This is a genomic window from Rothia sp. SD9660Na (assembly GCF_030064065.1).
In the GTDB taxonomy this organism is placed as follows: domain Bacteria; phylum Actinomycetota; class Actinomycetes; order Actinomycetales; family Micrococcaceae; genus Rothia.
The window spans coordinates 744020-801690 of sequence record NZ_CP125946.1 but is presented as its reverse complement, the minus strand read 5'-3'; the positions used below and the strand labels follow the sequence as shown (position 1 = coordinate 801690).

At 60.6% G+C, this 57671-nt stretch carries 45 protein-coding genes and 1 tRNA gene (2 of these 46 running past the window's edge); 17 read left to right on the top strand and 29 right to left on the bottom strand.

The window, feature by feature from the left end; translation table 11 throughout:
• Window positions 1-80: the 3' portion of a ribosome small subunit-dependent GTPase A gene (gene rsgA, locus QM007_RS03890; protein WP_283490639.1), read on the top strand. It extends 1009 nt beyond the left edge of the window; only the last 80 of its 1089 coding nucleotides appear in the window; its start codon lies beyond the left edge, outside the window; the stop codon is at window positions 78-80.
• Window positions 81-102: 22 nt separating this feature from the next.
• Entirely contained in the window at window positions 103-897 is a 795-nt protein-coding gene (hisN, locus tag QM007_RS03885) for a histidinol-phosphatase (RefSeq protein ID WP_237185832.1), read from the top strand.
• Window positions 898-1002: 105 nt separating this feature from the next.
• Here hisN and secA read toward each other — a convergent pair whose 3' ends face one another.
• The 10 genes from secA to QM007_RS03835 form a co-directional block, all read right to left on the bottom strand.
• Complete coding sequence (gene secA / locus QM007_RS03880) at window positions 1003-3654, bottom strand: preprotein translocase subunit SecA (protein ID WP_283490638.1); 2652 nt, start codon at window positions 3652-3654, stop codon at window positions 1003-1005.
• 228 nt (window positions 3655-3882) lie between these two features.
• Window positions 3883-4530 carry a ribosome hibernation-promoting factor, HPF/YfiA family gene (gene hpf / locus QM007_RS03875; protein ID WP_283490637.1) on the bottom strand — a complete coding sequence of 216 codons (648 nt, stop codon included), beginning with the start codon at window positions 4528-4530 and terminating at the stop codon, window positions 3883-3885.
• A gap of 172 nt (window positions 4531-4702) precedes the next feature.
• Complete coding sequence (locus tag QM007_RS03870; protein WP_283490636.1) at window positions 4703-5572, bottom strand: ComF family protein; 870 nt, start codon at window positions 5570-5572, stop codon at window positions 4703-4705.
• A 5-nt stretch (window positions 5573-5577) separates the two neighbouring features.
• The gene (locus QM007_RS03865; protein ID WP_283490635.1) at window positions 5578-7272 is read right to left on the bottom strand and encodes an LpqB family beta-propeller domain-containing protein; all 1695 of its coding nucleotides are present in this window, start codon (window positions 7270-7272) and stop codon (window positions 5578-5580) included.
• Entirely contained in the window at window positions 7262-8965 is a 1704-nt protein-coding gene (gene mtrB / locus QM007_RS03860) for an MtrAB system histidine kinase MtrB (RefSeq protein ID WP_283490634.1), read from the bottom strand. The genes QM007_RS03865 and mtrB overlap by 11 nt, the downstream gene beginning before the upstream one ends.
• 3 nt (window positions 8966-8968) lie before the next feature.
• Complete coding sequence (gene mtrA / locus QM007_RS03855) at window positions 8969-9652, bottom strand: MtrAB system response regulator MtrA (protein ID WP_283490633.1); 684 nt, start codon at window positions 9650-9652, stop codon at window positions 8969-8971.
• A 68-nt stretch (window positions 9653-9720) separates the two neighbouring features.
• Window positions 9721-10827: a hypothetical protein gene (locus QM007_RS03850; protein WP_283490632.1), complete on the bottom strand. Its 1107-nt coding sequence runs from the start codon at window positions 10825-10827 to the stop codon at window positions 9721-9723.
• A 61-nt stretch (window positions 10828-10888) separates the two neighbouring features.
• Window positions 10889-11269, bottom strand: coding sequence for a chorismate mutase (locus tag QM007_RS03845; protein WP_283490631.1), 381 nt, complete (start codon window positions 11267-11269; stop codon window positions 10889-10891).
• Window positions 11270-11482: 213 nt separating this feature from the next.
• A complete protein-coding gene (gene mnmA, locus QM007_RS03840; protein WP_283490630.1) occupies window positions 11483-12676 on the bottom strand; it encodes a tRNA 2-thiouridine(34) synthase MnmA in 1194 nt (397 codons plus the stop codon).
• Between the two features lie 86 nt (window positions 12677-12762).
• Window positions 12763-13995 (bottom strand): cysteine desulfurase family protein, encoded by a 1233-nt coding sequence (locus QM007_RS03835; RefSeq protein WP_283490629.1) that lies wholly within the window; start codon window positions 13993-13995, stop codon window positions 12763-12765.
• A gap of 146 nt (window positions 13996-14141) precedes the next feature.
• Between QM007_RS03835 and QM007_RS03830 the strand changes: the two genes are divergently transcribed.
• Window positions 14142-14609, top strand: a complete 468-nt coding sequence (locus QM007_RS03830) for a tRNA (cytidine(34)-2'-O)-methyltransferase (protein ID WP_283490628.1) — start codon at window positions 14142-14144, stop codon at window positions 14607-14609.
• A gap of 70 nt (window positions 14610-14679) precedes the next feature.
• On the opposite strand, the gene QM007_RS03825 is transcribed toward QM007_RS03830, so the two are convergent.
• Entirely contained in the window at window positions 14680-16134 is a 1455-nt protein-coding gene (locus tag QM007_RS03825) for a S1C family serine protease (RefSeq protein ID WP_283490627.1), read from the bottom strand.
• A 256-nt stretch (window positions 16135-16390) separates the two neighbouring features.
• Between QM007_RS03825 and QM007_RS03820 the strand changes: the two genes are divergently transcribed.
• Together QM007_RS03820 and QM007_RS03815 are read left to right on the top strand one after the other, a co-directional pair.
• Window positions 16391-18412, top strand: a complete 2022-nt coding sequence (locus QM007_RS03820) for a TPM domain-containing protein (protein WP_283490626.1) — start codon at window positions 16391-16393, stop codon at window positions 18410-18412.
• Between the two features lie 190 nt (window positions 18413-18602).
• Window positions 18603-19319, top strand: a complete 717-nt coding sequence (locus QM007_RS03815) for a PspA/IM30 family protein (protein ID WP_283490625.1) — start codon at window positions 18603-18605, stop codon at window positions 19317-19319.
• Window positions 19320-19437: 118 nt separating this feature from the next.
• Here the strand turns inward: QM007_RS03815 and udk are convergent, their stop codons facing one another.
• A complete protein-coding gene (udk, locus tag QM007_RS03810) occupies window positions 19438-20058 on the bottom strand; it encodes a uridine kinase (protein WP_283490624.1) in 621 nt (206 codons plus the stop codon).
• A gap of 330 nt (window positions 20059-20388) precedes the next feature.
• Here udk and QM007_RS03805 point away from each other — a divergent pair, with 330 nt between their 5' ends.
• From QM007_RS03805 to QM007_RS03795, 3 genes are all read left to right on the top strand, one after another.
• Window positions 20389-20811 carry a hypothetical protein gene (locus QM007_RS03805; protein ID WP_283490623.1) on the top strand — a complete coding sequence of 141 codons (423 nt, stop codon included), beginning with the start codon at window positions 20389-20391 and terminating at the stop codon, window positions 20809-20811.
• A gap of 321 nt (window positions 20812-21132) precedes the next feature.
• Window positions 21133-21624 (top strand): hypothetical protein, encoded by a 492-nt coding sequence (locus tag QM007_RS03800; RefSeq protein WP_283490622.1) that lies wholly within the window; start codon window positions 21133-21135, stop codon window positions 21622-21624.
• 37 nt (window positions 21625-21661) lie between these two features.
• Entirely contained in the window at window positions 21662-21844 is a 183-nt protein-coding gene (locus QM007_RS03795; RefSeq protein ID WP_283490621.1) for a hypothetical protein, read from the top strand.
• 160 nt (window positions 21845-22004) lie between these two features.
• On the opposite strand, the gene QM007_RS03790 is transcribed toward QM007_RS03795, so the two are convergent.
• Window positions 22005-23384, bottom strand: a complete 1380-nt coding sequence (locus tag QM007_RS03790; protein ID WP_283490620.1) for a lipase family protein — start codon at window positions 23382-23384, stop codon at window positions 22005-22007.
• A 1231-nt stretch (window positions 23385-24615) separates the two neighbouring features.
• On the opposite strand from QM007_RS03790, the gene relB reads away from it, so the two are divergent.
• The 4 genes from relB to QM007_RS11090 all read left to right on the top strand — a co-directional run bounded on the left by relB (window position 24616) and on the right by QM007_RS11090 (window position 27464).
• The gene (relB, locus tag QM007_RS03785; protein ID WP_180377918.1) at window positions 24616-24861 is read left to right on the top strand and encodes a type II toxin-antitoxin system RelB family antitoxin; all 246 of its coding nucleotides are present in this window, start codon (window positions 24616-24618) and stop codon (window positions 24859-24861) included.
• Window positions 24862-24865: 4 nt separating this feature from the next.
• On the top strand, window positions 24866-25138 hold the full coding sequence (locus tag QM007_RS11095) for a type II toxin-antitoxin system RelE family toxin (protein ID WP_283490619.1): 273 nt from the start codon (window positions 24866-24868) through the stop codon (window positions 25136-25138).
• A 205-nt stretch (window positions 25139-25343) separates the two neighbouring features.
• A protein-coding gene (locus QM007_RS03775; RefSeq protein ID WP_502949093.1) for an IS3 family transposase occupies window positions 25344-26586 on the top strand; the annotation gives its coding sequence in 2 pieces (ribosomal slippage) (window positions 25344-25615 and window positions 25614-26586; 1245 coding nt in all).
• Window positions 26587-26972: 386 nt separating this feature from the next.
• Window positions 26973-27464, top strand: coding sequence for a helix-turn-helix domain-containing protein (locus QM007_RS11090; RefSeq protein ID WP_502949092.1), 492 nt, complete (start codon window positions 26973-26975; stop codon window positions 27462-27464).
• Here QM007_RS11090 and QM007_RS03770 read toward each other — a convergent pair.
• The 3 genes from QM007_RS03770 to QM007_RS03760 form a co-directional block, all read right to left on the bottom strand.
• Window positions 27421-27497 (bottom strand) — tRNA-Met (locus QM007_RS03770). The genes QM007_RS11090 and QM007_RS03770 overlap by 44 nt on opposite strands.
• A gap of 144 nt (window positions 27498-27641) precedes the next feature.
• The gene (locus QM007_RS03765; RefSeq protein ID WP_283490617.1) at window positions 27642-30677 is read right to left on the bottom strand and encodes a UPF0182 family membrane protein; all 3036 of its coding nucleotides are present in this window, start codon (window positions 30675-30677) and stop codon (window positions 27642-27644) included.
• A 176-nt stretch (window positions 30678-30853) separates the two neighbouring features.
• Window positions 30854-31933, bottom strand: coding sequence for a YlbL family protein (locus QM007_RS03760; RefSeq protein WP_283490616.1), 1080 nt, complete (start codon window positions 31931-31933; stop codon window positions 30854-30856).
• A 160-nt stretch (window positions 31934-32093) separates the two neighbouring features.
• Here QM007_RS03760 and QM007_RS03755 point away from each other — a divergent pair, with 160 nt between their 5' ends.
• A complete protein-coding gene (locus QM007_RS03755; RefSeq protein WP_283490615.1) occupies window positions 32094-33482 on the top strand; it encodes a zinc-dependent metalloprotease in 1389 nt (462 codons plus the stop codon).
• 43 nt (window positions 33483-33525) lie between these two features.
• Here QM007_RS03755 and QM007_RS03750 read toward each other — a convergent pair whose 3' ends face one another.
• Genes QM007_RS03750 through nudC form a run of 3 tightly spaced genes read right to left on the bottom strand, consistent with a single transcriptional unit; the run spans window position 33526 to window position 37234 of the window.
• Window positions 33526-34098, bottom strand: coding sequence for a M48 metallopeptidase family protein (locus tag QM007_RS03750; protein WP_283490614.1), 573 nt, complete (start codon window positions 34096-34098; stop codon window positions 33526-33528).
• Entirely contained in the window at window positions 34098-35924 is a 1827-nt protein-coding gene (locus tag QM007_RS03745; RefSeq protein ID WP_283490613.1) for an ATP-dependent helicase, read from the bottom strand. The genes QM007_RS03750 and QM007_RS03745 overlap by 1 nt, the downstream gene beginning before the upstream one ends.
• A 56-nt stretch (window positions 35925-35980) precedes the next feature.
• Entirely contained in the window at window positions 35981-37234 is a 1254-nt protein-coding gene (gene nudC, locus QM007_RS03740; RefSeq protein ID WP_283490612.1) for an NAD(+) diphosphatase, read from the bottom strand.
• 38 nt (window positions 37235-37272) lie between these two features.
• Between nudC and QM007_RS03735 the strand changes: the two genes are divergently transcribed.
• Complete coding sequence (locus QM007_RS03735) at window positions 37273-38229, top strand: phosphotransferase (RefSeq protein ID WP_283490611.1); 957 nt, start codon at window positions 37273-37275, stop codon at window positions 38227-38229.
• Here the strand turns inward: QM007_RS03735 and QM007_RS03730 are convergent.
• Together QM007_RS03730 and QM007_RS03725 are read right to left on the bottom strand one after the other, a co-directional pair.
• Window positions 38214-41894, bottom strand: a complete 3681-nt coding sequence (locus QM007_RS03730) for an ATP-dependent helicase (protein ID WP_283490610.1) — start codon at window positions 41892-41894, stop codon at window positions 38214-38216. The genes QM007_RS03735 and QM007_RS03730 overlap by 16 nt on opposite strands.
• A 10-nt stretch (window positions 41895-41904) precedes the next feature.
• Window positions 41905-45381, bottom strand: a complete 3477-nt coding sequence (locus QM007_RS03725; protein WP_283490609.1) for an ATP-dependent DNA helicase — start codon at window positions 45379-45381, stop codon at window positions 41905-41907.
• A 140-nt stretch (window positions 45382-45521) separates the two neighbouring features.
• Here QM007_RS03725 and QM007_RS03720 point away from each other — a divergent pair, with 140 nt between their 5' ends.
• Window positions 45522-46208 (top strand): 3'-5' exonuclease, encoded by a 687-nt coding sequence (locus tag QM007_RS03720; protein ID WP_283490608.1) that lies wholly within the window; start codon window positions 45522-45524, stop codon window positions 46206-46208.
• Between the two features lie 143 nt (window positions 46209-46351).
• The gene (locus QM007_RS03715) at window positions 46352-47689 is read left to right on the top strand and encodes a threonine/serine exporter family protein (protein WP_283490607.1); all 1338 of its coding nucleotides are present in this window, start codon (window positions 46352-46354) and stop codon (window positions 47687-47689) included.
• Between the two features lie 163 nt (window positions 47690-47852).
• Here the strand turns inward: QM007_RS03715 and hemL are convergent, their stop codons facing one another.
• From hemL to hemE, 8 genes are all read right to left on the bottom strand, one after another.
• Window positions 47853-49178 (bottom strand): glutamate-1-semialdehyde 2,1-aminomutase, encoded by a 1326-nt coding sequence (hemL, locus tag QM007_RS03710; RefSeq protein WP_283490606.1) that lies wholly within the window; start codon window positions 49176-49178, stop codon window positions 47853-47855.
• Window positions 49179-49183: 5 nt separating this feature from the next.
• Entirely contained in the window at window positions 49184-50191 is a 1008-nt protein-coding gene (hemB, locus tag QM007_RS03705) for a porphobilinogen synthase (RefSeq protein ID WP_283490605.1), read from the bottom strand.
• A gap of 32 nt (window positions 50192-50223) precedes the next feature.
• Window positions 50224-51045, bottom strand: coding sequence for a uroporphyrinogen-III synthase (locus QM007_RS03700; RefSeq protein ID WP_283490604.1), 822 nt, complete (start codon window positions 51043-51045; stop codon window positions 50224-50226).
• Window positions 51046-51049: 4 nt separating this feature from the next.
• Window positions 51050-52057: a hydroxymethylbilane synthase gene (gene hemC, locus QM007_RS03695; protein ID WP_283490603.1), complete on the bottom strand. Its 1008-nt coding sequence runs from the start codon at window positions 52055-52057 to the stop codon at window positions 51050-51052.
• 396 nt (window positions 52058-52453) lie between these two features.
• Window positions 52454-53755, bottom strand: a complete 1302-nt coding sequence (locus tag QM007_RS03690; RefSeq protein WP_283490602.1) for a ferrochelatase — start codon at window positions 53753-53755, stop codon at window positions 52454-52456.
• Window positions 53755-54489: a hydrogen peroxide-dependent heme synthase gene (gene hemQ, locus QM007_RS03685; RefSeq protein WP_502949091.1), complete on the bottom strand. Its 735-nt coding sequence runs from the start codon at window positions 54487-54489 to the stop codon at window positions 53755-53757. Before hemQ ends, QM007_RS03690 begins: the two co-directional genes overlap by 1 nt.
• 141 nt (window positions 54490-54630) lie before the next feature.
• Entirely contained in the window at window positions 54631-56094 is a 1464-nt protein-coding gene (gene hemG, locus QM007_RS03680) for a protoporphyrinogen oxidase (protein WP_283490600.1), read from the bottom strand.
• A 13-nt stretch (window positions 56095-56107) separates the two neighbouring features.
• A complete protein-coding gene (gene hemE / locus QM007_RS03675; protein ID WP_283490599.1) occupies window positions 56108-57235 on the bottom strand; it encodes a uroporphyrinogen decarboxylase in 1128 nt (375 codons plus the stop codon).
• Between the two features lie 88 nt (window positions 57236-57323).
• On the opposite strand from hemE, the gene QM007_RS03670 reads away from it, so the two are divergent.
• Window positions 57324-57671, top strand: the 5' portion of a protein-coding gene (locus QM007_RS03670; RefSeq protein WP_283490598.1) for a glutamyl-tRNA reductase. It continues 945 nt past the right edge of the window; the window shows 348 of its 1293 coding nt (coding positions 1-348); its start codon is at window positions 57324-57326; its stop codon lies off the right edge, out of view.

The window sequence follows — 57671 nt, the reverse complement described above, 5'->3', positions numbered from 1 at the left end:
TCGACTCCCTGCGCAAGCTCCTGCGCGTCGATGAAGAAACCGGCGACACCGAGAAAGAACTCGGCGTCGTAGACCTCTAAACACACCAAGGCACACGAGACCATGACTAACTACACCGATGACCTGCGCCTGGCCCATATTATGGCTGATGCGGTAGACCGCCTCACCCTGGCCAAGTTCACCTCCCACGATTTCGCCGTCGATACCAAACCCGACCTTACCCCCGTCACCGACGCCGACCGCGAAGCCGAACAGCTCATCCGTTCCCAGCTCTCACGCGTCCGCACCCGTGACTCGGTGCTGGGCGAAGAATTCGGGGAAACCGGCTCTTCCCCCCGCCAGTGGGTCATCGACCCCATCGACGGCACCAAGAACTTCGTACGCGGCGTGCCCGTCTGGGCTACCCTCATCGCCCTGCTCGACCACGGCAAGCCCGTTGTCGGTGTCGTCTCTGCCCCTGCCCTCCAGCGCCGCTGGTGGGCAGCCGAGGGCACCGGTGCCTACACCGGCCGCTCCCTCGCCAAGGCTACCCGCATCTCGGTCTCCTCTGTCGCCCAGCTCGAGGACGCCTCCCTCTCCTACTCATCTCTCACCGGCTGGCGCGATTTGGGCCTGCGCGATAACTTCATCGACCTGACCGACACCGTCTGGCGCACCCGAGCCTACGGCGACTTCTGGTCCTACATGATGGTGGCAGAGGGTGTCGTCGACGCCGCCGCTGAACCCGAACTCGGCCTCTACGACATGGCCGCCCTGGTGCCCATCGTGACCGAAGCAGGCGGACGCTTCACCTCCCTGGCAGGGGCGGACGGCCCCCACGGCGGCAACGCCCTAGCCACCAACGGCCACCTGCACGAGGCCGTCCTTTCCTACCTGGGGACCGACAAGACTCTCTAACCTAGGCAGCTAAAGCACCGTGCAGACAACTTCTAGCTAGAGCAAAGGCCCCGAATCCTATATCAAGGATCAGGGCCTTTAGTCTGTGCGATTTCTTATGCTGAACTACTTCTGGCGCTGGTTCAGAATCGAAATCTGCTCGTTGCTGCGGTCATTCACGGCCTCAGTATGCACCTCGGTCTTACCGGACTCAGAGGGAGCTGAGTACTGCAGGAACTTAGGCTGGGCAGGAATCTTCAGCTGAATCTTTGACTGCTGGGTACGCTGCTTCGACAGGTCCACGCTGTAGAGCATCGACACGGTCTCCTCGCGGATACCGCCCATCATGCTCTGGTAGAGGGCATAGCCCTCACGCTGGTACTCCACCAGGGGGTCACGCTGAGCCATAGCACGCAGGCCGATGCCCTCCTTGAGGTAGTCCATCTCGTAGAGGTGCTCAGGCCAGCGCTTACCGATGACCGAGAGCACCACGCGACGTTCAATCTCGCGCATGGCGTCTTCGCCCACCGATTCTTCACGCTCATCGTACTGGAGCTCAGCGTCGGCCAGGACCTCCTTGACAATCTGGTCACGGGTGATCTTGGTTTTGTCGCCGGCTTCTTCAGCTAAATCTTCGGGGGTGATAATGATGGGGAAGATGGTGCGCAGGTTCTCCCAGAGCTTCTCGAAGTCCCAGTCCTCGGCGTGGCCTTCGCCTACCTGGGCATCAATGGCTGAGGTGATGACCTCGGTGCGGAACTTCTCAATCTGTTCCTTGAGATCATCGCCTGCCAGAATCTGGGCGCGGTCCGTGTACATGGCCTCGCGCTGGCGGTTGAGCACATCGTCATACTTGAGCACGTTTTTACGCTGCTCAGCATTGCGGGCCTCAACCTGGCCCTGGGCATTGGCGATGACGCGGGAAACAATCTTAGCTTCCAGAGCGGTGTCGTCGGGGGCACCGGCCATCAGACGGGCAGCAGCCTGGCCATTGAAGAGACGCATCAGGTCATCAGACAGTGACAGGTAGAAGCGGGACTCACCGGGATCCCCCTGACGTCCGGAACGTCCGCGCAGCTGGTTATCGATGCGGCGGGACTCGTGGCGCTCGGTACCCAGTACATAGAGACCGCCGAGTTCTTTGACCGCTTCGTGCTCGGTGGCAGAGGCCTGCTCTGCCGCAGCGAGCACCTCGGGCCACTTAGCCTCGTACTCCTCGGGCTTCTCGTTGGGGTCAAGACCCAGGGTCTTCATGGTCTCGACGGCCTCAAACTCGGGGTTACCACCGAGCATAATGTCGGTACCGCGTCCTGCCATATTGGTTGCTACGGTTACAGCACCCTTGCGACCGGCCTGGGCCACGATAGCAGCTTCACGGGCATTATTCTTCGCGTTGAGTACCTCGTGGCGAATACCGGCCTTGACCAGGAGCTTGGACAAGTACTCAGACTTCTCAACGCTGGTGGTGCCGACTAGCACGGGCTGGCCGGTAGCGTGGCGCTCTTCGATATCTTTGACCACCGCATTGAACTTGGCAATCTCATTCTTGTAGACCTTATCTGGCTGGTCGATGCGCTGCTTTTCCTTATTAGTCGGAATAGGCACGACACCCAGCTCGTAGGTATTCATGAACTCGGCAGCCTCGGTCTCAGCAGTACCGGTCATACCCGAGAGCTTGTCGTACATGCGGAAGTAGTTCTGCAGGGTCACGGTCGCCATGGTCTGGTTTTCAGGCTTGACCTCAACCTCTTCCTTAGCCTCGATGGCCTGGTGGATGCCGTCGTTGTAGCGGCGGCCTGCCAGGATACGGCCGGTGTGCTCATCGACAATCATGACTTCGCCGTTCATCACCACGTAGTCTTTGTTGCCCTTGAAGAGTTCCTTGGCCTTAATAGCGTTATTGAGGAAGCCAATCAGGGGGGTATTTTGCGGCTCGTAGAGGTTTTCAATGCCCAGGTGGTCTTCGACCTTATCGATGCCTGATTCCAGCACACCCACGGTGCGCTTCTTCTCGTCAACCTCGTAATCTTCCCCGGCCACCAGAGTGCGGGCAATACGGGCAAATTCACCGTACCAGCGGTTGGCCTCGCCCATGGCGGGGCCAGAAATAATCAGCGGAGTACGGGCCTCGTCAATCAGGATGGAGTCGACCTCATCGACAATGGCGAAGTTGTGCCCGCGCTGGACCTGTTCCTCTTTGGTCCAGGCCATGTTATCGCGCAGGTAGTCAAAGCCGAATTCGTTATTGGTTCCGTAGGTGATGTCCGCTTGGTACTGCTTACGGCGGACCTCGGGGGTCTGGTTAGCCAAGATGACGCCAGATTCCATGCCCAGGAAACGGAATACGCGACCCATGAGGTTAGCCTGGTATTCAGCCAGATAGTCATTCACGGTCACCACGTGCACGCCCTTGCCGGAGAGGGCGTTGAGGTAGGCAGGGGCGGTAGCGACCAGGGTCTTACCTTCACCTGTTTTCATTTCAGCAATGTTGCCCAGGTGCAGGGCAGCACCGCCCATGAGCTGCACGTCATAATGACGCTTACCCAGGGTTCGTTTGGAGGCTTCACGGACTACCGCGAAGGCTTCGGGGAGCAGAAGATCCAGTGACTCGCCGTCCTCGATACGCTTACGGAAGGCATCAGTCTCAGCGCGTAGCTCTGCATCGCTCATTGCGACAAAGCTGTCTTCGAGTGAGTTCACTGCACCGGTATAAGCACGCAGCTGCTTGAGGACTTTTTGGTCTCCGCTGCGGAGTAGCTTTTCCAAGAGAGATGCCACTGAAGTTTGCTCCTTGATGTGTTGGTATTGAGGTGGGCAGGGTGAGCCCACCGTGCTCACTCTATTCTAGTTTAGTCCGCAAACGGGCTGGGGCCGTTCACCTGTGGGCTTGACGGGCCTACCTTTTAGATTCACAGGGGTAGGGCCAAGCACAGGGCAGGGCCCCCTGCGCTCCCCTACCTGTGGTAGGGGTACGACAGAGGGCCCTAGTCCGGGCGGGTACCGACCTTAGTCGGTAGCACCTTCTTCGAGGGTAATGACGCCGTAGGACCAGCCCTTGCGGCGGTAGACCGCTGCGGGGGATCCGGTTGCCTTATCGACGTAGAGGAAGAAGTCGTGGCCAACCAGCTCCATGCGGTCAACCGCTTCTTCGGGGGTCAGGTGGTCGGCGGGGAAGCTCTTCTGACGAATCTCGATGGGTGAGTCGGCTTCTTCGTGCAGGTCGTATTCTCCAGCAAAAGCTGCTTCTTCAACCGGCAGGTCCTCGGTCTGAATTTCAGTGAGGGTGACCTGGTCGGTAATGACGGGCAGTGAGCCGGTAGCTTCTGAGACCGAGATGGGGTGCTTGCCCCCTGCGCGGCGGGTCTTGCGACGGTCGCGGGCGCGGCGGAGGCGTTCTAGGAGCTTGCCATAGGTTTCGTCGAAAACTGCGAACTTATCTTGACCGGTTGCTTCTGCTCGGAGCACGGGGCCGCGGCCGATGACAGTGATTTCCACTCGAATCGCGGCGGGGCCGTTCTGGCCTTCCTTGGTGAACTTGACTTCTATGTCAGTTACGTTATCACCGAGGGCTTCGAACTTGGTGATTTTACTTTCAACGTGTTCCTGCAGACGTTCACTTACTTTGACGTTGCGGCCGGTGAGGTTGAGTTCCACAATTCCCTCCATTCTCAGGGGGTGAATACCCGACCCTGTGACTGCCGGATATTGGGGAATCTATCTTGTGGATTCCTTAACGCAACTCTACGCCCTTTTGTGGTCTAAGTCATTTTTTTAAGCCTTTTACGGTTCTTTTCGCAGGAAGGACTCAATATTTTGGTAGCCCACCTCACCCTGTGCTATATGGATGCCGCTTGGGAACATAGGCAATCGTTGCCCCGCCCAGCACGGTGGCGCCCTGGCTGGTAAGCACCCGGTATCCCTCTTTCAGGGAGGCTCCGGTGGTGAATACATCATCAAGCAGCAGACATCGGGCCCCCTCTAGACGGTAGTAGCGCCCCAGCTGGTGCAGGGCAGGCTTGCCCAGGGTTAGTTTTCCCTGCATCTGCCGGTGGCGCTCTTCGAGACCCAGGGTTTTCTGGGCTTGGGCACCTTTGGCGCCGCGTATTCCCCGCTTCCAGGCAGGAACCTGGGCGAGCGCGTCCGCCACCTTGACCGGTGCGGGGTGGCGTAGGAGGGGCAGCACCGCGCGGGCTAGGAGCGGGGCTGGGGCGTAGCCCCGCCTGCGTACCGAGGCCCGGCTGGAGGGCAGGGGCACCAGGAAGATAGGCTCAGCGGGCTCCAGTTCACCCTGGTTCAACTCTAGAAGGCAGGTCGCGGCCCGGGCCAGGGCCGAGGCGAGGTAGGGGCTAAGGTCGGTGCGTCCGGCGTCCTTATAGGCCAGGACGCAGCGCCCCAGCTCGTGCTCGTAGCGGCCAGCAGACACCACCGGCAGCTGCGTACCGGGCAGGGTAATGGTCTGCAAGTTGAGGGTAGCTAGACGCACCAGCCGATCGCAGAGGGGGCAGAGAGCAGATGACGCCAGCATGCTGGGCCCGTAGGTATGGCAGCTGGCGCAGACCCTGGGAAAGAAGAGTTCTGTGGTCTGTCGCCAGCTGGTCAGCATATCGAACAGAAGAGGGTGGGCGGACGTCATACCCCCAGTCTGGCGGGGCCAGGCGGATACCTGCCAGGGCTGGGGATAAGTGGTCCAGACCATTTCTCTTAGCCGGCGTAGTTAATTTCGCTGAGGCTACTTTCAATACGGGTCCAGCTCAGTCCGGCTATAATGTAGAGCCCGCCATCCCGGGTCATCGCAACCGACTGGTCAATACCGTTGCCGGTGACAATGCGGGTAATGCCTTGCAGGGAATCGTACTGGGTGTTCTCGCCGGTCAGGGAAACCAGTTCGGTCTGGGCGGTGTCGGTGTTCCAGAGGAAGACCTCCACGTCGCTGACCCATTCAGCCCCGCGCGGGTTAATCTCTGCCCCCAGGCGCACCGGGTCAAGGAGCTGGGTAGGGGCACCGTCTACCGACCGGCGGATAGCCGAGACCCAGGCCCCATAGTTGCTCCCGTCGGCGGCCGAGGTGACCAGTACGGCCCGGCTACCGTCGCGGGCGATAGAGATGCTCAGCAGGAGCTCCCCCTCGATCCAGCTGGTGACCTCGCGGGCGGCACTGTCTTCCTGGCCTGCGGCGATAACCCGCACAGAGCCGTCCTGCTCCCCCACCCAGAGCCAGTTCTGGTGGTCAAAGCAGGGCGCTAGCACGTGGGTGCTCCGGTAGACCAAGCGGGCACCGTTGGAGTTAGCCAGCCAAATCTCGTTCTGCCCGGTGTTGGTGTAGGCGTAGTAGTTACGGGTGTAGTTCATGGCGGGCAGGGTAATGAGGGCCTGGGCTGAGGTCTCTACGATAGTCTGCTGGCTGGCGGTATCGTCCAGGGCTGCCCGGGCGATTAGGCGGTTATCTTCGATACCCACGATGTTGCTAGCGGCTTCGGGGTTAACTGCCGGTTCCCGGTAGTTTTCGAGGGTAGGGGCCGCAACAATCTGGTCGTTGATGGTGAGCTGCACCGTGGTGACCGAGGCGAGGTTGGTGAGAGTCTGGGTGAGCTGGGTGCGTAGGCGCTCGGTTTCGAGGGCACTGGCTGCGGTGAGGGAAGTGCCCCCGGAGAGCTGGATGTCAGCCACCCCGTTTTCGATAGGGACGGAGTTGCGGGTCAGGCTGGTATCGGCCGGTACAGCGGTCACAACAGCCCCGGCAAGGTAGGGGGCAGGCCCTTCAAGGAGCACCCTCACCAGGGAGGTAGCTACCGTGGTGCGCTCGGCGAACCATCGCACATCGGGCACAGCGTAGGTGTAGGTGGGGTCGTAGAAGTAGAGGGTGAAGGGGTTGAAGACGTCCGCGAATTCGTTTCTGCTCAGCACCGTTCCGTCGGGGGCGGAGGAGATACGCCACTCCCCGTCAACCTGGCGCAGGGTGAACTCTACCTCGGTATCAGCCACTGTGGTGTAGGAGGTAGCCAGGCCCTTATCGTCAACCAGGGTGCTCGTGGGCACGGTGACCAGGTAGCTTGAGTCGCTGACGGAGGCCGTAGTGAAGGGTGAGTTGTAGACCAGGGTGCGCCCGTCCGGCTTCCAAGACTGGGCTAGGTCTTCGGTCAGATAGAGCCTGGCTACGCTGTAGTCGTCCTTCACCCCTACCCCGGCGTGCAAAAAGCCCTCGATGATTTCGGTGGGCCGGGCCCCAGGGGTGGGTCCTTCAGGTAAGTTGCTGCTGGTGGGGGCGCCGCCCGTAGCCTGGGGGTCGGCGTAGTGGTTTACTTCGCCGTCGGTGGGGATAGCGGCGCAGGCGGTGATGATTGTGAGAGAGCTCAGGGCCAGCCCGAGGGCTGACCGCCGGGTAAGGTTAGGGTTCAACGGTGGGCTCCGAGGGGTTTGAGGCGTCGGGGTTCACGGTCGGGGTGGCACCGGTAGCCGGAGCGGACGGTGCGGGCAGCGGCTCGCCGCTCAGCAAGACCGGGGAGGGGCCCATGGGCACGTCCTGGTCAATGGGGATGGTCATGCGGAAGCTGGCTCCCTGCCCCTTGATGCCCCAGGCTTCGAGGGTGCCCTGGTGCAGACGGACGTCCTCGGCGGCGATAGAGAGCCCCAGGCCGGTACCGCCCAGGGTGCGTTTGCGGGAGGTGTCAGCCCGCCAGAAGCGGTTGAAGACCTGCTCGGTTTCTTCGGGGCTCAGGCCGATACCGTGGTCACGCACGGCAACACCCAGGGTGCTTTCGGTGGCGTCCACGTATACGTCGATGGGCTGCCCCTCGGAGTGCTCTACAGCGTTGAAGAGGAGGTTGCGCAAAACTCGCTCAATGCGGCGGTGGTCCATATCGACCATAATCTCGGTGTGTTCGGTGTGCACGGTCAAGCTGGTGTTGGTGCGAATCAGGTGGGGCTCTACAGCCTTGAGTACCTCATCGAGTACGGCCATGAAATCGACCGACACCGTATCGAGGGTTTGGGAGCCGGCATCGAAGCGGGAGATTTCGAGCAGATCAGCCAGCAGGGAGTCAAAGCGGTCTACCTGGTTATAGAGTAGCTCGGTGGATCGCCTGTAGAGGGGCTCCATGTTATCGCGGTTATCGTGCAGCATATCGGCTGCCATGCGCACCGTGGTGAGCGGGGTACGCAGCTCGTGTGACACGTCAGAAACAAAGCGCTGCTGCATGGTTGACAGCTTCTCAAGGCGAGAAATCTGATCCTGCAGGGAGTCAGCCATACGGTTAAAAGACATACCCAGGCGTGCCGTCTCGTTCTGGCCGCGCACCAGCACACGCTGGTCTAAGTCACCGGCTGCCAGTTTCTCAGCGGTGATAGCGGTAGAACTAATCGGGCGGATTACGAAACGGGCAATCACCCACACAATGGTCAGCACCACCACCAGGAGCACGCCAAAACCCACCCAGACCACCAGGTTGATGTACTGCACGGTCGCCTGTGAGGTCGAGAGGTCATGGACCAGGTAGAGGGAGTAGTCGGGGTTCTGGGGTATCGAGATACTGGTGCCGACCACCAGTACCGGGGTGCGGCGTCCGTCCGCTGAGGTAATACTCGAAGACTGCCAGTAAATACCCGTGCCCTCGCTCACGCTCTGGGCGAGCGCCTGGGGTACGTCGCTGACCGTGACCTCGCTATTCTGAGCTTGCTCCACAATAAAGCCATCGGTAGTGGCGTTCACGTCCTTAAGAAGCACCCAGTTGCGGTTGCTATCGGCGCTACTGCTCTCAAGTACGGTCAAGAAACGCGAAACATCGCGCTGAATCTCGGTACGGCCGGTGGCATCAGAGCCGTTGATCAGGGTCTGCACGTTACTAAAACCGGCCGACGACTCTTCCAGAGCCTGTTCCAGGTTGCCGCGGAAAAGGGAGTTAGCGATCTGGTGGGAGATGAAAGAGCCCACGAAGATGAAGGCCACCAGCAGCAGGCCGGCAGCGGCCACTACAGCTCGAAACTGGAGGGACTGCTGCCAGAGCCTGCGGGCACTGGTCAGGGGCCCGTAGGCCCGGGAGGGGCCTACAGGGGCGGTAGTCCGAGCGGACGCGCGAGGTGAAATACCAGCCACTGTTTAGCGCTGGCCTGCCGCAGCCTTGTAGCCCACACCGCGCACGGTCAGCACGATCTCGGGGTTCTCGGGGTCGCGCTCAATCTTGGCGCGCAGACGCTGAATATGCACGTTGACCAGGCGGGAGTCGACGGTCTTTTCGTAACCCCACACGTTGCCCAACAGGGCCTCACGTGTCATGACCTGGCCGGGCTGGCGGGCCAGGTTCGCCAGCAGTTCAAATTCGAGGGGGGTAAGCTGGATTGTCTGCCCCTCGCGGCTCACCATATGACCTGCAAGATCAATGGTGAGGTTGCCGATGCGCAGGGGCTCGTTGTGGCGGTCTTCGCGCGGGCGCAGACGGGCGCGGACGCGAGCCAGCAGCTCAGCAGGCTTGAAGGGCTTAGTCATGTAGTCATCGGCACCGGCCTCTAGGCCCTTGACTACGTCCTCAGTATCACCCTTGGCGGTGAGCATGATGATGGGTACATCCGACTCCCCGCGAATCTGGGTGCAGACCTCAATACCATCCATACCCGGCAGCATGAAGTCCAGAAGAATCAGGTCGGGGTGGTGGGTAGCAAAAGCCTCAAAGGCCCGGTCACCGGCGTCGCAGAAGACCGTCTCGTAGCCCTCTTGTGCCAACACGATACCGACCATCTCTGACAGGGCATCGTCGTCATCAACTACAAGAATGGTTTCTTTCACGGTGGGTCTCCTGGTGGGATTCGCAATGGGCCTTCCCCTAGTGTACCGGGGTTAGGTGGCAAGCCGGTTTAGGCGTCTTGGGCGATTTCAGACAGGGCACGGGCTGTCTCGGTCAGGTGCCCCAGAACGGTAGTTGCCCGCTGGGGGTCAGTGGCGGCCAGGCTACCGGTTTCGGTCAGCACCAGCTGGTTGAGAAGCTTCTTCCCCAACCCAAGGTCCGACCAGGTTCGCCACAGCCCCCGGGCCAGGTTGCCAGCAGTCACCCGGACCAACGGATCAACGACCTCTAGATAAAGCCCTCGCTCAGCTTCTAGGCGGGGGGCTAACGCCTCCCAGGCCGAGGTAGGCTGGCCCGCCATCGATAGCAGGGGGATGGCAAGGGCCTGTCTGACCTCAGGGTGCAGCCTCACATAATCAGTCCGGGTGACTACCTGAGCGCTCAAGCCCTCCAGCTCCTCGTGCAGGGCACCCAGCAGGGAAACCAGCTCATGACGCGGCACAGCCTGCAGGGTACGGTAGCCGCTAGAAGTTGGTAGCTGGCCTGCCGCCGCCTCCACCAGCAGGGGCTCTTCTACCTGTACCAGCACCTGCGCGCCGGGCACAGCCTGACGCAGCAGCTTCACCACTCCGTGAAAACCAACCCGCTGGGCCTCGGCAACATCGCGCCGAGCACCATGATCTGAGAGGACACGCTCGCCACTGGTTAAGTAGGTACTTGCAGCTAGGCTCAGCGGCCCCAGTAGACGTAGCTTGATGGTTCCGGGGGCAGCCCCGCTTTCCTTCCCTACGACGTCCGCCAGGATATTGATATCAGATTCCAGGAGTGACCTGGCGGCCTCCCCCTCAGCAGCGTAGCCGCCAGTGAGCCGCCAACCTGCGGCGGTGCCGTCCGCGCTCAGCCCTTCCAGGGCCGCGATAGACCGTGCCAACAGGGTTGCCAGGTAGCCCCGATCCGCCAGCTCCGGCAGGTAGCTAATATGGGGATTCCCCAGCTCACCGCGGACACGGGTCACCGCATCAAGAACATCACTCCCAGCCCAGGGGCCAAGGCCGGTAGCCCCAACGGTCAGGTGCTCCTCAAAGGTCAGCGGACTCTCTAAGTCCTTACGGGCAGCCAGCATTTCGGCGTCAGTCGGCAGATAGAGGGCAGGGCGAGCTGGCCTAGAAGCAGGCATAGAGGGAACTCTTTCTGCCACCTACCGGTGGCTGTAGCATTGCGGGCTGAAAGTTGAGCGGCTAGGACTTCTGTTCGGTCTCAGCAGCTATCTTCTCGTGGTGCCTTATTACCTCAGAAATAATGAAGTTCAGGAACTTCTCGGCGAACTCCGGGTCAAGGTGGGCAGCCTCAGCCAGCGAGCGCAGGCGCTTAATCTGGGCTTCCTCCCGCCCCGGGTCCCCCGCTGGCAGGGAGTGTTCAGCCTTGAGGTGGCCGACGCGCTGGGTTGCGCGGAAACGCTCAGCGAGAATATGCACCAGGGCTGCGTCCATGTTGTCGATGGTCTGACGCATAGTGAAAAGTTCTTCCAGGACGGCTGGGTCGACCCCAGCCATCGAGGTGGCACGGGTATCGAAGTCAGCGTGGGCCTGCACGTCGTGGGCCTTCGGAGTTGTGTTCATGTGTTTAGTCTAAAAACCTCAGGTACTGTTTGCAGGAGCAAGCCCACAGATTTCACCCTGTGGACTTGTCCGGGTGTAGAAGCTTCAAAAGATTCAGCAGGCTCGCGCTCGCCGCCGACCCTCTCGCTGGTTCGCTTCGCTCACAAGCGATTCACGCCAGCCCCGAAGCCAGCAGCTTCGCTGCGAGCCTGCTTCACCTATTCATGGAACCTGTTACTTAGCAGTGATGTCAGCCCGATCGAGGCTGTAGGCGCGGGCGATGGTGGACTGGCCCAGCACGCGGGTACCCTGGTAGATCACCATGGTCTGCCCCGGAGCAACACCGCGCAGTTTTTCGTGCAGGCGTACCACGGTTTCCAGGCGCAGGGCACCGGGCTCAGCGGCTTCGTCGTCTGCGACCCATTCCAGGTGGGCAGTTGAAGGAACGGGGTCTGCGTGGGCCCGCACCTGGGCGGTGACGTCAAAGGACGCCGAACGGGTACCTTCTACGGGCTCTTCGGCCAGGAAGGCGGTAGCTTCCTCCACGGGCAGACCGGCCCAGGTTTCGCGGATACCGCGAATCTCGTCGATTTCGAGCAGATCCTTACCGCCCACGATGACCTCGTTGGTCTTGGGGCGAATTTCTAACACGAAGCGGGGCTTACCATCGGGGGCAGGGTGCCCGATGGCGAGGCCCTTGCGCTGCCCCACGGTAAAGGCCTGGGATCCGCGGTGCTTACCGAGCACGCGTCCGTCCGTGTCCTTGATATTGCCCTCGGTCATGTCGATGTGCTCTTCGAGCCACTCGCGGGTATCGCCCTCGGGAATGAAGCAAATATCGTAGGAGTCGGGCTTCTTCGCCACTGAGAAGCCGCGTTCGGCGGCCTCGGCGCGCACCTCGTCCTTGGAGGGGGTATCGGCCAGGGGGAACCAGGCGTGCTTGAGCTGCTCATGGGTCAGCACACCCAGAACATAGGACTGGTCCTTAGCCCAGGTGGCAGCGCGGTGCAGCTCCCGGTTACCGTTCTCGTCTGTAATGACCTTGGCGTAGTGGCCGGTCACTACCGCGTCGAAGCCCAGCGCTACTGCCTTCTCTAGCAGGGCTGCGAACTTGATTTTTTCGTTGCAGCGCATGCAGGGGTTGGGGGTTCGGCCGTGCTCGTACTCGGAGATAAAGTCATCGACCACGTCTTCCTTGAAGCGCTCGGAGAAGTCCCAGACGTAGAAGGGGATTCCCAGCTGGTCGCAGACCCGGCGGGCATCCATGGAGTCCTCGATGGTGCAGCAGCCGCGGGAGCCGGTGCGCAGGGTGCCGGGCATACGGGAGAGCGCCAGGTGCACGCCAACCACCTCGTGGCCAGCTTCAACGGCGCGGGCGGCGGCAACGGCCGAGTCCACGCCACCGCTCATAGCAGCAAGAATTTTCATTAGTCTGTCCTCAGTATCAATACAAGTTTGGTTGTGGGCTCGGCAGGACGCGGCCAGGTGCCTGCCCGGCCTACCGCCTTATCGAGCTAGTTCCAGCGAGCGGCATCCGGGGCGTGGCCCGCCATACCTGCCTTTTTAGCTTGGGCCCAGGCATCGGGGAGGGCGGTAAGGAGGGCAGTGACGTCGTCCTCGGTGCTGGTGTGCCCCAGGGTGAAGCGCTGGGCGCCGCGGGCCTCGTCCTCACTCAGCCCCATAGCCAGCAGGACGTGGGAGGGGCGAGGCACCCCGGCGTTACAGGCTGAGCCGGTGGACGACTCCACCCCTGCCATATCGAGCAGGAAAAGCAGGGAGTCCCCCTCGCAGCCGGGGAAGGTAAAGTGGGCGTTGCCCGGCAGGCGGTTGAAGGTGCCGGTTGCTCGGTCCTGGGCGCTTTCGGGGGCGACCCCGCGCAGCTGCGCTTCGGAAACAGCCGCTAGGACGCCCTCAATCAGGCGGTCCCGCAGCTCGGCCTGGCGGTTGGCTTCGGCGAGCAGGTTCTGCCCTGCTTCGGCAGCTGCTGCACCAAAGCCCGCGATAGAGGCGGCATCAATGGTTCCTGAGCGAACGGAACGCTCCTGCCCGCCGCCGTGGAGTACGGGCATGAGCTGGGCGCTGCGGGTGGCGATGAGGGCGCCGATTCCCATGGGTCCGCCGATTTTGTGGGCTGAGATGGCCATGGTGGTGGCACCGGATTCCTTGAAGTTCACCGGCAGAGTGCCAAATGCCTGGACGGCATCCGTGTGAAAGGGAATGCCAAGTTCTGCAGCTACTGCGGCAATTTCTGCGACGGGCTGCACGGTGCCCACCTCGTTGTTCGCCCACATGACGGTGATCAGAGCAACCGTCTCGGGGTTCTCACCTACCGCCTGCCGAACAGCGTCGGCGCTCACCAGGCCACTGGCATCCGGAGCTACCCAGCTCACTTCCGCCCCCTCGTGGGCCTGCAACCATTCAACGGTATCGCCCACGGCGTGGTGCTCAATTCCTGAAACAATGATGCGGGTTGCAGCCGGGTTGGCTTCGCGGCGTTTCCAGTAGAGCCCCTTGATTGCCAGGTTATCTGCCTCGGTACCACCGGAGGTAAAGATGATTTCGGCGGCGTCGCAGCCGGCGACCCGCGCAATACGTTCGCGGGCATACTCGACGGTAGCGCGAGCAGAGCGGCCCGCTGAATGCAGGGACGAGGGGTTGCCGCCAATTTTCATCTGCTCCACCACGGCGTCGATAGCCTGAGGGAGCATGGGGGTGGTGGCGGCGTGGTCCAGGTAGACCCGGGGCATGGGCGCTGGCCTTTCCATGGCGATTGGTCAAAACAATTCAGCCTTCCATCATACTCCCCCGCTCTTGGGGCAGGCTATGGACTGCTTCACCCTCTCAACAGCTCCCATCGCGCTTTTATTTCGCGGCGGGCGCGTAAACTGTTGTGGTGTTCAAGATTCTTTTTTATACCCCTGAAATTCCCGGCAACACCGGTAACGCGATTCGTCTTGCCGCTATCACAGGTGCAGAGCTGCACCTGGTCAAGCCCCTGGGTTTTAACTTCGAGGACGCTAACCTGCGCAGAGCTGGCCTCGACTACCACGACCTAGCGGTCATGACCGTTCACGAGACCCTTGAGGACGCCTGGGAGGCCCTAGCCCCTGCCCGCGTCTTTGCCTTTACCACCACGGCCGCCACTAACTTTGCTGATATTGCCTACCAGGAGGGGGACGTGCTCATGTTCGGCCCCGAATCGGTCGGGTTGCCCGAGCACGTACAGAATGACCCGCACGTCACCCAGCGGGTCAAAATCCCGATGGTTCCGGGCCGCCGCTCCCTCAACCTGGCCAATAGCGCCTCGATTGCGGTGTTTGAGGCCTGGCGCCAGCACGGCTTTGCAGGTGGAGCAATTTAGTCACCAAAGTAGGCTCTGCAGGTTCACAGCGCGCGTGAGTCTGCAGAGCCTTTTATGAAAGTATGTATCGCTAGCTATTAGCGGCATCTCCCAGGGTCACGGTGATCTGCTGGGTTGAGCCGTTGCGCTCAACGGTGAGAGTCACTTCATCACCGGCTGCTGCCTGGCGGACGGCGGCGATCAACTCAGTTGCCTCGCTGATGCTACGCCCGTCAACGGCGGTGACCACGTCGCCTGACTTTAGGCCGGCAGCTTCAGCGGCTCCTCCGCTGGTGGCCTCCTGAATCAGGGCACCGTCGCCGAAGGCTTCGGATGAGTCGTTGTTGGCGGGTGAGGTGGAGACGGTAGCTCCCAGCATGCCGTGGGTGGCTGATCCGTTATCGATGATTTCCTGGGCTACCCGCTTAGCGTAGTTGATGGGGATAGCGAAGCCAACACCGATGTTGCCGCTGGTGGAAGTGCTGGATGAGTCGGTGGAGGCAATCGCGACGTTGATGCCAATAACCTCGCCGTCAGAGTTGATGAGTGCACCGCCGGAGTTGCCGGGGTTCACCGCAGCGTCGGTCTGAATGACGTTGATGGCGATGGTGGAGCTTGAGGCGGTGCTCTGGCTCTGCTGGCCGGGAATCTCAAATTGGAAGGGTGAGCTGCCGAACGGGTCGGTGGTGCTGCTCCCGGAGTCGCTGGTGGATTCGTCGGCTGCCGATGAGGCTACCTCGATGGTTCTCACCAGGTTCGAGACGATACCGGTGGTCACGGTGTTAGACAGCCCCAGGGGCGCACCGATAGCAACGGTGGTATCACCTACGTTCAGAGCATCTGAGTCACCGAGGGTGGCAGGTGTTAGGGTGAGTCCACTGGTGTCGTCAATCTTGATGACAGCCAGGTCGCTGGTGGGGTCGGTGCCGACCACTGTGGCGGAGCGGACGGTGCCATCAGCTAGCTGCACTTCAACGGCGGCGTTAGCGGTAGCTCCGTCGAGAGTGACCACGTGGGTATTGGTGAGGATATGCCCCTCAGTGTCGAGAATAACGCCGGAGCCGGAGCCGGAAGCGTTCGATGAGGTTGCTGCGATGGTGACGGTGGAGGGGGTCGCCTTGGCAGCAGCAGCGGTAACAGCGTTGACGGAGTCGGTGTTATTGACGATGGTGGTGCCAGAGCTGGTGGTTGTGATGCTTGAGGCTGCACCGGTTGAGGTTGCGGCTACTACGCCACCGCCGATACCTCCACCGACCAGGGCAGCGATAGCAGCTGCTGCCAGGACGGTGCGGGTTGCGTGCTTACCCTTGTTCTGTTCGAGCTGGCCGGCAAGAGCAGCGTAGTCGCCGGTGTAAGAGGTACCGGCGGCAGCGCCTGCGTAGGCGTAGACCCCGGCGGCAGGAGCCTGCTGGGCGGCAAAAACGGTAGTGGGATCGTCCGGGCTGGAGGCACCCGTGGCGGAGGCCGCTACCTGCTGCTGGTTCATAGGAACAGTACGATCAGCGGACGACGAATCGGGGGTGGGTTCCCATAAGTTCTGTGACATCTCAAGCAGCTTTCTTTCGAGATCTTTTGATGCGGGCACCTGTTCAAGAGGTGCACCTGCGGTGTTTTCTTAGCTCCCACTATGCGCTACAGGTCTGTGTTAGAGATGAAGCAAAGCTGTGTGTTTGCTGTACATAGAGCTGAGGAGCGCATCGCCCTGAGCTGAGGGTGAACTCCGTCGCCTACCTCAAAAGAGAGCAGGGTGAGCGGGGCTACAATAGTGCTCAAGTACCGCTGACCTCTAGAAGAGAGACCCCATGTCACGCAAACCTGCCACCACTGCCCTGCTTGCCCTTGCTTTGGCGCTGGGAATATCGCCCGCTACCCTGGCAGCGGCCCCCTACGATTTGGACGCCGGGGTTCGGGTCAGCGACACCACCTCCTCGCTGGGAGACACAAGTTCGTTAGAGGGCGCCATCAGCCAGCTTGCCAGTGACGAACAGGTCAATCTCTTTGTTGTGACCATTGATCAGTTCGAAAGCCCCAGCTCCTCTTCGGAGTGGACCAGTGACTTTGCCACCCTCAACAATATGGGCACCAACGACGTGGTATTGGTCATCGCTACCGAAGCCCGCCAGGCCTACTTTATGGCAGGATCCACCTCGGTTCTTTCTACCAGCCAGCAGGAGAAGATTTATCAGAATTACATCTACCCTGAGCTAGCGAACTCCGACTATGCGGCCGCTGCGCTGGCTGCGGTCACCGGTATCGAGGCTGAACTCGGTTCTGGTTCAGTAGTGTCAGGTAATTCGGGAGCGCTCGTGGGTGGTGCTACCCTCCTGAGCGTAGCCGCCATCGCTGGCGGCGGGGCCTGGGCTTTTAGCCGCTCACGGGCGTCCGCGCGCAAAAACACCGGAGGCAGCCGCAGCGGGCACCCCACCTCATCCCAGCCCCTGCCCTCCATTGAAGAGCTTCGTACTCGGGCAGGTGCCCAGCTGGTCGCCACCGATGACGCCATCGCCCACTCCCAGCAGGAAGTTGAGTTCGCCCGCCTGCAGTACGGTGATGACGAGGTCAAACCCTTCCTGGCTGCCATCGAGGCGGCGAAGAACCACATGCAGCGCTCCTTCCAGCTGCAAAAACAGCTGGACGATGAAATCCCCGACGCTGAAGCCGACCAGAGGGCCTGGCTGAACGAAATTATTGCCCGCACCGAAGACGCCCAGAAGGCCCTCAACGAGCAGGTTGCCAACTTCACTAACCTACGCAAGCTCGAAGAAACCGCGCCCCAGGCTCTCGCTACCCTCAACCAGGGCATAGCCTCAGCAGCTCCGCTCTTTCCCGCCGCCCAGGCAGCCCTCGACCGCCTCGGTACCCTCTACTCCCCCAGTGCTTTCGGGGCGGTAGCAGACAACATCAGTGAGGCCCAAGCCCGCCTAGACTTTGCCCGGCAAGAGGCTAAGGAGGCAGAAGATTTACTGGACACCCAGCGAAGCCAGGCTATTCTTGCCCTGCGCGCGGGTGAAGAAGCTCTCGGCCAGGCCAGAGGGCTGCTCGAGTCTATTCATCACGCTGAAACCGATTTGGGCAAGATGGCAGCCTCACTCGATAACGCTCTGATTTTGGCTGACCGCGACGTTGCCCAGGCTCAGGAGCTAGCCCGCAGCGGAGCAGGCAGCAGCAGCCAGCTCTCCGGTGCTGCCGCCGGGGTTCAGGCCGTACTCGGCCAGATTCGAGCCGAACGCTCCGCCGGGCTAATTGACCCCTACCTGCTCAACCAGCGGCTCCACGAAGTACGGTCAGACCTAGATACTGCCCTCGATGCGGTGCGCCAAACCCACGAACAAGAGCGCAGCGCCCGTGAAACCCTGGGCCACACCCTGGTATCTGCCCAGGCCCAGGTATCATCAGCCAGCGAATACGTCTGGGCACGACGAGGCGGCGTAAAGGCAGAAGCCCGCACCCGTCTCCGCGAAGCAGAACGCCACCTCACCGAGGCCCAGCAGCTCCAGCACAGCGACCCCATCGCTGCCCTATCTCACGCCAATGATGCTATCCGCCTCGCCGGGGAAGCCCAGCGCATGGCCCGCTCCGATGTGGATCGTTTCAACCAGCGCAACGGCTACTCCGGCGGCGGCAACTACAACTCAGCTATGCTCGGCGGCATCCTGCTCGGCACCCTACTCGGGGGCAGCAACCACAGCTCTGGCGGCAGCTTCGGGTCAGGTGGATTTGGCTCAGGCGGCTTTGGCGGCGGTATGGGCGGTGGCACCTTCGGCGGAGGCTTCGGCGGTGGAGGTAGCTGGGGCGACGGCGGAGGTGCCGGGGGCAATTTCTAGCCCACCGGCGTCCGTCCGGCTCTCTCCTCTTGCTCGCACACGGCCCAGTGCCTGTGCGCAGGCTGAGTTTTCGCTGACAACGTAGTAACCATAAGGTGTGGCAGACCATCATCTGCCCCAAGCCTTGACAGAATAGAAGAAGGCACAGCAAGCCCGCTCATGCTTTCCCCACCCACCGAAAGGTACTCTCATGGCTAAGCAGACTATTTTCAGCCGCATCGCCCAGCTCACCAAGGCCAACATTAACGCCCTGATTGACGCCGCTGAAGACCCTCAGAAGATGCTCGATCAGATGGTGCGCGACTACACCAACAACATCGCCGAAGCAGAACAGGCTGTTGCCCAGACCATCGGCAACCTGCGCATGCTCGAAGAAGACCACGCCGAAGACCTACGCGAAGCAGGCGAATGGGGCGCTAAGGCCCTGGCAGCTTCAAATAAGGCCGACGAGTTCCGGGCGGCAGGCAACACCGCTAACGCCGACAAGTTCGATAACCTGGCCAAGATCGCCCTGGGCCGCCAGATGCAGGCAGAGAATGAGGCCTCCGCCATCAAGCCCCAGATTGAGTCTCAGACCGCCGTTGTTGAACAACTCAAGACCGGTCTGGCCCAGATGAAGGAGAAGCTGAACGAAATCAAGCGCAAGCGCGATGAACTCGTAGCCCGCCAGAAGTCAGCCGCGGCCCAGTCCCAGGTCAACGACGCTCTCAAGGCCTTTGACATCATGGACTCCACCAGCGAAATCTCCCGTTTCGAAGACAAGGTACGCCGCGAAGAAGCCCGCGTACGCGGCCAGCAGGAGCTCGCAGCATCCTCCCTCGATGCCCAGTTCAATGACCTTGAAGAACTCGGCCGCCAGTCAGAGCTCGAAGCCCGCCTAGCAGCGCTCAAGGCCGGCAAGCAGTAAAACAGCTACAAGGGTTAAACAGATGTGGGGCCCACCTCCTTAGGAGGTGGGCCCCACATCTGTATCCAAGAGTACAAGGACGCTCTTTTCGACGGTTTGCTCCCGCCTACGGCTAGGGCTAACCTGCCTGGGTACCAATCTGGCCGGTAATACGGTGGAACAGCATATCGAGAGCAACCACGTTGACCCCCTCGGGGATAATCATGTCTACGTGGCGCTTTGAGGGCTCCACATGCAGCTCATGCATGGGCTTGACGGTGGTAAGGTACTGGGCCTCAACCGACTCAATAGTACGGCCCCGTTCGATGACGTCGCGACGCAAGCGGCGCAGGATGCGCACATCGGCGTCGGTATCTACAAAGAGCTTGATATCGCACAGGTCGCGAATTTCAGGCTCAGCGAAAATCAGGATGCCCTCAAGGATGATGATGGGCTGGGGTTCAACGATGAGAGTCTCATCTGACCGGTTGTGATCCGCGAAATCGTAGACAGGGGTCTCGATGGTCTGCCCCGTGATGAGGGCTTTAAGGTGGGTCACTAGAAGATCATTGTCGAAAGCTTCGGGCGCATCGTAGTTCAGCAGGCAGCGCTGTTCGTAGGTGAGGTGGTCATTGCGTTTGTAGTAGTTGTCGTGATAAATCACGCCTACCTGGCCATCAAACTTTTCAAGCAGGGAGTTGGTTAGGGTGGTCTTGCCGGAGCCGGTGCCACCGGCGATACCGATAATCAGGGGTTTCATGTGCGTGCAGCCCTACAGGTCGAAGTATTACTGCTATCTATTGTGGCATGCTCTCCGGGGGACAGCACCTACCCGACCTTGTCCCCCAAAATTCTGGCGCAGTTTGTCCCCAGCCCCTATCTATATATTTCACAGGTAAATTTTTCCCAAACTTTCACACCCAGCTTTTTCCGGGTATGGGGCCTACCAGCTCAAACAGGGGACAATTTAGGAGATACGACAAGCGGGGGACAAATTTTTTCTCTACAACCTGCCCTTTGGGGGACAAAATATGTGTATAGTTGGGTACAGCTCATACACCACCCCACCGACCGTTTGAGGAAGAGCACCATGATTTTTGCAAACTGGGCGACCGACACCTACACCAGTGCTTCGCTGGAATCTGCCGTCAAGCGCCACTCTTCCCACGGTGGGCTCAAGAAGTTTCACAAGGCTCTGCACATGGCAGATTCCATGGTGTGCGGGGAGACCGTTGTTGATGTAGCCACCGGCAAGTTTGGCAGCTTTGGCGACTCCCTGCTGGTCATCACCAACGAGCGCGTCCTGATTCTCAAGAACTCCTTCCAGGCAGGCAACAGCGTTTCACTTGACCTACATGCACTTGATCAGGCCAAACTGACCCATCTCCCCTTCCTGGGCAACACCCTTACTATTGACGGCTACCGCTTTAACCGAATCCCTGCCAACTACACCAGCACCCTACGAACCCTGCTGGCAGCAGACCTTGCAGGCCACTGGGCCCAGGCAGCCTAAGACCCTCACCTCAATAAACTAAAGACCGGCCGCACCTGATAGTGCGGCCGGTCTTTTCTTTGTGTCACCACAAGAGATAAAAGCACAGGTGTTTTTATATATCTATCTTTTTACCCCAGTAGGAGTGCCGCAAAAAAATCTTAAATACCCAATATTTCTAGACATCACCCTATTTACCAGCACCTTTCCCTGAATCCAACAAAGTACTTTTCGTAAAAAGCAAACACAAGCGTGCCAAATAAAAGATTTGGTGGTACGGTTGTTTCAACAGCTGTTGCAGAACCGTCCGTAACCTTGCACCAATACAAAGGGATTACCACCGTGACTACACCCCAAATCCAGTGTCGCACCCTGGCACGTGGCACAGGCTGGGCCGACCCTGTCATTCTTGCCAGCACAGCTGTACCTGCTTTTGCCGCGTCCGTATCCCAGGTAGAAGACGACTGCACCTACGGCAAAATTATTTCTGCCCCTTGGTCCAACGTCTGGCCCTCCCAGGGTAACTTCACCGGCTCCGTTGCCAAGGAACTTGAGTGGGCTGTCTACCCCACCAGCAGCTGTGTTACCGGGCTGCAGACTTTCTCTCTCGATAATTCACTACCCACTACTCAGGCAGGCAACCATTTCACAACTCCAAGCGCAACCGCACCTACATACCCAGCAAGCAGAAGCCCTGATGCTGATATCATCTCAGTCAACGGGATCAATGGCGTCGGCCAGGGAACCATCATTTCAGTAACCATCGAAAACGTTTCAGACGATGTGGTCTACCATCCCACTCCTACCGGTACTGATCGCTTCATTTTTCGCTAATGGTGGTGCAGCCTACAGCTCTAATGGAACACGTGGAGTGGGTGCAAACGTTATTGCCAACAGTCAGGCCGGTGCCAGCGTGGTGTCTTTCATGACCCGCATGCCGGCAGCCACTTACGGCGATACCGCTACCGCCAGCGGCTCAGTCATTAAGACTCAGTATCGAGTTACCGTAACCTCCCCCTGGGGCGTAGTCAGCTATCTGCCAGCAGGTATCTAATTCTTTTCCATCTAATCTAGTCAACAGAGAGTAAGGAGCAGCCTATACCGTGAGTCAGCCTCTCAGTTGTGAGAGAGGCACCTGAAAAAGACGTGCAATAGGCCCGAGCAGGAGTAGTGCCCTGCCCGGGCCTATTGTTATATGCACGTTTTATAGAAAGCTAGAACCGCCAGCAGGAGTTGATGCTGGGGAGACCCTTGAACTGACGATCCAGGAAAATCAGACCGCGGGGGATGCCTTCAAAAATACCGGCTACGTGGGTGACACCTGCCAGGGTATAGAAGGTGACCCGGGAACCCTGCTGGCAGTAGTCGGCTGCCAGCTGACGGTTGGTCCTGTAGGGGATCACATCATCGCCCCAGGAGGATGCGATAAGGATCGGCACTTCAGGGTGCCGCCCCTGCTGACCCAGGTTATTTTGCGCCATGATCTGGGAGACCTGGGGGTCGGTGGTCATTTCGCGAGCTAGGGTCTGGCCGCTGGCGGTGAGGGTGCGGGTGTTCTTGAAACCAAAGGTTCCGACGGCCTCTAGGGTGCACTGGTCACGCGCTGCCTCAAGGGCAGCCTGCCCTTCGGCTGAGAGTTTGTGGCTCAGGTCGATGCCGTAGCTATCGGCCAGGCCCACAACGCCCATTAGGGAGAAGCCTGTGTAGAGACCGCCGTCAATGAAGCTGGTAACCGCCTGTAGATTGGCAGGTACAGCACCTGCGTAGATGCCCTTGAGATTGAGTTCGGGGGCGTAGCTTGCTTGGAGTTCACCGGCAGATGCCACCGCACCACCGCCCTGGGAGTAACCCCACAGCCCGATGGGTGAGGTTGCACTCCCCAGGCCAAGCTCGGTGGCGGTGGCTGCGCGGGCAGCGTCCAGAACTGCGTTGCCCTGGTCTACACGGTTGAGGTAGCTGTGGGTTCCAGCAGTGCCCAGGCCGATGTAGTCGGTAACAACGACGTTGTAACCAGCGTTCAGCAGGGAGGTGATGACAAGGCTTTCGTACTCACTACCAGCTGCGAACTGGTTAGAGGGAGCACAGGAGTCCCCGATACCCTGGGTGCCGGGGGCCATGGCGATGATAGGACGCTCGCCGGGGCCAGCCCACCGTTTAGTGGTGGTGAGTGCGGTGCCGGTGACAGCCACAGGGTTGCCCCGGTGGTCGGTGGACTTATACATAATCCGCTGGGCCTGGGCTACTGGGTGGGCAATGACGTTGTTGGCGTCGACCTTGAAGGTAAAGTTTTCCTTCTTGATGAGGGCGCCGTTAGCGGCAGGTAGTTGGGCCGGAACGTCGTAGAAGCTTCCTCCAGCTAATGCTTCGGGGGCATCGTTGTAGATGGCTGCGGGGCTGTTGCCCTCACTGGTGAGGGCTTCTTGAATGAGTGCTTCTGCTTCTTGTACGGCCTGGCTGTTTTCTGTCAGGGGTGCGGTGTCAGTTGCGTTGGCCGGGGCCATGCTCAGGGCCAGCAGGGCGGTGAGTGAAAGAGCCGTTACCCGGCGTTTTCCAGTGTTTTTAGGCGCGGCGTGACGGGGTGTGTATTTAGACATGAGTTCCCTAATAAACAAATGTGGGTGAGAGTGCCAAGAAGAATTCAGCACCCTCACAGTGTACAGCTAGTTAGTGATAGGCAGTGACTACCTAGATACCGGAAGGACCTGTGTTCTTGGTAAAGGTCTGCTTGCCGCTGGTATCAGAGGAGGTCACAATAGTGTTTAATGAGAAGGTTTTCTTCAAAGACACTTGTGGAATACGCAACTACAATCGTCACGTAGAAGAATCAGAGGAGTTTAGATGAATGACGCATCCCACCGCAAAGAACCTCTGCGGAAACACCTTGCTCCTTTGAATGCCTTTGGACTAGCGTTGGGAATCTTCACCTACTTCCTCCGGCTCCAGTTCAACATAAACCTCTTGGTCAGAAGTAGCAGTGAGGATATAACTTTCTCCTAGACAGGGCTCTTGTTCTATATAATCCCCTGCGTACTAGCACTTAATTTTTTCGGCTGGTTTGGTGACTTACAGTAAAAATAACGGAAAAGATAAGGGTTAGACCAGTATTCCTCAGCACGCCGCTCCGCTCCCTATTATTCACCGACATATTCTCGGGGTGAGCATTCAGGGTTCCAACAAGCGGGCAAGCAAAAGACCCAGTTCTAACGAACTGGGTCTTTATCTTGGTTGCGGGGGCAGGATTTGAACCTGCGGCCTCCGGGCTATCAGTCCCAAGCTACAGGGAACTGGTGAAGTATCTACTCATTCTTCAAAAATTCTACTATGCATAGCCCGTAACTTGTGTGTGGCAGTTTATCGTTCTCCGGCCCGCCAGACTTTCCACGGAATCTCACCAATGATTCTATTGACATGGAAAAAAGAGACGCTGTGGTGATGCCACCATACAGGCTCAGTCCCCGGCCCACGCCAAAACCCTTGCACAATATAGACCTTTTTAGCGTCTGGCCATGCGCCAGGAAACCATATGTCGCAAGGTTGCCCACTGTGCATATGCAAGCCATAGCCCTTTTCCCCAGTACGCGCCTTCTGGTACACACGATCAAGCCGAATAACATCAAAGTTGTTAGTGCGAACAATACGTAAGTGCTGTTCAAGCTCTGCCCGTCTACGGGCACGACGCTTGGCTATTCCGAATGGGTCATCCCACTGAAACCCCATCATTCGCTTCTTTCTATGCGACGCAATACGGAAATATTGAATGGCTGTATCTTCTAATGATTCAACCTACTACTATTCAGGCTAGCATGGATGTCATACAATGAATACATGACTACAACAACCATATCGGACAGCGTACTCACCATCCGCGTCCCATCATCTCTTAAAGAGCGATTAGCCAACTTAGCAGCCGCATCTGACCGTTCTGTTGCTTACTGTGCACGCACCCTCATTGAGGAACACATCGCAGAAGCAGAATACGCCGCCGAGCTCCATGCAAAAGTAAAAGCAATCAAAAGTGGGGAACGTCGTGCTTACACAGTTGAAGAAGCACGGAAAGAACTAGGACTCTAATTTTATGTCAGCCTCCTCTTGGAGCCTTATCTATGACAAGGACTGCATCAAAGCACTCAAAAAGCTAGATAAACCGACCCGGCGTAGAATCATGGACGCGCTCGACTGGCTTGCATCATCACCAACTCCACAAGTCCACTGCAAAGCGCTTACCGGGGAATTTACCGGCCTATGGAGATACCGTATAGGTAACTACAGGGCCATCCTTGACCTTGACCAAGGTGAGCTCATCATCATTGCTCTCAACGCCGGTCATCGTTCGAAAATTTACCGATAAGTCCAGGTACTCACAGCACCAGTTGCACCTACAGAAAATCTAATCTGTAGAAAGGTCATCACGTGAGTACCTGGACTTCTTACATTGCAAGTTTTAATAATTGGCTCCTTGCAACAGGGCGCCAGCCCTCAACCATCATTACCCGTCGTCGTTGGCTTGAACTTTGAAGTGTCCCAGGTTTTGTTCCGTTTGAATAGATAGGAAAATCTGGAACACGCCCAAGAAATTTGATCAAGATGCCAAAGATCGGGTAATCCGCCTTGTTAAGGACCGCATCCTGGCGCAGGAGATCTCCCTGCAAGAAGCGTGCAAAATCGTGGCCCCGAAACTGGGTATCTCGTGGCATACTGCCCGGCAGTGGGCTCAGACGGTCCCTCGCGAAGGCAGGGCAATTGATCCTTTACCTGAAGATCTCCTTGCAGAGGTGGCCAAGCTGCGTCGTGAGAATCAGGAGCTTCGCGACACTAACGAGTTGTGAAGGCCACATCAGCTTTTTTCGCCTCGGAACTCGACCCCAAACGTCGGAAATGATCCAGTTCATCAATGAACACCGGAATCGTTTCACAGTCGAGTTCATCTGTCAGACGTTGAAGAGCAATCGGCAAGGTGGCTTCATTTCCTCACGCGGATACCGTCAGCCAAAAGCCCGGGGATTAAGTACCCGCAACCTTCGCGACGCCGCATTGACAAAGCGTATTGCCGAGGTTCGTGAAGAAAACTACGCAGTCTATGGTATCCGCAAGATGTGGCATGCTCTACGCCGTGAAGGAATCGACATCGGCCGTGAGCAAACCGCTTACCTGATGCGCCTTGCTGGAGTCAGTGGAAAAGGTAAAGGCCGGTTGCCTGTAACAACTCGCAGGTCCAAGGACTCGGATAATCGCCCTGACTTGGTAGGCCGTGATCTTCGTGCCCCTGGGCCGAATCGGTTACGGGTGGCTGACATTACCTACGTCCGTACCGGTAATGGGTTCGTCTACACCGCTTTTGTCACCGATGTGTACTCCCGCAAAATTGTCGGATGGGCATTATCAGATACGATGCGCACGGAAGCGTTGCCACTACAAGCACTCAACCAGGCGATTGTATGCGCAAAGGAAACAACGGGACTGATTCACCATTCAGACCACGGCTCGCAGTATGTGAGCATTGTCTATAATGAGCGCCTTGCTGAGCATGGAATCATTGCCTCTACTGGGACAGTCGGTGACTCCTACGACAATGCTTTGGCCGAGAACGTCAACGGTTCTTACAAAAATGAGCTTATTCATAGGCGGTCGTGGACTGACGTGGTTGATGTTGAGATCGCGACGTTTGAGTGGGTCTCGCGGTGGGACGAATCACGGCTTCACCAAAGTCTCGGTTACCGTACGCCGACAGAGGTAGAAGCGGGGTTTTGGACTGGCAATCCAAATCACGAGAGAATAGAAATTAAGGCAAATGCCTAGGAACAAAACCCGGGGCACTTCACTTTATCACCTTCATGGTCGGCAATGTAGCCGTTATCGTCGGCCTGCTCTGCAAGAAATCGAAGAATTGCAGTGCGAATTACCGCCCCATTCTCGAACCCGTGAGTGCGTGCCCACTCAATAGCCTTGCTACTCACTGGGCCACCAGACCCTCTTGGTGAGTCGGTTCAAACTTAAGAAGTTCACACAGGTCTGTATCAAGAACTTGGGTAGCTAGTTCGACTTCCTTGACGCGCCATTCCACGCGCCCGCTCAGCCTATTTTGAAGAGCCGCAAGGGTCATCCCTAGCCCCTCTGCTAAGTACTTTTGGGTTGTCCGCCGTCGCAAAATAGAGACTCGGATATTTGTTGAGATTGCTTCGTCGATGTCCATGAAACATAGATTACGTCATTTCGACGTATGCCGCAACAGGAAGTACATCATTTCGATATATTTGCGTCATATTTCGATTGATAATGTGTTTCTACGCTGTAGAATCAACCGCATGGAAACAACTACACTTACAGCAGATACAGCCCTAGCCGCAGAAGTTCGCGCATGGATGGGCCGACGTCAGATAACGCAGACTAAACTAGGTGAAATTTTGGGGGTTCCCCAAGCCAGCATCTACCGCCGACTAAAGGGGGAGATTAGCTTTAGTTTCAACGAGCTTCTTATCATTGCCTCATATTTCGGCATCACGGTAGCCGAACTAGTGGGCCCTGCCCTCTTAAATGCAAAAAGCCCCTCCCCCTTGCAGGTATCACAAGAAGGAAGGGCCAAAAAGAAAATCGCCCCTGTGGAACTAGTTCCAACAGGAGCGACTTATCAAGTGGTTGCGGGGGCAGGATTTGAACCTGCGGCCTCCGGGTTATGAGCCCGGCGAGCTACCGAACTGCTCCACCCCGCGGCGACTCATATAACTATACGCACTTCCCACAAGAAGTGCAAGCTAGAACCAGCTTTTGTGATGCACTCTACACAAAAGGACGCCGCCAGCCCGCTGATTGCGGGAGGCGGCGTCCTTATCTGCCTAAGGCCTACAGCCTGGCTCCTAGTTGGAAGGTGAGGGGCTGGGGCTCGCCTGAGTGGTGGCAGTGCCCTCGATACCTTCAGCATCAATGGCGCGCTGCAGAGCCTCGTTCAGGCGGGTCTGGGCTTCACCGTAGGCGGCCCAATCGCCGGCCTTCATGGCGGCGTCCGCGTCCTGCATCGCCTTGCGGGCATCTTGCAGGGCGCCGGTCAGGCTCGCGCTGTCAGCGCTGGTTGCAGTACCATCAGCTGCCTGAGCTGCCTCGGTTTCATCGACACCGGCATCGGCAGCGGTTTCAGCGCCGGAGGAACCGCTAAAGAGCTCGTCCAGGGCTTCTTCCAGGGTGGGGGCAAAGCCGACCTGCTCACCAAAGCCCACAAGGACGCGGCGCAGTGAGGGGTAGGCGGCATCGCCAGAGGACTGCACGTAGACCGGCTGCACGTAGAGAATACCGCCGCCCACGGGCAGGGTGAGCAGGTTGCCGTTGATCACGTCAGAAGCACCCTGGCGTAGCAGGTTCAGCTCGGTTGAAACAGCGGTATCTGAGTTGAACACGTTCTGAGCCTGGCCGGGGCCAGGAACAACCGATGAGCGGGGAAGCTCAAGCAGGGTCAGCTTGCCATAGCCTTCAGCCTTTTCGCCGTCCTTACCGGTACCGGCATCGCCATTGGCTGACAGGAAGCCGTACATGACGTTACGGGTGTTGCTGTCTGACTGCTGGGGGATGAAGCTGGTGGTCAGGGAGAACTGAGCTGAGTCTTCACCCGGCATCTGCAGGGACATGTAGTAAGGGGGCAGCGGGCGGCCGCTGTCGTTAGTGGGGTCGTTGGGAATCGACCAGCGGTCGTCCCCGTTGTAGAGGCTATTTGCATTGGTCACGTGGTAAGCGTTCAGAATCTCTCGCTGAACCTTGAAGAGGTCCTGGGGGTAACGCACGTGCTCAATCAGGGAAGCCGACATCTCGCTGTAGGGTCGCACAGTATCGGGGTAGACCTTCTGCCAGCTCTTCAGAACCGGGTCCTGGTCATCCCAGGCATATAGGGTAACGGAGCCGTCGTAGGCATTCACGGTGGCCTTGACCGAGTTTCGGATGTAGTTGACCTGCTGGTTGGGCAGAGCCTGGGTAACACCGCTTGCGGTTTCAGAATCCGAGGTAGCGTTCTCCAGCTGGGCCGCCTGCGAGTAGGGGTACTGGTTGCTGGTGGTGTAGGCGTCCACAATCCACAGCACCTGGCCATCGATAATGGCAGGGTAGGGGTTGCCGTCTACGGTTAGGTAGGGCGCAACCTTCTTCACGCGCTCCGAGGGGTCGCGATCGTAGAGAATCTGGGACTCAGGGCGGACGGCGTCCGACAGCAGGATGTCTGAGGACTGGAACTTGATGGCGTAGGCCAAACGGTTAAAGGCGTTACCGATGACGGGGCCGCCGTTGCCGGTGAAAGTGTATTTGGCGTCCGCACCGCTTTCGTCGTCAGCAGTCTGGGGGCGGTCAAGTTCTAGCGGTTCGTCCTCGGCGGTGCCACCCACGATGGAGTAATCAGGTGAGCTCTGGCCGAAGTAGATACGGGGCTCGTAGTCACCGCTAATGGCACCGGTTGCCTGAATACCCGACTGGATGAACTTGGGCTTACCGTCGGCTTCAACCTGGTTGCCGTAGGCGGCGATGACGCCGTAGCCGTGGGTGTAGACCACGTGCTGGTTAACCCAGGATGACCCGGCATTCTGGTCGGGGTTCAGCTCGCGGGCGGCGATGACGGTGTCGGTCTCGGTGCCGTTGATGGTGTAACGGTCAACCGAGAGATTCTGCCCGAACTGGTAGTAGGGGCGGAACTGCTGCAGCTGGGCAAAAGCACCGGAGACCACGTTGGGGTCGAGCAGACGGATGTTAGAGATGGTCTCACTCTCACCGCGCAGGGCACCCGCTGCGGTGGATGTGGTGGCATCGTAGTTCTGAACGTCAATCTGGTCCAGGCCGTAGGCGGCGCGGGTCGCGTCGATGTTGCGCTGGATGTAGGGGGCTTCGGCTACCTGCTCGTTGGGTACAACCTGGAAGCGCTGCACAATCCAGGGGTAGATGCCACCGGCAACCAGCGAGGCAATCACCAGCACGGCGGTGCCGATGATGGGCAGACGGAAGTTCCCGCGCACAGCCGCTACGACGAAGAGGGCAGCGACCAGCAAGGAGGCAATCGCCAGAATCGCGTTGACAGGGATGATGGCGTTGACATCGCTATACATGGCACCGGCCCAGGAGCCGGACTGGTCCTGGGTTGCGTTGTAGCGGGCCAGCCACAGGGTGATGCCGCGTAGCAGAATGAAGAGGGCACCGAGCACTGCGATATGGCGGCGGAAGTGCACGGTGGTAGTGATACCGCGCTCCCCCACTACAATTCCGCCGTAGAAGTAGTGCATAACCAAAGCTGCCATAGCAGAGAAGATGATGGCGGTGCTCAGCAGGCCGGTCACCACGTTGAGGAAGGGCAGGGTAAACATGAAGTAGCCCAGGTCGCGGCCGAACTCGGGGTCTGTGGCACCAAAGCTTTCGCCCTGGAAGAAGAGCAGGACGGTTTCCCACTGGGTCATCGTCCCACTGCCAACGAAAGCGCCTAGAAGAACCGGCACAGCAATCAGAAGGACCTTGCGCATACGCTCAATACCCTGGCGGTAGCGCTCCATGTTCTGGTTGAAAAGGTCCTGCATATCGCCATAGGGGTCGGGCACAGGGTTGCCGTTGGCATCCACTCGGGGGCCAGCAGAACGGCGAGGGCTGGGAGTCTGTAGTTGGCCGTGCCTATAGGCGTAGAAGAGGCTGGCCCAGACGGCGATACCTACAACGATACTTGCAACCAGGAAGACTGCACCGCGAGTCAGGTTTTGGGTAATGAAAACCTTGAGGTAGCCCAGCTGGTCATACCAGAGGACGTCGGTGTACACCTGGGTTGCAAAAACAAAGGCTACGACCAGGGCGGCAATGATTGCCACGGTCACGGTCAGCGGCCGGTTTCTACGTTGAGGAGCGCGTGATGATGAACGGGGAGGGGTGCTTCCGGTACTCACGGGTATCCTTCAGTTGTGTTTCGTATCTGCCGCAGAATTGCGGCCTGTGTGGCGGGCAACGCCGCTCCGTGGGCGACGCTACATATAAGACACTATTTTGCCAAAGAATGCTGTGAGTTTCGAGAGTAGGCTTACTGTTTCAGCTCTAGGGTGATACTCCCCTACTACCTGCTGGTTTAGGAGCAGGTGGGGAAGGTGGCAGGGTCTTCACCCTGACCGATGCGGGTCACCGCATCTACCGCCTCATCGAGGGTAGCAACCTTAATGACGTTCAGGCGACGCGGCACATTACCGACCACCTCACCGCAGTTATCTGCCGGTGCCAAGAAAACCGTAGCACCGGCGTCCGCAGCTCCCTGCATCTTTTGTTCGATGCCGCCGATGCTGCCTACGGTTCCGTCCGCATCGATGGTGCCGGTTCCAGCAAAGTGAATGCCGCCGGTCATCTCACCCTCGGTTAGCTCATCGATAATACCCAGGGCAAACATCATGCCAGCAGACGGGCCGCCCACTTCTTCTAGACCGTAGTTAACGGTCATGGGGAACTCAAAGGATCGGGCAATGTAGAGGCCCAGCACGTAACGCTGCCCCTGCTCGTTGTAGGAGGGGGTGACGGAAACATCCTGTTCATTACCATCGCGGGTGAGGGTGACAGGCTGCCCGGCGGACGCGTTCACCCGCCCAGTCAGGTCGGTGTAGCTGGTCAAGGCCTGGCCATTGAGGGCGGTGATGACGTCTCCCTCCTGTATCAGACCCTGGCTCGGGCCACCCTCGACCGCACCTGAGACCGTCAACATTTCGGTGTAGTCAATACCCAGCTGGGTCAAAGCAGCGGCCTGGGCTACCTCCTGGGAATTGGTCATATCGGCACTGTTCTGGGCGTTGACCTGATCGCTGGTCACTGAAGGGTCGTAGATGAGGTCGCTGGGTAGCACAGCCGTTGAGTCTTCTAGCCAGGTGGCAAGAGCCTCAACCGCGAACAGGGACGAATTAGGACCACCGGCAACCGAAACAGTGGTCATATCGAGGTTGCCGCTGACCGGGTAGGTCTGGGCGCCCTCAATCTCAAGCAGTGGCTTGCTGTTAAACTCACCAATTGTATTGAAGGTGGGGCCGGGAGACTCAGTCACAAAATCAACCGGAATTACCAAAGAAAGCACCGACAGCCCTAAAGCGCCCACAGCACTGACCGTACGCACATCAGCCCTGCGTTCATGGGGGCGGGTACCTGCATTGTCCCTCTTCGAAAAAACCATAGGACTAGCCTACTAGTAAAACAGCTCCCCCGGGTTCGCCCCTCAGCAAATTCCCACTTGGCTCAGGGCTAAAAGCCCCCGGGGCAGGCGCTCCGGTCGGTAGGCTAGGGAGAAACAGGAGCAGCGAGCGCCGCAGCCCCCAAGTGAAACGAGGCAGAACGTGACCAACAACCCCTACGACTCAGCTGGCCGTGACCCCCTGGAAGAGTTCCTCAAGAAGCTCCAGGAGCAGGGGTTTGATCCGTCAGCTATGAACGGGGCCGCGGGCTTCAATGCTGATGCCCTCAAAAACATGGGTATCCCCTTAGACCCTTCCATGCTCTCAGGCATCTTCGCCCAGGTGAACTCCATGATGAACGCCCAGCCCAGCGACGACCCCGTTAACTGGGACATGGCCAAGCAGCACGCCCGCCAGGTTTTGACCATGGGTGAAGATCCCTCTGTGACATCCACCCAGCTAGGCGCCGTCCGTGATGCCGCAGCCCTGGCAGATCTCTGGCTCGACCCCGTCACTGTCTTCGAGCATCCTTCCTTCGGCGTTGAGGCCTGGGCCAAGGCCGAGTGGGTTGAAAACTCCTTTGCTACCTGGAAAGATATCGCTGGCCCCGTTGCCGAAGAAGTTTCAGCAGCCATGACCTCATCGATCCAGCAGCAGATGCCCGAAGACATGGTAGGTATACTAGGCGGCGGCAACCTCTTTGCCGGTCTCGGTGGCATGATGTTCGGCATGCAGATGGGCCAGGCTATTGGCAAGCTCGCCGAAGAAGTCGTCTCCTCCACCGATATCGGCATCCCGCTGGCTCAAGGGCGCTCTGCCCTGCTACCCTCCGGTATCGCAGCCTTCGGCGAGGGGCTTGAAATCCCTGCCCAGGAAGTCATGCTCTACCTGGCTGTGCGCGAAGCAGCCCTGATTCGCCTACACAAAACCAACCCCTGGCTGCGTGAGGATATCATCGACCTCATCACACGCTTCTCCCGCGGTATCCGCGTCGATATTGAACGCATGCAGCAGGCCGCAAACGACATTGACTTTGACCCCTCAAACCCCGAGGCCATGATGGACGCTTTTGCCGGCGACATATTCAAGCCCCAGCTGACGGAAGACCAGCAGCTGGCTCTTGACCGCCTAGAAACCCTGCTGGCCCTCATCGAAGGCTGGGTCAGCCTCATTACCGAACAGGCAACTAAAAACCTGCCCATGGCCCCGCAGCTAGCTGAGACCATGGCCCGACGCCGCGCCACCGGCGGTCCCGCCGAACACGCCTTCTCGCAGCTGGTTGGCCTTGAGCTTCGCCCCCGCAAGATGCGCGAAGCTCTCACCTTCTGGCGTCACTATGAAGAGAACCACGGCTTCGAAGCCCGCGATCAGCTCTGGGAAGGCCCCGAAACCCTACCCACCGGCGAAGACCTGGACGACCCGGCTGGTTTCACCTCCCGCCGAGCCCTGCTCAACGCCAGCGAGGACGAATTCGACGCAGCCCTAGAAAAGCTTCTAGCCGGCGGCTACGACGGACCCTCTGACGGAACCGACAGCAAGGACAAGGAATAGCAGACAGGGGTCTAGGGAAGAATCTTCCCTAGACCCCCTTCGTTCAGGCACCCTCTGCTTGTTTTTTCTGCCCAAAGTTGACGCCTTCCAAGAAACCTCGTGCTTTTTCAAGGTGGGGGTAGCGGGCTTCAAGGGCCCTAAAAGCCGGTGAATGGTTGGGCTCCAGAAAATGGCAGAGCTCGTGAAAAATCACTGAATCCAGGGCGTACTCGGGTGCGCCCTGAAGCATATGCGAGATGCGGATAGTGCGCTCAGCAGGAGTAGCTGAGGCCCAGCGCTGCTTCTGGTTGGTGACCCACCGGATTGAGAGCGGTTCTGGGGCCTCGGGCAGGTAGGTAGCACGCAGATAGTCTGCCCGCTCCCGCAAAAACTCATCACGGGCACCCAGTTGAGCACCGGCGTCCTTACGGGTCCGGCGGGCCTCAATCTTGGGAAGCAGACGGGCAAGGTAGCTCTCGACCTCCTCAGCTGTAGTGGCAGCGGGGACCATCAGGCGCAGGTGTCCGCTCTGGTTCGGTGGAGCTAGCTGTACCGTGCGGGTGCGGCGGGTAGAGCGCACCACCTCAATCTCAGGGCGGGACGCCGTTGCCGGCAGAATCTCACGCGAGGTAGCCACTAGACCCCCTTGGGAGCGATGTCGTTGATAAAGCGGGAGCGCTTGCGCCCGGCCCGCCCACCGGGGGTTCGTGAGCGCGACCAGCTCAAGGTCAGGTAGGAGCGGGCGCGGGTAATTCCGACGTAGAAGAGACGGCGTTCTTCATCTACCTCGTCGCTGGTTTGGGCGAAGGAGATGGGCATAAGGCCCTCGTTGAGGCCGCACAGGAAGACGGCCTCCCACTCCAGGCCCTTGGCTGCGTGCAGGGAGGCGAGGGTGACGCCGTTGAGGGAGGGTGCATCACGGTGCTGGGAACGCTGAATGAGCACGGCAACCAGCTCGTAGAGGGTGAATTCGGGGGGCAGATCGGTGGCGCCATTAGCGGACGCCTGCTCCCGCGCTTGCCTGCGCTCGTCAGCAAGGCGGTCGGCAAGGGACACCAGGGTTTCAAGGGACTCCCAGCGGGCGCGTTCTTGACCGGAGCGCTGGGGGGCTTTAGCTGACCAGCCCAGGTTTTTGAGGTTATCTCTCACAAGCTGGGTGACGCTGTCGGTGGCTTCAGCGCCTTTGGCTGCGCCCTGGAGCATGCTGATAGCGGCTCGGACTTCGGGGCGGTCAAAGAACTGTTCTGCACCGCGCAGCTGATAGTTGATTCCGGCATCGGTGAGGGCCTGTTCCAGGGCAGCTGATTGAGAGTTGGTGCGGTAGAGCACGGCGATATCGGCTGCAGGGACGCCCTCTTTGTCGATGAGGTCCTTGATGTCTTCAGCGATACCGATTGCTTCTTGCTCGTCATCGGCGTACTCAAACCACTCGGGTTTAGCCCCGGGCTCTCGTTGGGAGACCAACTGCAGGGGCGGGGCCCAGGAGTAGCGGGTGGAGTCGGGCATCTGACGGCGGGCAGCTAGCAGGCGGTTGGCCAGGTCGACCACCTGCGGGGTGGAACGGTAGTCACGCACCAGTTTGACCACGGTAGCGCCCTCAAAGCGGGTGCGGAATTCGAGCAGGTGGCGGCTGGTTGCACCGGCAAAGGAGTAGATAGTCTGGGAGGCGTCGCCTACCACACAAATATCGTCGCGCCGCCCCAACCAGGCGTCCAGCAGGCGTTGCTGCAGGGGGGAGACGTCCTGGTATTCGTCCACCACGAAGTGGCGGTACTGCTGGTGAATCTGGGCGGCAATATCGGGGTTTTCCTCGATGATGGCAACTGTCAGCAGCAGGATATCTTCAAAATCAATGACGTTGCGCTCGTCCTTAAGCTCCTCGTAGGTGCGCAACAGGCGCACCATGTCGATGGGACTGATATCTGCCGGCAGCTCCCGGTGGGCCAGGTGGGGCATGAGGGATTCGGCCGTGAGCATGGAGACCTTGGCCCACTCGATTTCGCTGGCGAGGTCGCGCACGATGGCCCGGTCGGTAGCCAGCCCTAGGCGGCGGGCTGATTCGATGATGAACTGGGATTTGTTCTTGATAATCTCGGGCAGCGCGCCGCCGATAGCCTGGGGCCAGAAATAGCGTAGCTGGGCGAGGGCGGCTGAGTGGAAGGTACGGGCTACGACCCCGGATGCACCCAATTGGCGCAGGCGGACCTTCATCTCTTCGGCTGCACGGTTGGTGAAGGTAAGAGCCAGGACGGCCCGCGGGTTGTAGCGGCCGATGGCGATGCCGTAGGCGATGCGGTGGGTGATAGCCCGGGTCTTGCCGGTGCCGGCACCCGCCATCACGCACATAGGCCCGGCCAATTCGGTAGCCACCCGACGCTGTTCGGGGTCAAGCCCCTCAAGGATGGTCTCGGGGTTGGGGGTTGCCAGGGTGATGGGCTGGGCCCTGAGCTTATCGTGAATCATGGTGCTTCTCCCCTACCCTCGCAGTCCTTGTGGCCGGTAGCGGCCACGCCAGCTATCTAGTCTACCCGCCCAGCAGGGCCCAGGGGCTGCCCCAGCCAGAACTCAATCAGGCGGCGGGAAATTGAGCTCGGCCCGGGTAGCTGCACAGCGCCTGACCGGTGGGCGTCAAGGAGCTCTAATCGGCTGAACCAGCGGATTTCATCAATCTCAGCTCCGTCGGCTTCAACCTGGTTGGGGTTGGAGATTTCAGCGAGATAACCACACATCAGCGACCTGGGGAAGGGCCAGGGTTGCGACCCCAGATACCTCAGTGAGGCGACCCGCCCACCGCACTCCTCGTAGACCTCTCGGAGCACAGCGGTTTCAAGGGCTTCGCCGCCCTCAACAAACCCGGCAAAGGTAGAAAAGCGCCCTTTTCCCCAGGCCCGCGCCTGCCCCAGCAGAGTCTTGCTCTCACCCTCAATCTCAGCGGTAATGGCTGTGATAACGGCGGGGTCTGTGCGGGGGAAGAGCTCTCTACCCGCTTCGGTGGCCCGCGCCCAGCCGCCGCGGGTAGCGAAGGTGGGGGCGCCCGTCCGCGCATCAAAACCAGAGGATGCATGCCAGGTGCTCAAGGACGCCGCTGCCGCCAGCACCTCGCCCCAGGCAAAGGCGGCTCCCTGCCCTTCATAGGCGTAGGCAGCGTAGTCGCGGACGCTCACCCAGCTACCACCTGACCGGGCAGCTATCATCTCGGCCAGGGTTTGCTCCTGGTTTTCAAAACCCTGAAGATTGAGCGGGGCATCACCCAGGTTGAGATAACGGTCGAAATCGGCCAGGAGTACCAGCACGGGCTGCTCCAATTGAGGCTCTGCGGAGTCCTCCCCCACCCGCTCCGGGGCGGACGCCAGCACCCGGCTCCCAGCGAAAATCAGGGAAGGGTGCTGGTGGCGATCAAGTGAAGTGTAGCTCAGCAAGGCTTCGCTGTGCAGGTCAAAGACACCGGCCAGGTCTAGTGGCTCGGGGTCTTCACCTGTTTCTGCAACGAGCACCTTGCCCCCGTCCAGAGCGATAAGGGCGGGGCTAAGGAGCCAGGGGTAAAGGTCGTTTGACGGGGCATCGGTCGGTAGCGGCCACTCTGTTAGAGCCCGCCCCAAATACCCAAAGAAACCGGAGTGTTCTCGCACCGCGCCGGTGGTTCGCACCCGGTCGGTAGTCAGAGGCAATCGCCCCAGCGGCGAAAACCAGCCTTGCTCACCCGGGGTCAGAGCAGCGTCCGTCCCGTACTGCGAGCCAGCTACCGACAGATTAGTCATATTTTCAGCATTCATATCGGGTTCGTTCCAACTTCTCTTGTACCCTTAAAAGTGTGACTTCAACACCGCTTCAACTTGCCGCCATCGTATCAGCTGGGGTTCCCGGGCTCTACCCCGTAGCCGCCCTACCCTCAGCCGACGACGCCCTCGACTTCGACTCAGCCATCATCATTGACTCAGCCGACAAACGCTGGCGCGTCCGTGCCCCCAAACACCCCGAAGCTAGCGTGCGACTCGAAGCGGAGCACGTCATCCTCCAGTCCTTCACCCCGGGCCTGCGTGCCCGCCTGCCCTTCCTCGTACCCACCATCGTAGGAACCGTCCCTCTCGACGGGCGGCAGGCCTTTATCTACACCCATAACCCTGGGGCCCACTACGACATCGATGACTTAGCCGATCTTTCCCACCGCACCCGGGAAGGCCAGCCCAATATAGCGGATGAGATTGCCCGCCATATCGCCACCATCCACGTTTTCCCCACCACCATCGTTGAGGACGCTGACCTACCGGTTTATACCGGCCAGCAGGTGTGCGAGCGCAGGCTTGCAGAGCTAGACCTGGCTGTAGCCACTGGTAAGGTGCCCTCCGGGTTGCTCACCCGCTGGGAGCAGCAACTCAACAACACGGTGATGTGGGACTTCCGCCCCCGTGTCATTCACGGGGACCTCAACGAAGATAACCTCGTGCTTGACCAGAAAAAAATTGTTGAAATCACCGGCTGGTCAGAGGTCTGTGTGGGAGACCCCGCTGCTGACTTTGCCTGGCTTTACGCCTGCGAAGACCCCCTCTTTAGAGAGCGCGTCTTCGCAAGCTACCGGGAAGAAATGCCCCAGGAACCCGACCGTAACCTCGAAGCTAGAGCTAACCTCTACGCTGAATTCGGTTTGGCCCAGTGGCTCATCCGCGGGGTTGAGCTAGAAGATAGGGTGATGATCTCAGAAGCTGTTTCGATGTTGGATCATCTTGAAGCCGAGCTACGAGCTGTTGGGGCGATTCAGCCAGCCAGCTGAGCCGCTCGCTCCACAGCCTTCTCTAGCTCGGTCCGGGTTGAGAAGTGAGTAACTTCAATGCTCTCTCCGGTAGAGGCATAGAAGAAGTGGGCTTCTACATTTTCTTGGGGCACTCCTTGCAAGCGGGCAAAGCCCAGGCGGTAGAGGGAGAGCTGCACCGACCGTTCTTTGAGCTCCTTCTTGGTGCGCGGCGGTTGCCCCGTTTTCCAGTCCACCAGCTGCCAGACGGTCGAGCCGTCGCCGTCCGTCCGGGTAAAGATAGCGTCTATGCGGCCGCGTACCGTTACTCCACCAAGCGGTGTTTCCAGCGGGTATTCCAGGGCCCAGGGCTCACGGCTTGCCCAGTCGCTAGCGAGGAAGTTCTCTCGCAGAGCCGGAATATTGAGCTCTTCTTCGGTGCTGTCGTCATCGAAATCTTCGTCCATGTCGAGCATGCCGCTGGTGCCGAAGTGGTCTTCAACCCAGCTGTGGAAGATGGTGCCCTGGCGGGCCGCGATACCCGGCTTTTGGGGCATGGGGCGTCGCATGTTGTCGATGACGGCCTGTGGGTCTTTGACCAGGTTGACGAGCAGGGAGGCTGACAGATGGCCGGGTAGCTCAAAGGAGCTGTTTTCCGCGGGTGCGGCCAGCAGGCTCAGGAGCAGGTCGGTTTCTTCCTGCCAGTCTTCGATAGCGTCTCGTGCCTCTTGGCTCTGCTCCGGGGTGGGGTCGGGAAGGGCAGCGAGAGCTTCAGCGAGCGCATCTGCTTCAAGCCCTCCGCGCAGCACGTTCTGGGCCGCACGCTCGACTACCTGGCGGGGGCTGAGCCCTGTTAGGTTGCCCTGTTTACTCTCGTTCGGGCTGGGTGCAGGGCCTGCTGCTTCGAGTTCCTGAAGGGAGGTCCAGGTCATCTGGTGGGGCCCGTTGAAGGGGTCGAAGGGCCAGAGGGCGGTGGTAATCGTGGCTGACTGGGGGTTGACGGTGCCTACCTGGTCAGGGTCGAGCTCGCTCAGAATTTCAGCTAACTCAACAGGGGCATCGAGTAACTCGGCGACGAAATCAGACATGAGGCGGGGCTTGGTCGTGATTCCTTTCCAAGCCGAGGTAGTCAGAACGAGCAGGGACCGGGCGCGGGTGTATCCCACGTAGGCCAGACGGCGCTCTTCCAGGGTTCGGTGTTCTACCGCCTGCTCCGAGAGCTGGGCCATAAAATCACCGAGATCCTGCAAATGATCAAAGTCCGACCGCCAGCCGGGTAGGTAGGCGGCGTCCCCTCGCAAGGGCCAGGGCAGGGTGTCCGACTGCTTGGTCCAGCGTTCGTCCTTAGCATCGGGGAAGTCTCCGGCAGCCATGCCCGGAATATATACCTGGTCCCATTCCAGTCCCTTTGAAGCGTGCACGGTGAGAATTTGCACCGCGTCGTGGCGGGGGGCCTCTGCTGTCATTTCGAGCCCGGCTTCCTGCTGGGCTGCAGCATCAAGCCAGGCTAAGAATCCGCTAATCCCCGATGCTGAGGCGCCGGTGGCGCTCAGAGCAAAGCGGACGCCGGCCTCCCCCTCTTCCAGGGGCTGGCCGTTGGCAGCTGCCAGGAGCAGGGCGTTCACGCGGGGGGCTGTGGACTCGTAGGTAGCGGCCACATCGTAGAAGGCATCAAGGTGCCTGCGGGCCGATGTGGCGTGTGCCCCCGGGCGGGCTGCTAGCTCAATATCGAGCAGGAGGGTGCGCTCAATTTCGCTGATGAGGGTGGTGAGGTCATCGGCGGTGAACTGGCGCAGGTAGGTCAGCTCCCTCGATACGGCCTGAAGTCGTTTCAAGCCTTCGGAGCTGATGGACCTGCCGCTACGAGCTGAGGCCCAGCCCTCCTGCGGCAGATTTTCGAGAGCCTCAATCAGGGAGGCTCCATCGGTGACATCGGGGGCGGCAGCTTGGAGCAGGCGCCGGTAGTCTTCAGCGGACGCCGGTACCTGTTCGCCAGCGTCCTTCAGGTCCCTGGCGCTGGTGGCGCCGCGTTCAGCGGCTTCGCTCAGGCCCTCAACCTCGTCGAGGATTTCCTGTTCGGCGCGCAGGGCAGCGGCCTGGGCTGTAATGCCAAACCTGATTTCAAGTTCTCGCTGGCGTTTGAGGGCTTCTGCCCACTCGCCAAAGGCTAGCAGGTCAGATAAGCCAAGACGCCAGCGGGCGCCAGCCAGTATGCGCATGAGCGCATCTGAACGGCCGGGGTCGCTCAGCACTCGGAGCACCGACACCAGATCTACGATTTCGGGGGTATCGAGCAAACCGCCCAGACCTACTACCTGGTAGGGGACGCCCAGCTCGTCGAAGGCTTCTTGCAGGGGTTCCATCATGGCTCGTTTTTTGCAAAGAACGGCCATGGTCGGCATGTCGGAGAGCGGGCGGCCAAAAAAGCTAGAGCGTTGCTCGGCAATCATCTGGCCAAGAGCACGGGCTTCTTGCAGGTCGGTAAGGTATTCCCCCACCAGCACCCGCCCCGCGGTGGGGTTGGGACGCGCGACCAGGGGCGGCACCTCGATGGCGTGGGTGCGCTGAACCCAGTCGGGGCTTACGCTCAGGGGATCAGCTACCCGGTTGGCAGCCGCCAAGATAGAGGTGTCGTTTCGCCAGGCCACGGTGAGGTAGCTGGCGGTGCGGTCTTCTGCCGGGAAGTAGTCGTAGAAGCTAAAGAGCTGGCCGTCTGAAGCTCCGCGGAAGCCGTAGATAGACTGCTTGGGGTCGCCCACCGCCATGACGGGGTGGGCAGGGGCATCTGCTTTTGCCCCAAACAAATCGGAGAAGAGCTGCATCTGGGCATGGGAGGTATCTTGGAATTCGTCCAGGAGCACCACCCTAAAGCGTTCCCGTTCTGTCTGCGCAGCCTGGGGCACGGTCTTCGCGATGTGGGCAGCCTTGGCGATGAGGTCACCGTAGTCCATCACCTGCATCTGTTCTTTGATGGACGAATAGCGTTTGACCAGCTCAGCATAAAAAATACGCAGCTGCAGCCCCTGCACCAGGGCCCGCTGTTCGGTGGTTGCCCCCTTGACCGTGGGCTTACCCAGGTGCTCCACCTGTTTCAGTGTTTCTGTGCACCAGTCGATAACGGTATCGGGGCTTACCAGGTGTTCAGCGCACTCGGACGAGAGTTTAATGATGGATTCCACCATGGTGGACTTAGCGACGTCTTTTTCAGGCAGCTTGCCCTCATAGTGCTCCACGATTTGGGCAACCAGCTGCCAGGTTTGAGCACCCCCCAGCATTTGGGCATCGTCTTCTACGCCGATGCGAAGCCCATACTGTTGCACTAGCGTATTAGCGTAGGAGTGGTAGGTGGAGATGGTGGGGTCGCTCGTGACTCCGTCCGCGCCCTGATCAGGGTTTTCTCGCACGAGCCCCTGGCGGCGGAGCTCTTCAAGGCGGGAGCGCATACGCTCCCGTAGCTCACCTGCGGCCTTGCGGGTGAAGGTCACCCCCAGTACCTGGTCGGCACGCACAAGCCCGTTTGCAACCAGCCACACCACCCGGTCCACCATGGTGGCGGTCTTGCCTGACCCTGCTCCCGCTACGACCAGGCGGGGTACCAGTGGGGAGCTGATAATGGCAGATTGCTCCGCTGTGGGTAGGGGGCGGCCCAGGGCTTTTGCGATATCTTCGGGGCTGAGAAAGGTTTCTGCTGGCTTCTGTTCAGTCATGATTCTGCCTTTACTGGGCGGGGCGGACGGTGATAGCGCGGCCCCGTGAGCAGATGGGGCAAATATCGGGAAGGGCACAGCCAATACCAAAGGGGCCACCTGCGGTATGCCGAGCCTGTAGGTGCTCCCCTGCAATCAGTTCGGCAGCCCGATTGATGAGCTCAACGGCCCAGGTACTTTCAGCGGTCAGCGGGGCCTGTTCCTGCTCAGAGTAGCTCTTCGTGGTCCCACCAATTTGTAGAAGCAGAGCACCGCCCGAAAGCTCGTGGAGCCCGTCGAGTACCGGCACCTGGTTCGGTTGCGGCGTCGCTGGCTGCTCGCCTTCTTTCTGGGCTAGGGCATCGTGCTGTAGGGCCTGCTGCATCAGGGCGCCTGCACCGGCTTCGAGAGCAACCTGGTAGGCAGCGAGCTGGGGGTGCTGTTCCAGGTCAGCCTTGGTAGGTTTACTCTTACCGGTCTTCAAATCGATGATGATAAAGCGCCCTACCTGATCTACCTCGATGCGGTCCACACGCCCCGACAGCAGGGCGTCCTTGGCGGGGCCGGGAACCAGCACGCTAAAGGAACCTTCGACACCCACCAGAGAGCGTCCTTTGCCCTTGAGGTCTCGCACATAGTCGGCAAACTTCTGCAGCATGCCCTCGGCCCGCTCCACCATCTTCTGGCTCTCCCAGGTGTTAGGCAGCCCTAGCTGGGGTAGGCGGCGGTGGAGCTCATCGCGCAGGTCGGTTCCGTTACCATCGGGCATATCTTCGCAAATGGCGTGGATGAGAGTGCCCAGAGATCGCGAGGCATCGGTGGCGGCTTCAGCACGGGAGGCAGCCACAAACCAGTCGAGGGGCGAGCGGTGAATCTTTTCAATCTGAGACGGCGATACCGGAACCGGCCCGTCCCCTTCAAAGGCCGGGGCCTGTGAGGACAGGGGCAGCAGCCCCCACCAGGAGCGGGGGTGGGCACCAGGTAAGTTCAGCCCGGAAGTCTGCTCAGGGTCAGCGAGTCGGCCCAGCAGTCGGGCAGCGGAATCGGCTTTCACCGGTGAAATGTGCTGGGCTTCGGACCACTGGCGCAGTTCGGCGACCAGCGAGCGCAGGGTCATGGGGCGCCGCACCTCGGTGAGGGGTCGCTCACCGCCGGGGGCCGGGGCAAAGATATCGAGGAGCTCGCTGGGGGCCTGATCGGCGGAAGACACAGCGGTACAGACTACCCGGGAGCGGGCTCGAGAGGTTGCTGTGGCGAACATACGGAACTCGTCGAAACGGTTGGATCGTAGGCGTTCAAGGAGCGAATAGCCGGGAGCTACTCCCCCACCGTTATCGTGCCTGTTCGCATCCAGGCGCCCGGTAGCTGCGTCCACCAGATCGAGGGTTCCCAGTAGGGAGCCGCGGACGGTGGTGTTCGGCCAGGTGCCGTCTTGCAGCCCCGCGATATAGACGGTGTCCCATTCACGCCCTGCGGCGAGAGCGGGGGTCATGATTTCTACGGCGTCGCGGTGGTTGGTGCGCTCTGCCAGGGTATCCATGGGTAGGTCTTGGGCATCGATGTAGGCCAGGAACTGTTCGGCGGTGGCTCCTGGCATCTGGTCGGTGTAACGTTCGGCTGCCTCAAACAGGCCTATCATGGCGTCGATGTCTCGCCCGGCTCGGTCGGCTCCTGCACCGCCTGAGAGGGACTGGGCTTTCCAGAGGGGGGCGAGTTCTGAGGCCTCCCAGAGTGCCCAGAGGACGGTTTCGGCGGTAGCGCCGGGCTGGTCGAGGGCTTTATCGCCTGCGGTAAGTACCCGGCCCAGGCGGCGGGCAGCGGCGCTGCTTTCGCCGGTGGGCAGTAGTTGGGGTTTGACGAGGGCTTCAACCAGGAGGGCATCGCTGTCGCGGGTGCCCCCGGCTCGCAGTTCTTCGGCGCGAAGACGCTGGCGTAAACGACGCACGTCCATGGTCGAGGCCCCGCCCAAGCGGGAGGTCAGCAGGGAAACCGCGGTATCAACACCCAGGTCCCAGGTGTTTGCTTGCTGGGTAGTTGAAAGCTCTGTCTCTGTGGCCTGAAGACTCGTGGCTTGCTCTGTACCCCGTAGGCGCCGGGTGTGCAGAATCAGCCCTAGAGCATCAAGGAAGGGGCGGGCGGCAGGTTCATCGCGCACGGGGGTGATAGAGGCTGCTGTTTGTACGGGAACACCCAGGTTAATGAGGGCTCGTTTGAGCCGGGTGATGTCTGAGCCGTTTCGCACGATAATAGCGCTACGCTGGTAGGCCCTGCCCCGGTAGAGGTGGTCTTCGAGAATCATTTGGGCTAGCAGCTGGTTTTCCTGCTGGGGGGTTTCTACAACCAGGCCTAGCACCTCGGGGCCCGATTCTGCTGCTTTTGCAGGGTTAAGCAGGGCACCGTCGTCCCCAACCGGCAGAAGAGCCTCTTCGCTGGGCTCCTGCGGAGCGGGGGTAAGGACACGCCGGTGGGCTGCCCGGAGCACAACGGGTAGGCGGGAGGCCAGTTCTGCCCAGCGCTCGGCGATAACAGGAGCCATGCGCCAGCTCGTGGTGAGCTCCTCTGTAACGAGAGAGGGGAAGATATCGGGGAGGTTGGCTGCCAGCTGGGGGCTAGCTCCGCGGAACCCCTGTACGACCGTATCGGTGCAGCAGGTCATGACCGCTGCCGGGCCCGAGGCAAGAAGACCGTCCAGGTCTGAAGGTTCGGTATCCGCTCCAGAGGCCAGTGAGTTACTGGCTGTGGCACGCAGGTACTCTGCCGATTTACCGACAAGAACAGCCAAAAGCCGGTAGATAGAGGGGGTAAGTTCTTGCACGTCATCAATGAGCACCAGGTCAAAGCGGGCACGTTCTGCACTCAGCACATCGGGGTGGGCCAGCAGGGTCTTGGTGGCCTCGTGGATAAGGGCTGCCGGGTCAAAAGCGTGCGGTGCTCTCAGGGCTCGCACCTGGCGATACTCGGTGTAGAGCTTTGCTAGCGCCTGCCACTCGGGGCGGTCGAAGCGGGTCGCTAGGTCGCTGACAGATTGAGCGGTCAAGTCGTACTCTGCCATGCGGTCAAAGAAGTCTCGCACCTCGTGGCGGAAACCGCGGGTTTCAAGGGCTTCACGGAGGTCATCGGGCCAGATAATGCCAGAGCCTTCGCCGCTGTGGTGGCCGTCGAGGAGTTCTTTAATCAGGACGTCCTGCTCGGGGCCTGAAAGGAGCTTAGGGATGAAGTCCAGGTGGGGTAAGTACCCCTCGATATGGGCTCGACGCAGCAGGTCAAAGGCGTAAGCCTGCCAGGCTCGTACCGGGGCCGTTGAGACTGTTGCGGTGATGCGGGCTGAAAGTGCTTCTCGGAACCGGGTTGCGCTGACGCGTGAGGGGGTGAGCACCAGCAGGCGGGCAGGGTCTTTGCGCTGCTCAATGAATGCGGTAGCTGCTTCTAACAGGGCCTGGGTTTTGCCGCTGCCGGGCGCGCCCAGAAGCAAGGTAGCGCCCTGAGTCTCTAGCTGCTCGTGTGTCACCGTGCACTCCCCATCTTTTGTCTTGGTCGAGGTTCTCACTGTAGTCCAAGTTCATCATAGGTGGCTGACATTTTAAGAGCCTGGGCGCCACCTGCCTCAAATATTTTTGTGACGCAGGTTCTGTCGCTACTATCGAAGGTATGACTTCATGGACCGAGCTTCCCCGCGCCACTTTCGATCTTGAGACAACCGGTATCGACCCTAAGACTGCCCGCATCGTCACGGCGTCTTTGGTCTTGGTTTCTCCGGACGGCGAGGTTTTGCGCGCCGGGGAATGGCTGGCTGACCCCGGGGTTGAGATTCCTGAGCAGGCGTCCGCTATCCACGGCATCACTACCGAGTACGCCCGCAAGCACGGCAAGCCTGCCCAGCAGGTGGCCTACGAGGTGGCTATGGCTCTGGGCGGTCTCTTTGCCGACGGCGTTCCCGTCATCGCCTTTAACGCTGCCTACGATTTCTCGGTGCTGCATTTTGAGCTGGCCCGCTACGGGTACCCGCCGCTGACCTGCTACCCCGTGCTTGACCCCCTAGTCATCAATAAGCATGTTCACAAGTTTAAGAAAGGTAAGCGCACCCTGGAAGTGCTGGCCAGCGAGTACAGCGTGGAGCTGGAAAACGCCCACACCTCGAAGGACGACGCCCTAGCAGCTGAGCGCCTACTGACGGCTATGAGCTTTGAATACGAAGAAATCGAACAGCCTGCTACAGCCCTGCACGAGCAGCAGATTACTTGGGCAGCTGAGCAGGCGGCTGAGCTGCAGGACTACTTCAACCGCATTGGCAAGCAGGCGGACATCAGCGGCGCCTGGCCGGTGCGCACCGACTAAGTTTCAGATAGCGTGAGCACTCCGTCAGGACGTCGGTGGGCAGGTAGGTGCCTTGAGCACCATCACTTGCCCACCGGCGTCCTTTTCTGCCCTCCCTCTACTAGATTTAAAGAAGCAGATACACCTCAACCGCAAGGACGACCGTGAACGAGCCCGCGCCCACCAACAGCATCTACCTCGGCTCCACCCGCAACCAGCACAAAGAACTGGTAGCCCAATCGGCGGTCGTCCTCAAGCTAGGTCTGCTCCTCATGAAGTCTGGGGCCAGCGCCTACCGCGTCAAAACCTCCATGTCCCGCTTGGCCAAAGCCGTAGGACTTGAAGAACATCACGCCCAGGTACACTTCACCGAACTCTCCACCACCGCCTACTCCGGTGGCAACTTCCGCACCGAAATTGCAGAAACCCGAGTCAAGGGAATCTCCGCCTACAAAATCGACCTGCTCAGCGACTTCGTCTCCTCCCTGCCCGAACGCATCGACCCGGCTCTAGCCGACGCAACACTCACCCGCATTGAGAAAGAAAAGCCCCTCTATGCCCCCTTGCTCCTAGCTCTCGCCGCCGCCCTAGCCTGTGCAGCTTTCGCCTTCCTCAACCAGGGCGGTGTCATTGAATGCTCAGTCGTTCTCGTCGCAGCCTTCGCCGGCCAGCTCCTACGCTCCACCCTCGCCCACAGGGGTCTCAACCATATGGCGGTCTGGATGCTCTGCGGCCTGCTCTCAGCCGGTATCTATGTGGGGGTTATGTCGGCCCTTATCGCTCCCGGTCTCATCGCGGATAACCACCTGGTGGGCTTTATTTCGTCGATTCTCTACCTGGTACCGGGCTTCCCACTGGTCACCGGCATGCTAGAAATAGCCCGCATGGACTTTTCCTCAGGCATCTCCCGCCTCACCTACGTTGCCCTGCTCCTGGGCAGTGCGTCCTTCTCGGTCTGGCTGATTTCCCTGGTCTTTAGCCTGCCCCTAGAGCAGGCCCCAGCCCCGCATCTGAGCTTCTGGCTGCTCCTGACCCTCCAGATGCTGGCCTCCTTCACCGCCGCCTTCGGCTTCGCCATGCTCTTCTCAGCTACTCCCCTCTCCTGCGCCTGGGCAGGGGCAATCGCCGCAATCGTAAACCCGGGCCGTATCTGGTTAGTAGAAGCCGGGTGGGCACCCCACCTCGCCATTGCCCTGGCCGTTTTTACCGCCGGGGTACTCTCAGAAATCATCGCTCCCCTCCACGCCCGCCGAGTTTCCCGCATCTCCCTGGCTGTGCCGGCTACCGTCACTATGGTTCCCGGCGTCATGTTTTACATGTCTATGGCCCACTTCTCTAACGGTGATGTCAATGAGGCCCTGGCCAGCTTTGTGCAGGTCCTACTCATCTTCGCTGCTCTAGGAATGGGTCTGGCCCTGTCCCGCCTGCTCATGGACAAGAACTGGCTCTACGACCGCGACACCCAGAACCTGGCGTCCCTGCCGCAGGGGCACATGAGGTAAGGAAACTTACACGCAGATGTAGGTGAGCAGGCACAACTATGGGCGCGGCGCACTGACCTTCGCCAACTAACCTTCTCGCTGGCTCGCAAGCTCGCAAGCGATTCATGCCAGCCCCAGCCAGTTGGCTACCGGCCAGTGCGCCGCGCCCGTAGAAGGCATGAGCCTAGGCTGTCGCCTCTGCCGCTGCGCGGGCGGCGTCAGGCAGGGCCGCGATAATGCGGTCCATGGCGGCGTCATCGTGGGCTGCTGAAAGGAACCAGGCTTCGAAGGCGCTGGGCGGCAGGTAGATGCCGGAGTTCAGCATGGAGTGGAAGAAGGCATTGTAGCGGTAGGTTTCTGATGCCTTGATGTCTTCGTAGTTGTGCACGCCCGTATCAGCAGTGCCAAAGGCAACGGAGAAGAGGTTGCCTGCGGTCTGGATGGAGTGGTTGACCCCGGCAGCGTTGAAGGCTTCAACCAGGGCGGCCTGCAGCTGGGCTGAGCGGGCGTCAATGGTTTCGTAGACGGTGGCGTCAGCGGCCTTGAGGGTGGCCAGACCTGCAGCCATGGCGATGGGGTTACCGGAGAGGGTGCCTGCCTGGTAGACGGGGCCCAGCGGAGCCAGGTATTCCATGATCTCGCGCTTGCCGCCCAGGGCAGCCATGGGCATGCCGCCGCCGATGACTTTGCCGAAGGTGAAGATGTCGGGGGTCCAGTTGCCTTCTGCGGGGGCGGAGTAGCCCCAGTAGCCTGCGGAGGAGACGCGGAAGCCGGTCAGCACCTCGTCGAAAATCATGAGGGCGCCCTGTTTGCGGGTAATCTCGCGCAGGAAGGCGTTGAAGCCCTCAGCGGGGGTCACAACGCCCATGTTGCAGGGGGCTGCTTCGGTGATGATGGCGGCAATTTCGCCGGGGTTGGTGGCAAAAGCTGCGCGGACGGCGTCCTCGTCGTTGTAGGGAAGGACGATTGTTTCGGCTGCGGTAGCGGCGGTGACGCCTGCCGAGCCGGGCAGGGCAAGGGTGGCAACGCCGGAGCCGGCTTCTGAGAGTAGGGCATCAACGTGGCCGTGGTAGCAACCGGCAAACTTAATGATTTTGTCGCGGCCGGTATAGCCGCGGGCCAGGCGGATGGCGGTCATGGTTGCTTCGGTGCCGGTGGAGACCATGCGAATCTGGTCGATGGTTCCGGGGGCTACTGCGTTGATGCGGTCAACCACGAGTTCAGCCAGCTCGGTTTCAGCAGCCGTTGAGGCACCGAAGGAGAGGCCGTGTTCAACCGCTGCGTGCACGGCTTCGATGACGCCGGTGTGCTTGTGGCCAAGCAGGGCAGGGCCCCAGGAGCAGACCAGGTCAACATAGTTGTGACCGTCCGCGTCGGTCAGGTAGGGGCCGGATGCCTCCACCATGAAGGCGGGGGTGCCGCCCACGGAATTGAAGGCGCGTACGGGTGAGTTGACCCCGCCGGGAATGACGCGGGCTGAGCGGGCAAAAAGGTCTTCTGAGACGGTCAAGGGGTTTACCTTTCGTTGAGCCAGGTGGCGGCTTCGGTGGCGTAGTAGGTCATGATGATGGAGGCGCCTGCTCGGCGGATGCCCATGAGGGCTTCGAGGGCTACGGCCTTGCGGTCGATCCAGCCGGCGGCGGCAGCGGCTTCAATCATGGCGTATTCGCCAGAGACATGATAGGCAGCAACGGGAACAGGTGAGAAGTCGGCGACTTCGCGCACAATGTCGAGATAGGCGGTAGCGGGTTTGACCATGACCATATCGGCGCCCTGCTCGATATCGAGCTGGACTTCGTAGAGGGATTCCCGGCGGTTAGCGGGATCCTGCTGGTAGGTTTTGCGGTCGCCGGTGAAGGTGGAACCCACTGCATCGCGGAAGGGGCCAAAGAAGGCCGAAGCGTATTTGGCGGAGTAGGCCAAGATAGACACGTCGGTGAAGCCAGCTTCGTCGAGAGCGGTGCGCATGGCGGCAATTTGGCCGTCCATCATACCGGAGGGGCTGACGGTGTGGGCACCGGCGCGTGCCTGGGAAACCGCCATCTTGCAGTAGGACTCCACGGCGGCGTCATTATCAACAACCGTGTTGCCGAAGGCATCTTCGGTCAGGGGGCCGCAGTGGCCGTGGTCGGTGAATTCGTCAAGGCAGGTATCTGCCATGACGACCACCGAGTCGCCGAAGTGCTGGCGCACAGTGCGGATAGCCCGGTTGAGAATACCGTCCTCAGCCCAGGCAGCTGAACCGGCCGCGTCCTTATCTTTATCGCGGGGCACACCAAAGAGGTCGATGCAGCGCACGCCGGCGTCCACGGCTTTTTGTACCTCGTCGATGACGGTCTCCAGGGTGTGCTGGTACTGGCCGGGCATGGATTCGATGGCAACGGGCTCCTCGATTCCGTCGCGCACGAAAAGCACCTGCACCAGGTTAGCCGGGGTCAGGGCGGTTTCGGCGGTCAGGGCCCGCATGGGGCCGGTGGTACGCAGGCGGCGGGGGCGCACCGGCAGGGCTGAGGGTTCAAACATGGTCTTCCTTGACGGGTAGGTGTCTTTTTAGCTTAGAGGGCGAGGGCGGCTGCTGCCAGGTCTGTGGCAGCGGGGCTTGCCGCTACGGTGATGGTGGCAGGACGCTGCTGCTCGGGTAGGTTGCGGGCGGCGGCTTCGGTGCTGGCCCCGATGGCAACGGTGGGGGGAAGAGTGCTGCTGGCGGCATCCGCTAGGGTTTGCAGGAGCAGGGGCGAGGTTGCAATCAGGACGTCGGTAGTAGCGAGCGCGGTGACGGCCTCGCCCAGGGTGAGGGCGGAACCTGACGGGGCATCGGGCTCAGCGGGGTTCTGTTCGGTGAGGGGGTTCTCTGCTGGGTAGGGCAGCATGTCGTAGACCGGTAGGGTGGCTACGGTGTAGCCGTAGTCGGTGAGTCCTTCTTCGAGGGTCGGTGAAGCTGTGGTTCCTTGGACGGCCAAGATGGTTTCGTCCATGGGGTTATCCCATTCTTCGTCAATGAGCCACTCGTCGACCATTCCGGCTGCAGACTGGGTTTCGGGCACGAAGTCGACCATGAGTCCGCGTTCGGTCAGGGCCGACTCGGTAGCCCGGCCGACGGCTGCGATCTGGGCAGCGCCTAACAGTTCGACCAGGCTTTGGTCCAGCCCCTGTGCCAGGGCATCTAGCCCCAGCACCCCGTTGACCGAGGTGAAGGTAACCCAGGAGAATTCCCCGCGGATCAGGGCGAAGGCGACCTCTTCCCAGTCTTCTGGTTCGGTGCCCACGGGGTCAAGAATGGGGGTGTAGAGCAGCTTTGCTTCGGCGTCTTGCTCCAGAAGAGCGCGGCTCAGCGCGGCGGCCTTAGCCGGGGTGCGGGTAATGAGGTAGGTAGTCATAGCTCTAGGCACCGCCTTCAAGACCGGCGAGAGCGGCAGCGCCCATGCCCAGCAGGTCATCGGCGGCCTGGGTGCCGAGGAAGGCGGCGGCTTCTGCCGACAGGGTCTCTGTCTGCACGGTGTGCCGCAGCAGCTCGGTGCCGTCGGGGTTAGCCACAGCGATGTTAAGGACGAGCTGGCCGGCGTCCACCAGGGCGTAAGCCCCAATGGGGGCGGCACAGCCGGCTTCAAGTCGGCGGAGCAGGGCGCGCTCAGCGGTCACAGCCAGCTGGGTCTCGGTGTGGTTGACAGCGGCTACAGCCTGCCCCAGCTCTGTTTGTTCGCCGGTATCTTCGGTACGAATTTCGATAGCGAGGGCCCCCTGGCCGGGAGCGGGCACAACCCTGTCGACCCCCAGGTACTCGGTGATAGTCTCAGCAAGACCCAGGCGGTGCAGACCGGCAGCAGCCAGCACAACCGCATCGCAGTCACCGGTGATAGCGCCAAGTTTCTTCTCGCCATGCAGGCCGTGGGCGCCTACCCCGTAGTGCTCATTGCCAGCCACACGGGCCAGGCGGGTACCCACATTACCGCGGATATCAACAATGGTGAGGTCAGGGCGGATAGCCAGCAGCTGGGCGGCCCGACGCGGTGAGCCGGTGCCCACCCGGGCACCAGCAGGTAGAGTATCGAGGGTCAGACCGTCCCGGGCGCACAGGGCATCTCGGGGGTCCTCCCGCTCCGGGGTAGCAGCGACGGTCAGTCCCAGGCAGGGCGCGCTGGGCAGGTCTTTCAGTGAATGGACGGCCACGTCCACTCCCCCATCGAGCAGGCGGGCGCGCAGGGTTGCAGCAAAAACACCGGTACCACCTAGCTGAGACAGGGGGCCGGTGAGCACGTCTCCCTCAGTTTTGACGGTGACGGTCTCTAGCTCAATGCCGGTCGCCTCCCGCATACGCTGAACAGCCCAGCCGGTCTGGGTGGTCGCAAGAGCCGACCCGCGCGTACCTACGGTAAATGTTCGAGCTGCCAATGAGCGTCCTTTCGTGCAATCCTTATCTGAAATGTTTAAGCCGTCGTGTTGCAGAGGGGGGGCGTGGGCCGCGTGCTCCGGGGAAACAGGCAGAGCTCGCAACCGCTCTCGCTCCTCGCCTGGGGGCTCGTCGCGATTCACCGCCAGCCCCGATCCACGCGAGCTTGCTGCGTGTTCCCCTCCGCCCGCTTTCCTGGCCTGTACAGTTATGCGGCGGCAGGGGACATACGTGAAGCCGACTGGCTGGGATGAGCGAGGATTTCCGCGAAGCGAAAAAGAAATCCTCGCAAATCAGCCGAGCCTGCGAGGCTGCATGAATTGAGCGAGCGCCCCAGCGCGAGCTCAAGAAGGTTAGTCGGCAAACGTATGTCCCCTGCAGCCTACCCGTCCAGCAAATTACCCCTGGTAATCAGCAATCACCGGCTTCTCGGAGCCGGGGCGTTGGGACTTGCAGCAGTCGGGGTTGCAGGCGTCGAACCAGCCGTTTCCGCCGCAGACAGACTGGCGGGCTGCCTGTACGCCGTCGGCGTCCTGGGCGGGGGCGGTGGAGGCGACGCGTTCGGCGATCAGCTGGCGTAGGCCCTCAACGTAGGCGGGGTGGGTGCCGGGGGTGGGGGTGCGGGTTGCTGCGAAGCCGAGGCGCTTGCAGGTGTCGAGGGCTTCGGTGTCGAGGTCCCACTTGACTTCCATGTGGTCTGAGACGAAGCCGAGGGGCACGAGCACGATGCCGTCGACCTTACCGTCAAGGGCTTCGAGGGCGTCGTTGACGTCGGGTTCGAGCCAGGGCATAGACGGCGGGCCGGAGCGGGACTGGTAGACCAGCTCCCAGTCGACTTCATCGAGCAGGGCGGGGTCAACGGCCTGCACACCGGTGAGGACGGCGCGGGCAGCTTCCAGGTGTTTCTCAACGTAGGCGGAGCCGCCTTCGTAGTCGACACCGCGGGGGCCTGCCTCGTTGGCGGCGTTGGTGGGTACGGAGTGGGTGCAGAACATGATGCGGATTTTTCCGTTACCCGCGGCAGCCTGCTGGGCGGCAGCAAGCTGGGCACGGACGTCCGTGAGCCCCTCAACCAGGCCGTCGATAAAGGGCTGGATGAAGCCAGGGGTGTCCCAGAACTGGCGGACCTTATCAATCTGCAGTTTGCCGTCTAGTCCCAGTTTTTCAAGGGCGATTCCGTAGTCTTCGCGGTACTGGCGGCAGGAGGAGTAGCCGGGGTAGGCGCTGGTGGCCAGCACAAGAATCTTGCGTTTTCCCTCGTCATAGGCCTGCTGGACCACGTCGTTGACGTAGGGCTCCCAGTTGCGGTTAGCCCAGGTGATCTCGATGTCCGGGCCCTTTTCGGCCATAGCCTGGCGTAGGGCGGCCAGCAGGGCACGGTTCTGCTCGTTAATGGGTGAGACGCCGCCGTTGGCCCGGTAGTGGGTGGCGACTTCTTCGAGGCGTTCGTCGGGGATGCCTCGGCCGGCGGTGACGTTGCGCAGGAAGGGGATCACGTCGTCCTGCCCCTCGGGGCCGCCGAAGGAGGACAGAATCACCAGGTCGTAGTCCTGCGGGGCGGACGCACGGGGGCGGGTGAGGGTGCGCTCGCTGGTGTAGGTGCCGATGGTGCTCTCATCGAGCACAGCCGGGCCGTTGGAGGCGGTGTTGGCCGGGTCGGTCTGGTTGGGGATGATGTCGGCAGGAAGCTGGGTGGTCATTAGGCGATCACCTGGGCAACCTCGGCGGCCTCGATACGGCGGCCGGTGTAGAAGGGGATTTCTTCGCGTACGAAGTGGCGGGCTTCGGTGTTGCGGAAGGAGCGCATGAGGTCAACGAGGAGTACCAGTTCGGGGGCTTCGAGGGCGATGAGCCATTCGTAGTCGTTCAGGCCAAAGGTGGCGATGGTGTTGGGCAGTACCTCGGGGAAGTCAATGCCCTTCATGCCGTGGTTCTTCATGACCTCGCGGCGCTTTTCGGGGTTGATAGTGTACCAGTCGAAGGAGCGCACGAAGGGGTAGACGCAGATCCACTGTTCGGGGGCGATGCCCTTGGCGAAGGTGGGGGTGTGACCGGCTGAGAATTCGGCGTCGCGGTGTACGCCCATGGTTGACCAGACAATCTTGGTGCCCGAGAAAGCTGCTGTGCGGCGGAAGCTGCGGACTGCTGCCTGCAGGTCTTCGGGTACAGCACCGTGGACCCAGACCATCACGTCAGCGTCGTTGCGCATGGCTGAGACGTCGTAGAAGCCGCGGGTGATTACGCCCTTGGCTTCGAGCTCAGCGACCAGTGCTTCGAGTTCGGCGGTTGCCTCAGCGCCGGTAGCGGCGGGGTCGGCTGCACCTTCGCGGGCGAAGACGGTGTAGAGGGCGTAGTGGAACTGGCTGTCGCCTTCGGCTACTTCGCCAGGGCGCTGGCCCTGAATTTTACCTGCCGCGTCCTTGGCGGTGGGCATGGGCGGGCGGCCGCCGTGACTGTAGGCACTGTGGCCTGCGCTGCCGTATGAGCTGGCGCCGTGGGAGTGTTCTGCAGGGTTACCGTGGTGTGACATGGGGTTACCTTTCGATGTGGGACGTTGAGGGCGAGTGGCCGCTACCTAGTCGGTAGCTGATGTGTCGGTGTTTTTCTGGATAAAGTGCCCCAGATGTTCCTGGGTGTCTGCGGTGACGGCTGCCAGGCCGGTTCCGGCGATCCAGGCGCCAACGGCGGTGGCACCGGGCAGGTCGGCGAGGGCCGAGCGGAAGGCGGTGACGCGGCCCCTGTGCCCCGGCGTGGTGGAGGGCAAGGCGCTGCGCCAGCGCACGACGTCCGCAGCCACCAGGTGGCTCTTGGTGATGGGCACGCCCAGCAGGTGGCCGGCATCGTGCAGGCCCAGGGTGACCAGCTGGTCATCGTGCAGGGCCAGCTCTGACAGCGGTGAGGTGTCGTGGTCCTTGCCGCGCCCGTACGACAGGCGTACAACGTGGCGCCCTTCCCCTGCTCGTTCTGCGACCCAGGCCCACTTGGCGGTGGCGTGGGTGAGGGCCTTGGCACGGACGCCGGTGGCGGCTTCGCTGACCAGCAGGCCGGTACCGCGCGGGGCGGCGTCAAGAGCTGGCTGGTCAAGCACCAGGGAGACCAGGGCGACTTCGGGGCCGGGGGCAACGGCGGGCAGAGCGGACGCCGGTAGGTGGGGCCCGAGCAGGCGGATGGAGGTCTGGGCGTCGGTGGCTACCACCAGTAGTTCGCCGCGGATGACGGCTGATTTTTCGCCGTATTCGGGCTGACGCTGGATGGCCGTCCACCCGCCGGTAACGGGGTCGCGGTCCACGGCAATGGTGTCGAAGCCGCTGACGATGCGCACGCGCTGGCAGAGCAGGTCGTCCACGAGAGCCTCGGAGAGCTGGTTCATGCCACCTTCGATACCGGCAACCTGGGAACCTGCCGGGGAGGCGGCCCGCAGGCGGGCGCTGGCTGCGGTGAGGGAACCCAGTTCTCGCAAGCCGGTCAGCAGGCCCGGAGCAATGGTGGCGATTTCTAGCTGGTCGGGGTGTACCGAGTGCACACCGGATACCACCGGGGCCACCAGTTGATCGAGCACCTGCTGGCCCAGACGCACCCGCACCAGCTCCCCCAGGGTTTTGGCGTTAGACCCGGCTGAGCGCGGCAGCATGGCATCGAGTTTGGCTCGGCGGTAGCCTGCCCGGCCCAGGATTTTTTTGAGCGCCGGATCATCGAGGCTGCCGGGGATGCCCAGAACACCGGTGGACGGTGAGGGGTAGGGCCCGGTGGGCAGGTAGAGCCAGGAGCCAAGGGGCTCGGGCATCACAATGCGGTCAGCCAGCCCCAAGTCGGTAAGCAGGTTGTGGACCGCGTCGGTACGGGTTGCGAAGGACTCAGCACCAGAATCCAGCACCAGACCGGCTAATTGGTGGGCGCCTACGGCACCTCCCAGGTGGCTTTCCCGTTCAACCAGGGTGACTTTCTTACCGGCGCGGGCTAGTTCGCGGGCTGCAAGCAGGCCCGAGATACCGCCGCCAATCACCAGGGCGGTGTTGTGCAGGTGCTGGTGCTGTGCCATGGGGTTCTTTTTCCTAGCCTTTGCGGGTTGAGGTGTGGATGTAGTCGACCAGGCGGGTCAGGACGGTGGGGTCGGTGGTGGGGGGCACGCCGTGCCCCAGGTTAACCACGTGGGCCGGCGCGGTGCGTCCTTCTTCAAGAACTGCATCGGTGTGGGCGGCGAGGGCCTCCCAGCCCGATGCCAGCAGGGCCGGGTCGATGTTGCCCTGCAAGACGATGCCACCGCCCAGTCGGCGCTGGGCTTCTGAAAGGGGCAGGCGGTAGTCAACGCCGATGACGTCGGCGCCGGCTTCGAGCATGGCGGGCAGCAATTCGGCGGTGCCGGTACCAAAGTGGATTCGGGGCACCCCGTAGTGTTCAACGGCTGCGAGGGTGGCTGCGGAGTGGGGCATAACGAAGCGGCGGTAGTCGGCCTCACCCAGGGACCCTGCCCAGGAGTCGAAGAGCTGCACGGCTGAGGCGCCCGCCTCAATCTGGGCAGCCAGGAACTGGGCTGAGGTACGGGCGGCCCAGGCGCCCAGGGCGGCCCAGGCTTCGGGGTCGGCGTGCATCATGGTGCGCGGACGCAGGTGGTCGCGGGAGGGCCCGCCCTCTACCATGTAGGCGGCCACGGTGAAGGGGGCACCGGCAAAACCGATGAGCGGGGTAGAGCCCAGCTTCTCAACGGTCAGGGCAACGGCTTCTCGAATGGGGTCAAGAGCGGAATCTTCGAGTTCGGGTAGGTTCTTGATGTCCTCAAGGGTGCGGACGGGGGCATCGAGCACGGGGCCTCGCCCGGGAACGATATCGACACCCACACCGGCTAGCTTCATGGGGATGACGATATCTGAGAAGAAGATACCGGCATCGACCTTGTGGCGGCGCACCGGCTGAACCGTAATTTCTGCAGCCAGTTCGGGGTTGAGGCAGGAATCCAGCATGGGGATTCCCTCGCGAATTTCGCGGTACTCGGGTAGGGAGCGTCCTGCCTGGCGCATGAACCAGACCGGGGCGTGCTCGGCTTCGCGCCCGGTCAGGGTACGAATCATGGGTGACTCGCCAGTACCGGCGGTCTTCAGGGGATGGGTAGCGGGCAGGTGGGCAAGCTGCTCGTCGGTGAGCAGGGGGCGCTGACGCAGCGCTGATGACACGGTCTGACTCATATACACCATTCTGCCAAGTTTAGAGCACAACTTTAGAGACAACCTGTCACAAGACCCCCAACAGGGAGCTGTCTATAATAGAGTCGTCGTGACTATTTTCAGCCTTGTAGCATCGCATCGCTCAGTCGACCTCACCACCGTGGCTCACCTCAGCGAAGGCGTTGAGAAAATCCACCGGGATCTTGAACGCACCGGCATTCGTGGTGAGGTGATTTTGTCTACCTGCAACCGCTTAGAGCTCTACGCCGAGATTCCCAGCAAGCCGGGAGCCACCGACCAGAATATCGCCAACGATGTTGCCACCGCCTCAGAGCACATCTTCGACCTGCTCTCCCAGCGGTCCGGGCTTTCCTACGACCTGGTAGAAAACAGCTTTGATGTGCTGGTGAATACCGATGCAGCCCACCACCTCTTCACTGTAGCCTCAGGCCTAGAG

Bases quoted from the DNA above. Each gene is read 5' to 3' on its own strand.
- hisN (WP_237185832.1), top strand. From the start codon at position 103: ATGACTAACTACACCGATGACCTGCGCCTGGCCCATATTATGGCTGAT.
- relB (WP_180377918.1), top strand. From the start codon at position 24,616: ATGACTACAACAACCATATCGGACAGCGTACTCACCATCCGCGTCCCA.
- QM007_RS03720 (WP_283490608.1), top strand. From the start codon at position 45,522: ATGACTTCATGGACCGAGCTTCCCCGCGCCACTTTCGATCTTGAGACA.
- QM007_RS03805 (WP_283490623.1), top strand. From the start codon at position 20,389: ATGATTTTTGCAAACTGGGCGACCGACACCTACACCAGTGCTTCGCTG.
- QM007_RS03820 (WP_283490626.1), top strand. From the start codon at position 16,391: ATGTCACGCAAACCTGCCACCACTGCCCTGCTTGCCCTTGCTTTGGCG.
- mnmA (WP_283490630.1), bottom strand. From the start codon at position 12,676: ATGAAAATTCTTGCTGCTATGAGCGGTGGCGTGGACTCGGCCGTTGCC.
- hemB (WP_283490605.1), bottom strand. From the start codon at position 50,191: ATGTTTGAACCCTCAGCCCTGCCGGTGCGCCCCCGCCGCCTGCGTACC.
- QM007_RS03760 (WP_283490616.1), bottom strand. From the start codon at position 31,933: ATGGTTTTTTCGAAGAGGGACAATGCAGGTACCCGCCCCCATGAACGC.
- QM007_RS03825 (WP_283490627.1), bottom strand. From the start codon at position 16,134: ATGTCACAGAACTTATGGGAACCCACCCCCGATTCGTCGTCCGCTGAT.
- QM007_RS03870 (WP_283490636.1), bottom strand. From the start codon at position 5,572: ATGGTCTGGACCACTTATCCCCAGCCCTGGCAGGTATCCGCCTGGCCC.
- hemE (WP_283490599.1), bottom strand. From the start codon at position 57,235: ATGAGTCAGACCGTGTCATCAGCGCTGCGTCAGCGCCCCCTGCTCACC.
- QM007_RS03730 (WP_283490610.1), bottom strand. From the start codon at position 41,894: ATGACTGAACAGAAGCCAGCAGAAACCTTTCTCAGCCCCGAAGATATC.
- QM007_RS03815 (WP_283490625.1), top strand. From the start codon at position 18,603: ATGGCTAAGCAGACTATTTTCAGCCGCATCGCCCAGCTCACCAAGGCC.
- hemQ (WP_502949091.1), bottom strand. From the start codon at position 54,489: ATGCCCACCGCCAAGGACGCGGCAGGTAAAATTCAGGGCCAGCGCCCT.
- QM007_RS03835 (WP_283490629.1), bottom strand. From the start codon at position 13,995: ATGCCCCGGGTCTACCTGGACCACGCCGCCACCACCCCCATGCTCCCT.
- QM007_RS03845 (WP_283490631.1), bottom strand. From the start codon at position 11,269: ATGAACACAACTCCGAAGGCCCACGACGTGCAGGCCCACGCTGACTTC.
- QM007_RS03700 (WP_283490604.1), bottom strand. From the start codon at position 51,045: ATGACTACCTACCTCATTACCCGCACCCCGGCTAAGGCCGCCGCGCTG.
- QM007_RS03745 (WP_283490613.1), bottom strand. From the start codon at position 35,924: ATGATTCACGATAAGCTCAGGGCCCAGCCCATCACCCTGGCAACCCCC.
- QM007_RS03850 (WP_283490632.1), bottom strand. From the start codon at position 10,827: ATGCCTGCTTCTAGGCCAGCTCGCCCTGCCCTCTATCTGCCGACTGAC.
- nudC (WP_283490612.1), bottom strand. From the start codon at position 37,234: ATGAATGCTGAAAATATGACTAATCTGTCGGTAGCTGGCTCGCAGTAC.
- udk (WP_283490624.1), bottom strand. From the start codon at position 20,058: ATGAAACCCCTGATTATCGGTATCGCCGGTGGCACCGGCTCCGGCAAG.
- hemG (WP_283490600.1), bottom strand. From the start codon at position 56,094: ATGGCACAGCACCAGCACCTGCACAACACCGCCCTGGTGATTGGCGGC.
- QM007_RS03790 (WP_283490620.1), bottom strand. From the start codon at position 23,384: ATGTCTAAATACACACCCCGTCACGCCGCGCCTAAAAACACTGGAAAA.
- QM007_RS03690 (WP_283490602.1), bottom strand. From the start codon at position 53,755: ATGACCACCCAGCTTCCTGCCGACATCATCCCCAACCAGACCGACCCG.
- QM007_RS11090 (WP_502949092.1), top strand. From the start codon at position 26,973: ATGTCCATGAAACATAGATTACGTCATTTCGACGTATGCCGCAACAGG.
- QM007_RS11095 (WP_283490619.1), top strand. From the start codon at position 24,866: ATGTCAGCCTCCTCTTGGAGCCTTATCTATGACAAGGACTGCATCAAA.